Raw genomic sequence first — 52547 nt, 5'->3', positions numbered from 1 at the left:
GCCCCCGGAGCGGGCAGCTACGAAGCACGGCGCCTGTAGCAGGGGCTCCGACCGCGACGGCCCCGGTGCGATCCGTGGATATCGCCCTCAGAGCGGGCTGCTACAAAGCACGGCACCTGTAGCAGCGGTCTCCGACCGCGACGGCCTGGTGCGATCCGTGGATATCGCCCTCGGAGCGGGCAGCTACGAAGCACGGCGCCTGTAGCAGCGGTCTCCGACCGCGACGGGCCCGGTACGGTCCGTGGATATCGCCCTCGGAGGGGGCAGCTACGAAGCACGGCGCCTGTAGCAGCGGGCTCCGACCGCGACGGCCCCGGTGCGATCCGTGGATATCGCCCTCGGAGCGGGCAGCTACGAAGCACGGCGCCTGTAGCAGCGGGCTTGGCATGCCCTTTGGGTACCGACCGCGACGGCCTGGTGCGGTCCGTGGATATCGCCCTCGGAGCGGGCTGCTTGTATCTACGAAACACTCCCCCGGCGACCACCTGAGTACCCGGCTTATAATGAACCGCTGATAAGCCCCCAGGCGATCGACCACATCAGCAGGCAGACCAGTCCGTCCAGGATTCGCCAGGCGATCGGCCGTCTGAACAGCGGCGCCAGCCAGCGGGCGGCCAGGCTCAGCGAATAGAACCACAGCAGCGAGGCACTGATGGCACCGGCGATGAACCAGAGTCGCGGACCATCGGCGTATTGGCTGCTGATACTGCCGAGCAGTACCACGGTATCCAGATAGACGTGCGGGTTCAGCAGACTGACCGCAAGGGTGGTCAGCAGTGCGGCACGCAGGCTGCCGGCGTGCTTGTCGGAGGCTTCCAGCCGGTTGCTGCGCAGCGCCGAACGCAACGCCATCGCACCGTAGACCAGCAGAAAGCCGGCGCCGCCCCAGCGCGCCACGGCCAGCAGGCTGTCGGACTGCTGGATCAGGCTGCCCAGCCCCAGCGCGCCGAGCAGGATCAGCATCACATCGATCAGGCCGCACAGGGTGGCGATCAACCAGTGATACTGGCGTTTCAGCCCCTGGCTGAGCACGAAGGCGTTCTGTGCGCCGATCGCCATGATCAGGCTGCCGCCGGCCGCCAGCCCTTTACCCCAAATAAGCCATTCCAACCACATCAGTCTGTTCCCCATATTGCACTGGCGACATGATGAGGGAACGGATAAAGTTAATAAAACTAATAATATTTTGTGGCCATAAGAGAGATTAATAAGTGCTCGATTATCGACAGTTGCAGGCACTGGCGGCGGTGATTGAGGAGCAGAGCTTCGATCGTGCAGCCCAGAAACTGCATATTACCCAGTCGGCGGTTTCCCAGCGGTTGAAGCAGCTGGAAGACAAGTTGGGTCAGGCGCTGGTGGTGCGGGGCACGCCGATCCAGGCGACCGCCGCCGGTCAGCAGGTGCTGAAACATTTCCACCAGGTCAGCCTGCTGCAGGGCGACCTGTTGCAATCATTGTCGGTCGATCAGGGCGAGGCGTTCACCCGATTGGCGATCGGCCTGAATGCCGACAGCCTGGTGACCTGGTTTTTCGATGCGATGGAGCCGTTATTGCAACAACGGAAGCTGCTGCTGGACCTTAAGGTGGATGATCAGGACCAGACCCACCACCTGCTGCGCACCGGCCAGGTGATCGGCTGTATCACTTCCAGCCCTGAGCCGATGCAGGGCTGCAGCTGTATTCCGCTGGGGGTAATGCCGTACCGGTGTCTGGCCAGCCCGGCTTATGCCGCGCGCTACTTCCCGGACGGTGCTTGCGCCGACGGATTCCGCCAGGCACCGTTGGCCGAGTTCAGCAACAAAGATGAACTGCAAAACCGATATCTGGAACGGTTCTTCGGCTTGGGTGCCGGCGAGTACCACTGCCACCGGATTCCGGCGACCGATTCCTATTTCGACCTGATCTTGCGCGGTCATGCCTGCGGCATGGTGCCGGACCAGCAGAGCCGGCGGCAGATCGCCGACGGCACGGCGGTTGATATCGCGCCGGGCCGCTACCTGGCGGTGCCGCTGTATTGGCATGTCTGGAACCTGAAGACCGAGTTGGCGCGAACCCTGACCGATACCCTGACAGTGGCCGCCGGCCGCTACCTAGAACCCTTTGAGGACCATCCCGAGCTGACCCATCCGGGGTGAGCGGGCTGTTCAGGAGGGCGTGCGAACCCGGTGCTGTTTCAGCTCGGCTCGATACCGAATCGCTCCTTCCAGTCGCCGGGATGTACCGCGTAGAAGATCAGCGCCTGATCGCCCTGGTATTGCAGTTCGGTGCCGTCCGGCAGCCAGAGCACGTCGCCGGGCCTGCCCTCCAGTACGCCGTCCGGGGTCTGCACCCGGAAGGTGCCTTCGATCACCACTACCACCTCGTCGTAGAGCAGGGTCCAGTCGATCCGGCAGCCGTCGAAGCGGGCAAAGCCGGCCGCCATGCTGTCGCTGGTATCGGGGCCGATGGCGCGGGCCACGGCGGCGCTGCCAGGCGGACCGCCCCGGTGTTGGAATTGGAGGTCGCCGTGTTTGATCACGTGGGCTTTGGACATGGTTTTTTTATTCCTTATAGCGGTATGCATTGGTGGGGATTGGATTCGACAGTAAAGGGGGGGGGGGGCTTCTGGCCTGCCCCTGACGGCTGGCCCCCCCTGTTAACTCAAAACTGTTCACTCGCTACTGTTAATCAAAAAAGACCTGCATGGGCAGGCCTTGAACACCGTATAGAGCGCGTTCGACAGGGATCAGACTTCGCTACGGCTGACCCACTCCGCGTATTTCAGCCGGGCGCGCACGCCGACGCCGAGGAACGGCTGCGGCGGCAGCCGGGCCGGCATGCCGGAAACCTCCTGCATGAAGCGTTGCAGTTGGGAGTCGCCGCCGGAGGCCATTTCGGCCAGCAGTTTGCCGGAGATGGTGCCGCGCGCGGCGCCGACGCCGTTATGGCAGCAGGAGGCGAACAGGCCGTCCTCAAGCTCGCCGAAGAATGAGGTGTAGTTGCGCGACAGCGCGCAGACGCCACCCCAGGTGTAGTCGAACGGCAGGTCCTTGAGCATCGGATAGCGGGCAATCAGTGCCTGGCGGTGCATCGCCTGGATCTGCTGGCGCTGCTGTGCGGTGCTGCCGTAGCGGGGCACGAAGCGGTACTGGTTACGCACGATCAGTCGGCGGTCCTGGGTCATCCGCAGTGTGGTGCCGGCATGATCGGCCGGTGTCAGGCCCCAGTCGTCGCCGCCGCCGTAGGCCGCGAACTCGGCCGCGCTCAGCGGTCGGGTCATGCTGGCGAAGGTCATGATCGGCAGCATCCGCGATTTCAGGTAGCCCAGTTGCTCGGTGAAGATATTGGTGCCCAGGATGACCTTGGCGGCCTGGATCTCTCCGTGGCGGGTACTGGCGATCCAGCGCCCGTTGCGCCGTTCCAGCTTCAGCACCGGTGTTTCTTCGTAGCAGGTCACATTGGCCGGCATATGGGCCAGCATGCCGCGCATCAGCGCCGCCGGCTGCATCAGGGTGCAGCCCGGCGTGAACAGCGCCTGCTGGTAGTAGCCGGTGCCGACTCTGGGCCGTAGCGCCTGGCGATCGAGCATCTCGAAAGGTTCGTCCAGCTCCTTCAGCAGCGACTGGAAATGTTCGAGGAATTTCACGCCGCGCTCGCTGACGGCGCCCTGCAATTTGCCGGCATGGGACCACTGGCAGTCGATACCGTGCTGCTGGACCCGCTCCTCCAGATACTGGATGGCGGCGCGGTTGAGGGTGATGAATTTCTTCTTGCGTTCGATATCCGGCCCCTCCAGATCCCCCTTGTGCGGCAGGTCGATGACGAAGCCGGAGTTGCGGCCGGAGGTGCCGTGGCCGATCCGCTGGGCGTCGATCAGCGTCACCTTCTGGTGCGGGTTCAGTTCCGCCAGCCGGCGGGTGGCGGCGGTGCCGACGAAGCCGCCGCCGATCACCAGCCAGTCGCTCTGTTGCGTGCCTTCCAGTGTCAAAGACGCTGGTTGCGGGGGCAGGGTTTCATACCAGCCGCAGCTTTGATCGTCGGCCGGCAGTTTCAGGTTGTTCATTGGGCTACCCGGAATATTCGTTGTTGATATTGTTGTACGAACGCAATACGGCTGGATCAGCCGGGTCAATGTTGGGTTATCTAGGGCGCCGTTACCCGTGTGGAGCGCGGCGCCCCGCGGCTCAAGCCACCGAGCGGGTTTCGCCCTGGGCCACCGCGTCGGTCCACTGCTGGCGCTCGGCGGTCAGCTCGCCGGCCAGGGCGTAGCCGTGGATCCGCTGCTGGTCGTCGACGAACAGGCCGCGCATGCCGTTGGCGGTTGCCTCGACCTGCCACTGGCCGGGCTGGTCCGGTGCCGGCGGCAGCAGTACCAATGGCAGCGCCGGGGTTTTTACCACCACCGGCATCAGCGGGTACTGCGCCATGGTCGGTCGGCCGAGCAGGCAGTCCGCCAGCGCCGGCACGCCGACGTTGATCGGTGCCAGGTAGGGCAGCAGTTGGCCGTTGATCTCGGCGCAGTCGCCCAGCGCGTGGATATCGGCCACGCTGGTGCGCAGGCCGCCGTTGACCAGGATGCCGCGGTTGCACTCGATGCCGGCCGCCTTGGCCAGCTCCAGCCGCGGCGCCAGGCCGACCGCCGATACCACCAGCTCGGTTTGCAGCTGGCTGCCGTCGGCCAGGGTCAGCCGGTAGCCGTCGCTGTTCTTGTCGACCGACTGCACGGTAGTGTTCAGGTGCCACTGGACGCCCAGTCCGGCCAGCTCGGTTTGCAACGCTTCACCGATCGCCTGCGGCAGCAACCGGTCCATCGGCCAGCCGGTTAGGCCGACCACCGACACCTGCACGCCGTACGCGGCCAGGTCGTTGGCGAATTCGCAGCCGATCAGGCCGTTGCCGATGATGGTGACATGCCGGCTCTGCCCCAGCCGCTGGCGGAACAGGCGGTAATCCTGCAGGTCGTTGACGCTCAGCACCTCGTCGGCGCCGTTACCGGCCAGCGGCAGGCGGATCGGCGCTGCGCCCTGGGCCAGTACCAGCTTGCTGTATGGTTGCGGGCCGAGATCGGTCTGCAGCAGATGGTTGTCGGAATCGATGCTCAATACCCGGCAGCGGGCGTGGATGCGGATATCCAGCCGCTGTTCGATCTCCAGCACCGTTTCGCTGACCAGTTGGTCGGCTGCCTTGTCGCGTGCCAGCGCATTGGACAATCCCGGCTTGGAGTAGTTGGCGCCGTCATCGGCGGTGAACAGCAGGATCTCACGCTCGCTGTTACGCTGGCGCAGTGCCTCGGCCAGCTTGTAGCCGGCGTAACCGCTGCCGATGATCACGATCGGGGCTTCCCTGTCCGGCAGCGCCTGCGCCACTGCGTCGGCTACCACATTTGCGCTGATTTCGATCATCTCGAAATCGCCCTTGCCGACGCCGCAATCCGGGCACAGCCAGTCGTCCGGGACATCCTCCCAGCGGGTGCCCGGCGCGATGCCGTCGGCCGGCCAGCCCTTGGCCTCGTCGTAGATCAAGCCACAGATTACACAGAGCCATTTTTTCATCTGACACCTCCGGTCGCGCCTCGGCCGGGCGGCGGGGCCACCCGGCGGCTGTTTGGTTGCTTATTGTTGTGTTAATCGGATTGGCTGACGCGGATCGCCACGTTCTTGGTGTTGACGTAGCTGTACAGCGCTTCCTGGCCCTTCTCGCGGCCGAAGCCGGACAGCTTGAGACCGCCGAACGGGGTTTCGATACCGCCGGCATACCATTCGTTGACAAACACCTGGCCCGCCTTGAGGGCCTTGCTGGCGCGCATCGCGCGGCTCAAGTCCCGGGTGAACACGCCGGCCACCAGGCCGAAGTCGGTGCCGTTGGCCAGTTCCCAGGCCTGCTGCTCATCGTCGAACGGGGTGATCGCGATCACCGGGCCAAACACCTCGTCGGTGAACAGGCTCATCTCCGGGGTCACATCGGCAAACACCGTGGCTTCCACGAAATAGCCCTTACGGTCCGCCGGTGCCTTACCGCCGGTCACCAGCCGCGCCCCCTGGGCGACCGCCTGGTCGCAGATGCGCAGTACCTGCTGCTGCTGTTGCGCCGACACCAGCGGGGTCAGTTCGGCGTTGTCGAGGCCGGCGCCGATCCGCAGGCCCTGCGCCAATTCGGCAACCCGTTCGACCACCTGGTCATAGATGTCGCGGTGCACCAGCAGCCGGGACATTGCCGAGCAGACCTGGCCGGCGTTGAAGAAGATCCCCCAGCGCACGCTGTCCAACAGCTGTTCCATATCGGTATCCGGGAACACCACTGCGGCGGACTTGCCGCCCAGCTCCATCACGCTCGGTACCGCGTTTTCCGCGGCGGCGCGCAGGATCGACTGGCCGGTGGGCACCGAGCCGGTAAATACGATCTGGTTGATATCAGGGTGGGATACCAGCGCCGCGCCGATCTTCCGGCCCGGGCCACTCAGCATGCTCAGCGCGCCTTGCGGCAGGCCGGCGCGCTGGCAGGCGGTGGCCAGCCAGGTCATTGCCAGCGGGGTGATCTCCGGGGATTTCACCACCACCGCGTTGCCGGCGGCCAGCGCCGGTGCCAGCGAGCGGGCGCAGATATCGACCGGAAAGTTCCAGGGCACGATCTGGGCGGAGATACCGACCGGCTCGTAATAGGTAAAGTCGACATAATCGGCGCCCAACGGGATCGACCTGCCCTCAATCTTGTCCGCCATGCCGGCGTAGTACTCGAAGTAGCGGGCGGCGATCATGAACTCTTCGCGTGCGTCGGCCAGCGTCTTGCCGTTTTCCCGGGCCAGCAGCGGCGCGCCCTGGTCGGCGATCTTGCGGATCTCGTCGGCGATACGGTGCATCAGCTGGGCACGCTGGGCCGGCCGACAGTCGGTCAGTACGCCGGAATCGACACAGGCCCGGGCGACCTCGACCGCAAGGTTCACGTCATCGACATCGGCACAGGCGATGGTGGCGAAGGACTCACCGGTGGCCGGATCGAAGACTTCGGTGGCTCTGTCGGCATCGACCCATTGGCCGCCGATGAAGTTGAGCCAGTGGTTGGTTGGGTTGGTCATGGCTATCTACGCTTGTTGTTAGAGTTGTCGAGCGGGGCGACGAATCGCCCCGACGTAAGGCTGCGCGGCGGGGGCGCTCAGCCGGCCGCCTGGGCGTATTTATCGGCCACCCAGCGGTGGAAATGGTGGGTCGGGCCGTCCAGTACCGGCGAGAATACGCCTCCCTGGAACGCCGGCGACTTGCGGCCGTTCTGCATCCCCTCGACGGCGAACACATCCTCGCCGAACACCACTTTCCAGCTTTCCAGTACCGCGCTGCGGCAGGCGGCGTATTTGTCGCCGGAGGCCTCCGGGCCGACATAGAACAGCTCCAGTTTTTCCAACGTGCGATTGTTGGCCTGCGGCTGCAGGATGATCGCGAACACATGGTCGGCCTGGACACCCAGCAGCACGTTGGGGTACAGCGAGACATACTCCGCCTGACGGATCTTGTCCTGCGGCCAGTCCTCGAACTGCGGCAGGCTGGTGCCGGCCACGTCGGACAGGTTGTAGGTGTAGCTGCCCTGGCCGGACATGTTTTCGTTGACGATCAGGTTGTAGTGCTGATCGAGCGGCGAATAGGTGTTCAGGCTCGGGTGGACCCAGGGCAGGTGGTAGGCTTCGCAGTAGTTCTCCACCGCCAGTTTCCAGTTGGCGTTGACGGTCAGCTCCATGTTGCTGCCGGTCGGCGCCACCTGCACTTTTTCGAAGCCGCCTTTGCCGGTGAACTCCTCCCAGCGCTGTACCAGCGGTGCGATGAACTGGTCGAACGGTTCGGCATCGCCGGACAGATTGATGAAAACGATTCCCATCCAGGTGGCGCTGCGGATCTCCTTCAGGCCGTGCTTCTCGCAGACGAAGCCTTCGGCGCTGTGCTTGCCGACGCCGCCGATATGCGGAGTGCCTTTCAGGTTGCCGTTCAGGTCGTAGGTCCAGGAGTGGTAGGGGCAGCGCACCATGCCTTCCACTTCGGTCTCTTCGCGCAGCAGGATCATGCCGCGATGGCTGCAAATGTTGTGGAATACCTTAAGCTCGCCATCGCGGTTGCGCATGATCGCCAGCGGCAGGCCCATGAACTCGACCGGCTTGGCGAAGCCGTTTTTCGGCAGTTCGCTGGCGAACGCCAGCCCGGCCCAACTCTTGCCCAGCACCTGGTCGCGTTCATATTCGAAGAATGAGGGATCGTCATAGACTGCGTTTGGCATACCATTGGCGTCGGCGATCGGCTGACGCACGGCATCCAGGGTTGCCAGCGGAATGCGATGGTTTGCTGTTGTTGTTGTCATCGGAAACTCTCCACCTGAAGCGCCGCCCCGGTGGGCGGTTTAATTAATTGGTTTTTGTTGGTTGATTGGCATCGGTCAATGAATTTTCCGGTGCAATTGATCCGAAGCGCTTGAGGCGGATGTTACTGAGGAAAAAAACCGCCCAACAAACGATTTTTGGGCTGGAATGTTATGAGAAAAACTCATCGTATTCGTTGAGCGGATTATTTCCGGCGGGGATTGTTCTGGTTGCGACATCTGTTATCCATCTGCGACTTTTTTGCTTGAGGCTCCCTGATAAACCCCATTAAAACTCTGTGTTTATCTGATTGGCCCTGCACAGAGAACGTGTTTCCGAGCTATCGGTTACGAGGGCGTGTAGGCCGCTCTAGATGCAGTGACGGCAGTGGGCGAGGCAACGGGAGCGGTATGCTCGCTTGCCGCCTCAGTTCCGGAGCTATCAGGCATACATTCCAAAAACTCATGCAATGAATGCCGAAAAGTCGTTTGATGCAGATCAATGTTTTTAACACTATCCGTGGCCTCGGCGGTGGCGCTGTGGTTGCCCCTCGCTGGATCGAATGCCTGCCACCGGCTGCACGGCTTAACTGCGCAGCCGGCCGGTTGGGAATTAATAAGTGACAAAAGTCTGTCTAATAATAACAACGGAGACTTGAGCGATGCGTACTGACAGCGGTCTGTTTCGTGGAGTCGACTTCGCGGTAACCTTACCCTCCAAAATCCTGGTGATTGGTTTCGTTATTTTCTGCGGTGTCATGGCCAAGGAAGCTGGCGTTTTTTTTCAGGATGTTTCCGACACCATTCTTAATAACTTCAAATGGTTTTATCTGACCCTGGTAACCGGGGTGCTGGCGCTGCTGATCTACCTGATGTGCAGTCGCTATGGCCATATCCGGCTCGGCCGTGATGACGAGCAACCGGAGTTCAGCTACCGCGGCTGGCTGGCGATGCTGTTCAGCGGCGGTATGGGGATCGGCCTGATTTTCTGGTCGGTGGCGGAACCGATGTGGCACTACGCCGGCAATCCCTTTGCCGATACGGGGCTCAGCGACGAGGCGGCGACCACCGCGATGCGACTGACCTTCTTCCACTGGGGGCTGCACCCCTGGGCGATCTTCGTCATCGTGGCGCTGGTGATGGCCTACTTCGCCTACCGCAAGGGCCTGCCGCTGACCATGCGTTCGGTGCTCTACCCGCTGATCGGCGACCGTATCCACGGGCCGATCGGCCACACCGTCGATATCCTGACCGTGGCAATCACCGCCTTCGGTGTCTCCCAGTCGCTCGGGCTCGGGGTGATTCAGATGAACACCGGCCTGAACACCGTGTTCGGACTGGAGATCAGCCTGGCCAATCAGCTGGCGATGATTGCGATCATCAGTTTCCTGGCGGTACTGTCGGTGATTTCCGGGGTTGGTCGCGGCATCCGAATCCTGTCCGAGTGGAACATGCTGCTGTCCGTGGTGCTGGTGGTGGTGGTGCTGATGATCGGGCCCACCCGTTATATCCTGAACACCTTCCTGGAAAGCACCGGCGATTACCTGGGCAATATCGTGGCGCTGAGTACCTGGAGCGATACCCAGCACAACAGCGGCTGGCAGAACTGGTGGACCGCGTTCTACTGGCCCTGGTGGATGACCTGGTCGCCGTTCGTCGGCATGTTCATCGCCCGGATCTCGCGTGGCCGGACCATCCGTGAGCTGGTCGCCGGCGCCCTGATCGTGCCGACCCTGGTGACCTTCATCTGGATGTCGGTGTTCGGCGGCTCGGCACTGAAGGTCGAACAGCAGGACCGGAGCGTCCACCAGGCCCAGGTTGAAGCGGGCACGCTGGTAGGGGAGGCCGCCGAGTTCAAAGGTGGCGATATCTTGCTGGCGACCAAGGCGGAGACGACGTCGGCGGTGTTCACCCTGTTCGAGAAGCTGGATTCGGGCATGCTGGGCCAGGTGCTGATGATTCTGGTGACGCTGCTCCTGGCGACCTACTTCATCACCTCGTCGGATTCGGGCACCCTGGTTCTCAGTACGCTGAACTCGCGCGGCAGCGAGGAGCCACCGATGATGCTGCGTATCCTCTGGGGGACCATGCAGGCACTGATCGCCGGCGGTCTGCTGTATGCCGGTGGTTTGAAAACAGTACAGACCGCAGCCATTGTAGCCGGCCTGCCGATCGCCGTGTTCACCCTGTTGATGTCGATCGGGCTGATGAAGGCGTTGCGCACTGAGGCGATTCCCCATCCCGCCGATCTGGTCCGGGCTCAGCGGCCGGTGGCGCAATCCTCTTGAGTGCGCGTTGAGTTTGTAGTGTCGCTATTGCAATACCGGGATTAGACGACAATCATTGCCGATAATAGCCCGCTGAGCTTTCAGCGGGCTTTTACTTTAAAACGATGCGTTGAGGGTGAGGCGATGCGTATCAAGCCGTTACCACCATTGAACAGCCTGGTGGCCTTCGAAGCCGCCGCCCGTCACCTGAGCTTCACCCGCGCGGCGGATGAACTGAGCGTCACCCAGGGGGCGATCAGCCGCCAGGTGCGCCATCTGGAGGATTACCTGGGGCGGGCGCTGTTCATCCGCGACAAGCGGGTGTTGCATCTGTCAGAGACCGGTGCCGACTATTACGACAGCGTGCAACAGGCGCTACTGCTGCTGGCCGGCGCCACCGGCGATATCCTGCAGTGGCAGGGCGACAAGCAGGTCACCGTGGTCACCACCAACGCCATGGCCTCGTTCTGGCTGCTGCCGCGATTCAGCGAGTTTCAGGAGCAGTACCCGGAGGTCGACGTGCGTATTCTGGCGGTGGACAACCTGCGTGACGTCCGGCAGAACGAGTTCGATATCGCACTGTTCTACTGCCGAACGCCGCCGCAGGACCTGCTGGTGACACCGCTGTTCAGCGAAACCATATTCCCGGTTTGCAGTCCCGCCTACCTGGATAAACATCCGGAACTGCGGGACCCGCAAAAACTGGCGAGCGGCACCCTGTTGGCGCTCGATGTGAAGGAGGAGTGGGTCAACTGGTCGGACTGGTTTGAGCAGTGCGGCCTGCCGCAGCCGGCCGAGCCGGCCCGGCGACTGAAGATCAACAACTATCCGCTGGTGATCCAGTCGGCGTTGAACGGTCAGGGGCTGGCCCTGGCCTGGGCCAACCTGGTGGACGATTATCTGGCCAGCGGGCTGCTGGTGACCCCGGTGGACACCACTTTGGCGACCACCTCGCAATTCTACATGCTGGAGCCGTCCGTCCCCCAGTCGCGGCCGAAACCCGGCGTGGTATGCTTTCGCCAGTGGCTGCTGTCGCGTATTGCCGCCGAAGCGGATGGGGCATTGGACCCGGCCGTTGAGGAATAAACGGTTCTTCGTGACTTGGCGGGAAAGCTTCGAAGTAGTGGATTACAGGGTATTCCCCGGCCGGGTGATAGCAAGTGAGAGGCTCCCCCCGCGGCGATCCCCTCGTTCCTGTCGTTCGTATCAAGCATTTCGGTTAGATGAGTAGCTTGCCGCTTGAAGCTTGCCGCTTGAAGCGCTTCTTATCAGTCCCTCGCCCGCAACCAGCGGTCGATCGCCGGCGCCACCTGGTGTTGCGATTTGCCGCTGACGAACACCCCGATATGGCCGGAGTCGATCGCCAGCGCCTGGTAGTCGCTGCTGGCGATGCAGTCCTGTAGCGGAATCGAGGCGGAGGGCGGCACCAGGTGGTCGAAGGTGCCGTAGATGTTCAGCACCGGGTGGTCGATTCGCTGCAGGTCGACCGGCTGGTCGCCGATCATGGCATTGCCGCTGATCAGCCGGTTCTCCCGGAAGAACTGCTGCACGAACTCGCGGAACGCCTCGCCGGCCTGGTCCGGGCTGTCGTAGATCCACTGCTCCATGCGCAGGAATGACAATGCGCTGTCGCGGTCGGCCAACTGGTTGGGCATCAGCAGGTTCTTCTGCACGCCGAGCCGCATCGGTAGCAGCGCGTTGTAACTGTCGTTGAGGAACTCGCCGGGGATATTGCCGTAGGTGTCTACCGCCAGGTCGATATCGACATACTGCGACAGCTTGGCCAGCAGGTTGTCGTCGGTGTGGAAGTCGACCGGCGTTACCATGGTGATCAGGTTGTTGATCTTTTTCGGCTGCAGGGCGGTATAGCACAGCCCCAGGGTACCGCCCTGGCAGATGCCCAGTAGGTTGACCTGCTCGCAGCCGGCGTGGCTGCGCACCTGGTCGACGCAGCTGTCCAGGTAATCGTTGACGTAGTCGTCCAGATCCAGATAACGGTCGGCGGCATCCGGATAGCCCCAATCGATCAGGTAGACCTCGTGGCCGGCTTCGACCAGCCGGCGCAGCAGCGAGCGCTGCGGTTCCAGGTCCACCATGTAGATCCGGTTGACCAGCGCGTAGCAGATCAGCAGCGGCGTTGCGGTCTTGTTATCGGATTGGGCCGGGCAGTGGTAGAGGCGCAGCTTGTCCTGCCGGTAGATCTCGGTTTTCGGTGTCTGCCAGGTATCCACCTGGTCGATCTCCAGTAGGGTGCGGCAGCTCTGTACCAGTTTGGTATTGAAGGTCAGCAGCTCGGCGTTCAGGGTGGTCGGGTCCAGCTTCAATCCCTTCATCATTATTCCTTATCGCCACTGTGCCGCAGTTGCGTCAGCTCTTCACGCAGAGCCTTGACTTCGTCACGCAGGGTATCGATCAGCGGTTGCCAGGGATTCGCTTGCTGGCGGGCCAGTTGCTGGCGCAGTTCGGTCAGCTCGCGCGCCTGGCGGCGTACCTGTTTGCGCAGCTGATGTTGTTGGTGGGCCAAGCTGTCGATACTCTGCCGGCTGACCATCCCGGCGCTTTCCAGGTGACGGTCGCGCACCTGATGGGCGTGTTGACGCAGTTTCATCAGGGCGTTGCTGATCCGGCCATGGGCGCGCTGGTAGTCGTCGCTGAAGGCGGTGTCCGAATAGGCCGATTCGTAACAGGCGACCCAGAGTTCATGCAGTTCGTTCAGGCTGTCGATCGGCGGTTCGCAGTCCGCCAACCCCTCCAGCAACCGCTGGCAGGCGGTCTGGCCGATCTGGTCGTAGTGCTGGATATAGTCGCGCAAGGCCTGCTGGTACTCGCTCAGCAGTCGGCTGGTTTCACGCAGGTCTTGCTGCAGTTGGTGATTGGCGCCGACCGCGGGGCTATCCAGCAAGCTGTTAAGACCGTGGATGAAGGGATTGTCCAGCAACAGGTCGTCGCGGAAGCTGTGGCTCTTGAACAGCGCACCGAACTGTTCCGGCAGCTGCCATCGCTTAGTCAGCAGTTCGGCGCTCTGCTGCTGCATATACTGGCTGAAGGCGGCAACGGTCTCCTTGATGGCGGGGGTGTCGCCTCGCTGCAACTGACGCAGCAACTGCTCGCCAAAGCGGGTGAACTGGTTGGCCTGGGCGCTGAGCAGTGACAGCAGCTGATTGAGATTGCCGGGCAGGGCGTCGCCGAAGGCGCGCTGGTAACGGCTGACAAACGCCGCCCAGTCCTCCGGTCGTTGTACCGAGGTGTTGGACTGCAACGCCTGCCAGAATGCTTTCTGGGCCTCCAGCCAGCGTTCCATCTGCTCATTCAGGTTGTCTGCCAACGGGCCGCCTCCTTCGCGTATCCGCTCCTTGTTGCTTGCGCCCAGTTTACCTGTACTGCCGGTCAATTGGCACTGCTGCCAGCCGCCGTCAGCAGCTCGACCAGCCGGTTGGCGGCGTTGGACAAGGTCCGGTTGCGGTGGTGGATGTAGCCCAGCTGGCGATAGACCGGCTCGGCGTTGACCTCCAGTACCTGCAGGTCGTCGCCGAGCATGGTCTCCGGCAGCAGGCTCCAGCCCAGCCCGATGCTGACCATCATGCGGATGGTATCGAGATAATTTGTCGACATTGCGACAGAGAGCGACAGGCCCCGTTTTTGGAACAGCTGGCCGACCAGTTCGCGGGTGAAGGTCTGCTCGCCGGGCAGGATGGCGGTGTAATCGGTCAGCTCATCCAGTTCCAACCGGCCGCGATTGGCCAGCGGGTGATCGGGGGAGGCGACATAGCAGAGCCGGTCCTGCCAGACCGCCCGGCTGAGGATATTGCGGTCCGGGTGCGGCGCCAGGGTGATCAGCGCCAGCTCCAATTCGCCGCGCAACACCCCCTCGTAGGCGATCTCCGATTCGTCGAAGCGCAGGTCCAACTGCACCGACGGGTAGTCGAGGCTGAAGCGGCGCAGGATCGGTGGCAGCCGGTGCAGGCTGATATGGTGGCTGGCGGCCAGCGACAGGGTGCCGCTGACGGTACCGGACAGGTTGCCCAGCGTGCGGCGGGCGTCGTCAAGTTCCAGTAGGATCTTGCGGGCGCGCGGCAGCAGCGCCTGGCCGGCCTCGGTCAACGAGATGGTGCGGCCGATCCGGTCGAACAGCCGGTTGCCGAGCTGCTCCTCCAGCTGGGCGACCCGCTTGCTGATCGCCGACTGGGTCAGGAACAGCTTGTCGGCGGCAGCGGAGAACGAGCCCTGTTCGGCGACGGTAACGAAGGCATGCAGGGTGTGGGTGTCCATGGCGGACTCCTCTTTTGGTATTCCTATTCGGAATCTAATCTATAAAAAATATGAATTTGTGTTAAGTGTGCACCTGCAATAGGATGAACCCACAATAAAGACAAGGCTGTTTGTAATGCTTGATTCAGTGTCGCGCCGAGCAGCGTGGCACCCCAACCGATGGAGATCGTTTCAATGGCTGGCAAGACCCTCTATGACAAGTTGTTCGACGCCCATCTGGTGCGTATGAACGAAGACGGCAGTGCGTTGCTCTATATCGACCGTCAGGTTCTGCACGAGGTGACCTCGCCCCAGGCATTTGAAGGGTTGCGCTTGGCGGGCCGTCAGCCCTGGCGCATTGATGCCAACATCGCGACCCCGGACCACAACGTACCGACCACCGAGCGTTCCGGTGGTGTCGACGAGATCAAGGACCCGGTGTCCAAGATCCAGGTGAAAACGCTGGATTCAAACTGCGATGATTTCGGCATTCTCGAGTTCAAGATGAATGACCACCGTCAGGGTATCGTGCACGTCATGGCGCCGGAGCAGGGCGCGATCTTGCCGGGCGTAACCGCCGTCTGCGGTGACTCCCACACCGCCACGCTGGGCGCACTGGGCGCACTGGCGCACGGCATCGGCACCTCCGAGGTGGAACATGTGCTGGCCACCCAGTGCCTGATCACCAAGAAGATGAAGAACATGCTGGTACGCGTGGACGGTCAGCTGGGTGCCGGTGTCACGCCGAAGGATGTGATCCTGCACGTGATCGGCGTGATCGGCACCGCGGGTGGTACCGGCTACGCGATCGAGTTCGGTGGTGAGGTGTTCCGTAACATGTCCATGGAAGGTCGTATGACCGTCTGCAACATGGCGATCGAAGCCGGCGCCCGTGTCGGCCTGGTGGCGGTCGACCAGACCACCATCGATTACGTCAACGGCCGCCCGTTTGCGCCGAAGGGGGCGCAGTGGGATGCGGCGGTCGCAGCCTGGCAGGATCTGGTCTCCGATGACGATGCCGAGTTCGACAGCGTGATCGAGATCCGGGCCGAGGAGATCGAGCCGCAGGTAACCTGGGGGACCTCGCCGGAGATGGTGGTCGGCGTCAGCGAAACCGTGCCGAATCCGGCCAATGAAGATGATCAGGTGAAGGTGGACGGCATCAATCGTGCGCTGAAATACATGGGCCTGCAGGCCGACCAGAAGATCACCGATATCAAGCTGGATCGGGTGTTCATCGGCTCCTGCACTAACTCCCGTATCGAGGACCTGCGCGAAGCGGCCGCAGTGGTGAAGGGCAAGAAGGTGGCCGACAATATCATCCAGGCGTTGGTGGTGCCGGGGTCTGGTCTGGTCAAGGCGCAGGCCGAGCAGGAGGGGCTCGACAAGATCTTTGTCGAAGCGGGCCTCGAGTGGCGCGAGCCGGGTTGCTCCATGTGCCTGGCGATGAACCCGGATAAGCTGGGCCCGGGCGAGCACTGCGCTTCCACCTCCAACCGTAACTTCGAGGGCCGTCAGGGCTTCGGCGGCCGGACCCACCTGGTCAGCCCGGCGATGGCGGCGGCGGCAGCGATTGCCGGCCACTTCGTCGATGTGCGCGAGTTCGTCAAACACTAAGGTCGGGAGGAGAGCGACAATGAAAAAATTCAATCAGCACACCGGGATCGCCGCTCCGCTGGACCGCGCCAACGTCGATACCGATATGATCATTCCGAAGCAGTTCCTGAAATCGATCAAACGGTCCGGCTTCGGCAAGAACCTGTTCGACGAACTGCGCTACCTGGATGAAGGTCAGCCGGACCAGGATTGCAGCGGCCGCCCGCTGAATCCGGATTTCGTGCTGAACCAGCCGCGCTACCAGGGCACCAGCGTGCTGTTGGCGCGCGAGAACTTCGGCTGCGGTTCCAGCCGCGAGCACGCGCCCTGGGCACTGGATGATTTCGGTATCCGCAGCGTGATTGCGCCGAGCTTTGCCGAGATTTTCTACAACAACTGCTTCAAGAACGGCCTGCTGCCGATCGTGCTGGACGAAGCGCAGGTTGATCAGTTGTTCGAGGAAGTGGCCGCCAGCGAAGGCTATCAGCTGACCATCGATCTGGAGCGCCAGCTGGTGGTAACGCCGACCGATACCGAAATGGCTTTTGATATCGACGGTTTTCGTAAGCATTGTCTGCTGAACGGACTGGACGATATCGGTCTGACCCTGCAGCATGCTGACGATATCAAAGCCTACGAACAGCGCCGTCGGGCCGAAGCGCCCTGGCTGTTCGATGCGATCCACGAATAATAAGCTGTAAGCTACAAAGCCGGATAATAGGCTGACATAAAAAAGCGGGCTGACATAAAACAGCCGGCAAGAGTGAGTTGAATAGATAACGAATAAAAAAGCGCACCGCCGTGGGCGGTGACGCTTTGCATCAGGCCGGAACAGCGCGGGAAGCGCACCGGCCGGGGAACAGATTCAGAGGAATAGAGTCATGACGAAGAAGGTTCTGCTGTTGCCGGGTGACGGCATCGGTCCGGAGATCGCCGCCGAGGCGCGCAAGGTTCTCAATGTGGTCAACGATCAGTTTGGTCTGGGGCTGGAACTGGATGAAGCGCTGGTCGGCGGTGCGGCAATCGATGCCGCCGGTAAAGCGCTGCCGGAGGACACCTGGGCCAAGTGCCAGGCGGCCGATGCGATCCTGCTGGGCGCGGTGGGCGGCCCGAAATGGGACAACCTGCCGCCGGCGGAACGGCCGGAGAAGGGCGGTCTGCTGAAGATCCGTTCCGGACTGGACCTGTTCGGCAATCTGCGTCCGGCGATCCTGAGCCCGCAGCTGGCCGATGCATCCTCGCTGAAGCCGGAAGTGGTGTCCGGTCTGGATATCCTGATCGTGCGCGAGCTGACCGGCGGTATCTACTTCGGTGAGCCGCGCGGCATTCGCACCAAGGAAAACGGTGTACGCGAAGGCTACAACACCTACGTCTACGACGAAGAGGAGATCCGCCGCATCGGTCGGGTCGCCTTCGAAGCGGCGATGAAGCGCGGCAAGCGTCTGTGCTCGGTCGATAAGGCCAACGTGCTGGAAGTGACCATGCTGTGGCGCGAGGTGATGGAAGATCTGGCCAAGGAGTACCCGGAAGTGGAGCTGTCGCACATGTACGTCGACAACGCCGCGATGCAGCTGGTGCGGGCGCCGAAGCAGTTCGACGTGATGGTGACCGGCAATATGTTCGGTGACATCCTGTCCGACGCCGCGGCGATGCTGACCGGTTCTATCGGCATGCTGCCGTCCGCGTCGCTGGATGTAAATGGCAAGGGCATGTACGAGCCCTGCCACGGTTCGGCGCCGGATATTGCCGGCCAGGGCATCGCCAACCCGCTGGCGATGATCGTGTCCGCAGCGATGATGTTGCGCCACTCGCTGGGTATGGAAGAGGCCGCCGTGAAGATCGAGCAGGCGGTCGATGCGGTACTGGATCAGGGGCTGCGTACCGCGGATATCTGGTCCGAAGGCACCCGCAAGGTCAGCACCGCCGAGATGGGCGATGCGGTGGTGGCTGCGTTGCAGGTCTGAGCGGCCTCGCATAAAGGCGAATTGCAACCCGCCTGAATAGATTGCAGAATGGTTAAAGGTCGGGCTCTTCGGATCCCGACCGTTTTTTATATTTTTAGTTGGATATTTTTTGGGGATACCAATGAAGCGTGTAGGTTTCGTAGGCTGGCGCGGAATGGTGGGTTCCGTGTTGATGCAACGCATGAAGGACGAGGGCGATTTCGATCATATCGAAGAGCCGGTGTTCTTCACCACATCCCAGGTAGGTCAGGCAGGTCCGGAGATCGGGAAAACCATTCCGACGCTGAAGGACGCTCACTCCATTGATGAGCTGAAACAGATGGACGCCATTATCTCCTGCCAGGGTGGGGACTACACCAAAGCAGTCTACCCCAAACTGCGTGAAGCCGGCTGGAACGGCTACTGGATCGACGCCGCCTCTTCGCTGCGGATGGATGACGAAGCGATCATCATCCTTGATCCGGTCAACATGAACGTGATCAAGGATGGCCTGAGCAGCGGCGTCAAGACCTTCGTCGGCGGCAACTGCACCGTCTCGCTGATGCTGATGGGTCTCGGTGGCCTGTTCCAGCAGGACCTGGTCGAGTGGATGACCTCGATGACCTATCAGGCGGCGTCCGGTGGCGGTGCCCGTCATATGCGTGAGCTGATCAGCCAGATGGGCATCATCGAAGATTCCGTGGCCGACAAGCTGGACGCCTCTTCGGCGATCCTGGAAGTGGACCGTATCGTGGCGGAGACCATTCGCAGCGACAAGATGCCGGTCGACAACTTCGGCGTGCCGCTGGCCGGCTCGCTGATCCCGTGGATCGACACCCGGTTGGATAACGGCCAGAGCCGTGAAGAGTGGAAGGCGTACGCCGAGACCAACAAGATTCTCGGTCGTTCCGGCAACCCGATCCCGATCGACGGCACCTGTGTGCGGATCGGCGCGATGCGCTGCCACAGCCAGGCATTCACCATCAAGCTGAAGCGTGATCTGCCGATGGACGAGATCGAAGCGATGATCGCCGAGGCCAACGACTGGGTGAAGGTGATCCCGAACGAGCGCGACATCACCGCCCAGGAGCTGACGCCGGCCAAGGTGACCGGCACCCTGTCGGTACCGGTGGGTCGTCTGCGCAAGATGAACCTGGGCAACGAGTTCCTGAACGCGTTCAGCGTCGGAGACCAGTTGCTGTGGGGCGCGGCCGAGCCGCTGCGCCGCATGCTGCGGATCCTGATGGACGACTAAAGCGTCCAGCTGGTAACGCACGATCAAATCAGCCCGCCTTGTGCGGGCTGATCTTTTATACGGCGATACTGGGAGCCTGTCGGGCTTGGCCGCTATCCGCTATTCCGCACGACTGCATGGATGCAGGAGTTAGGGCGAAGCAGGAAGCCAGAGCCGGTTAGGTCAGTGCCAAGTCCGACAGGCTCCTAGCGTTTCCTGAGCAATCCGGCGACGTACAGCAGCAACACTGCGCCGACGGTGGCGGTGATGATCGAACCGATCAGGCCGGTGGCATACAGCCCTATCAGCCGGAACACGAAGCCGCCGATCACTGCGCCAACGATACCTACCGCAATGTTGCCCAGCAGGCCGAAGCCGCTGCCCTTGACCAGCTTACCGGCCAACCAGCCTGCCAGTGCCCCGATGACCAGGAAGAGGAGCAGGCTGCCGATATCCATAAGGTTTCTCCAGTCGTTAGATGGCTTGTCATTTCAAGGCGCATCGCCAGATGGCGATGCGCCTTTTGTTGCTAGTCCCTAAAGCCGCACTATCGAGCGCCCCGGCGGAAACGTGTTTGTCTGTCGGGGTGGTCTTCCTGTCATGTCGTTCAGACCGGTTCGCTACGCAGCCCCTGGTATATGCAGTAGCACATGGCCACGGTGACGATGGCAAACGGGAAGCCGGTGGCGATGGCCAGCGCCTGCAGTGATCCCAATCCGCCGCCGAGCAGCAGGGCGATGGCGACCAAACCCTCGAAACTGCACCAGAACACCCGCTGCGGCATAGGGGCGTCAATCTTGCCGCCGGCGCAGATGGTATCGACCACCAGTGATCCGGAATCCGACGAGGTCACGAAGAACACCAGTACCAGCACGATGCCGAGCAATGAGGTCAGGGTCGATAGCGGTAGCAACTCCAGCATGGCGAACAACGACAGTTCCGGGGTCCAGTTGGCGATCGTCTGCTGGACCCCGGTATAGCCGTCGTTAACCAGCTGGGCGATCGCGGTACCGCCGAACACCGCCATCCACATCACGCAGGCCAGCGTAGGTGCCAGCAGTACGCAGATGATAAATTCGCGCACGGAGCGCCCCAGCGATACACGGGCGATGAACATGCCGACGAACGGCGACCACGCGATCCACCAGGCCCAGTAGAAGGTCGTCCAGCCATGGAAGTAACCGGTGTCCTCGCGGCCTATCCAGTTGGAAAGTGCCGGCAGATTGATGATGTAGGCGGCAGTGCCCCCGAACAGCGTTGAGAAGATGTCGGATGTGGCGCCGAAGATCAGTACGAACAGGAACAGCAGCAACGCCATCCCCATGTTCACTTCGGACAGCAGCTTGACGCCACCATCCAGCCCGCGAACCACCGAGATGAGCGCCAGGCCCGTCACGCAAATGATGATGATCACCTGCAATTCGATAGTGGCTTCGATGCCGAATACATGGTTCAGGCCTGCCGCCGCTTGTGAGGAGCCGTAACCGAGCGAGGTCGCCAGGCCGGCCAGGGTGGCCAGCGCAGCCAGCGAGTCGATAAGATGCCCCGGCCAGCCCCAGACGCGGTCGCCGAGAATCGGATAAAAAGCCGAACGGATGCTCAGTGGCAAACCCTTGTTGTAGGAGAAAAGCGCCAGCGCCAGCGCCACCACGCTGTAGACCGCCCAGGGGTGCAGCCCCCAGTGGAAGATGGTGCCGGCCATTCCCAGGCGGACGGCCGCTTCGGCAGTCGCTGCATCCGCCAGATTGCCGTCACTGTCCAGTACGCCGGGCGCGCCCAGCGGTGGGGTCAAGGTGTGATTCAGCGGTTCCAGTACGCCGTAGAATACCAGGCCGATACCCATGCCGGCGGCAAACAGCATCGAGAACCAGGCCGGATAGGAATACTCCGGCATGGCGCTCTTGCCGCCGATCTTGACTTTGCCCAGCGGGGAGAAAATCAAGAACAGACAGAACAGTACGAAGATGTTCATGCTGATGGCGAACACCCAGTCGAACTGGGTGGTCAGCCAGGGGCGCAGGGCGCCGAAGGCATCGGCCGCCGTCTCGTCGAAGATCAGGCAGAACAGCACCAGAATGATGACGGAGAGTGCTGAAATCGGGAAAACGGGGTTGTGAATATCGACTTCCAGGGAGCCGATGCTGGCCTGGATGTTATCTTGGCCGATGTCGTAATCGGTATCTATTTCACCAGACGGCGCTGTCGGGCGTTGAGATTCAGTGGGCATTGTCAGTAATTCCCCCTGCGTTTAGTTAATTGCCAATAGCGAAAGCTGGTTAAGCGCCATCGCCTTGCTTATCTGACGATGAATACCGACAACTTCGAGTGCGATGCGATATGGCCGCCGTGAGAGCCGAAGATATGGTCGGCGAAACCGGGCAGATGTGAGGCCATGATCACCAGATCCGCGCCTATGGTTTGTTCCGCATGTTCCAGTGCGAGGTCGAGGTCGGCGGTCGGGTCGTGAGAGGTCAGCGGGTGAGCCTGTGTATCTATACCGTAGGCGGCTCCCTGATCGGCAGCGAACTGCTGGAGTTTCTCGGTAAACTCGGCCGGGTTGTGGGCCACTTCGCTGGGCAGGGCGCTGGTCACGCCAACGTAATGGACCTTGGCCCCGTAGTGCCGGGCCAGGTCCGCGGCAACCTTCAAGGCCTTGCCGATGTGGTCAATATGGGCCAACTCAACCGGGACCATGATGTCTGAATACATTGATAAGTTTCCCTTTTGGCCGGTGCTGTATTGCCGCCGCGAATGTGGCATTGCGAGCCCTAAACACCGTTATGAATTCATATGGGTTAATAATTGTTCACTATAGTTGAGCGCTATTCAGCGGGCTAATGGCGGGGCGTTCAGAGTCGGTGTGGGTAAGGGGGTGGCCGGTTCCTGGTCGGCAAAGATGATTCCCCTGGTCTGAGAGAGCCCTTTGAAGTGAAATAGCACCAGCGTACCAGTGCCGAGTTAACCAAATCGGGGAATCGGCCCGGCCGATACGGGATTGAAGCATGAGGCCGCGCAGGATCAGGTGTACAATGTGGTTTTATATCTCACCAGCCCGACTCGTTCGGGCTGGTTTGCGTTTGGCACGGCCCGTTTGCATGAAATCGTCAGCTGATCGGGAAGGTGGCGGCCGGGTAGTAAGAGGAATCGAAGATGGATAGAAAATTCAATGTCGCGGTGGTCGGGGCCACCGGTCTGGTCGGTGAAGCGATGCTGGAGTTGTTGCAGCAGCGCGAATTCCCGATCGAAAACCTGTACCCGCTGGCCGGTGAGAATTCGGCCGGTAAGACGATCTTCTTCAAGGAAAAATCGCACAAGGTTGGTCTGCTCAGCGAATTCGACTTCAGCCAGGTGGATATTGCGCTGTTCTCGGCCGGTGGCGAGGTGTCGGCGGCGTATGCGCCGATCGCCGCCGATGCCGGCGCGGTGGTGATCGACAACACCTCCTGTTTCCGCAACGACCCGGACGTGCCGCTGGTGGTGCCGGAGGTGAACCCGGAGGCGATCGCCGAGTACAGCATCCGCAATATCATCGCCAATCCGAACTGCTCGACCATCCAGATGCTGGTGGCACTGGCGCCGATCCATCGCCAGGTGGGCATCCGTCGGATCAACGTGGCCACCTACCAGGCGGTATCCGGTTCCGGCCGGGCGGCAGTGGAGGAGCTGGCGGCCCAGACGGCGGCGTTGCTGAATGCCCGCGAGCCGCAGACCAATGTCTATGCCAAGCAGATCGCCTTTAACGTGCTGCCCCATATCGACGAGTTCCAGGATAACGGCTACACCCGCGAAGAGATGAAGATGGTCTGGGAGACCCGCAAGATCTTGGCCGACGACCAGATCCAGGTCAATCCGACCTGCGTGCGGGTTCCGGTATTCTTCGGTCATAGCGAAGCGGTACACATCGAAACCCACAGCCCGATCAGTGCCTGGGAGGTGCGGGAATTGATGGCGGCGGCGCCCGGTGTGGAGCTGCTCGATGAGCAGACCGCTGGTGGCTATCCGACCCCGGTGACAGAGGCCGCCGGCAAGGATGCGGTCTATGTCAGCCGGATCCGCGAAGACCTCGATGGCGAAAATGGTATAGATTTGTGGGTAGTGGCCGATAATGTACGCAAAGGCGCTGCGCTGAACAGTGTACAGATCGCAGAATTACTGGTGCAGCAATACCTATAAATTGAGAATATAACGGTGCGGCAGGGGCTTTATAGCCCCGCCTTGACCCTGTTATTGTTTATAAATAATACTTCTTGCAGAAGTCTGACACGCAACCCTCTGATTTTTTATGAAAAATTGGCGGGTCCGATTTAGGAAGCCGGTAATGCTGCGCAAACTTGCCATCAGCCTCGCGGTTGCAGGAGTTCTCAGTGCCGCCGAAGCCCATGCACTGGGCTTGGGTGATATCACCATCAAGTCGGCCTTGAATGAGCCGCTGGACGCCGAAATTAGACTGGTCCAGACCAAAGGGCTTAGTCCGTTACAGATCCAGCCACGGATGGCCGATGTCGATGAATTCGCCCTGGCTGGGATCAGCAAGTCCCGTTTCCTGTCAGACGTGAAATTCTCCGTCGATCTGACGCCGAATGGCGAAGGCACTATCCGGATGCACTCGTCGGTGCCGGTGAAGGAGCCCTTTCTAAACTTCCTGGTTGAGATCAATTGGCCGAATGGCCGTCTGGTGCGGGAGTACACCGTGCTGCTGGATCCGCCGGTGTTTGATCCGACCCCGGCGCGCCAGGCGGCACAGCCGGTGCTGCCGGCTGTCAGCAGCCAGGCGGCTGCGTTGCCCAGCCTGCGGCGCCCGGCTGCCAGCGCACCGGCCGATAACATCCGTACCCGGATGAAGCCCGCCAGTCAGATCTATGTCGATGTAAAAGACACCCTCTGGGCGTTGGCGTTGAAGCATCGCCCGAGTAAAGATATTACGCCGCAGCAGATGATGGTGGCGTTGCAGAAGAAGAATCCTGATGCTTTTCATCGCAATAACGTCAATCTGCTGAAAGCGGGCGTAGTGCTGGATCTGCCGAGTGAAGAGCAGATTCGCGCCCTGACGCCGCAGCAAGCGGTAGCCGAAGTTGCCCGTCAGACCGAAGCCTGGAAGCAGAGGCGTGGCAAGAGTTCGAAGCCAGCGAAAGCACCGGTAGATGTCTCCCGCAAAGATACCGGCGCTGATGGCCTGCCCGGCGGGCAGGCTGAACAGGCTCAGTTGAAGATAGTTTCGCCGGCCAATCCTGCGGCTGATCGGAAGGCTGACGGCAAGGTATCGGACCAGGGAAGTGATGATCAGCTGAAAGCGCTGACCGATCGCAACCAGGAGTTGGAACAGCAGCTTTCTGCCGCGCTGGAAGACGTTGACCGTATTGAGCGCGACAACTCCGAGATGAATGAGCGGCTTGATGCCGTGCAGCAGCAGCTGGATACATTGCAGCGACTGCTGGAGTTGAAGGATCAACAGGTTGCTCAGTTGCAGGCGGAATTGGCGGCGGCCAAGGCGCAGATTCCGCCGGATCCGGTACCGGCTGCCGAGTCGCCGAGCCTGGTCGACAAGCTGCTCTCCACACCGCTTTACTGGGGTAGTGCCCTGGGCGGCTTGCTGGTAATGCTCGGTGGTGGGCTGTTTGCGCTGCTCAGACGTGGCCGCAAAGAGGGCGGTGGCGAGCAGCCGGAGCAGGGTAAGCCTCTGGTGCAGGTGCCGGAAGAGCTCAATGCCGATGCGGATAAGCCGGAAGAAACAGAAAGCGATGAATCCTCTGCAGTTGAAGGGGAAGGCCCGGCTGACGAAATCAGCGATGAGCAGCTGGAGGCGATGGAAGACCTGGATGATCTGTCCGATCTGGATCTCGATCTGGATATGGATCTCGAGCTGGATCCGATGGACGACGAGTTGATGGACGACGTCGATGCATCCGAAGAGACTCAGGCAGAAGCGGAGCAGCCGGCCGAAGATAATCTGGAAGACATGGAGTTTGATCTGGGCATCGAGGATGACCTGGATGAACTGCAGCCTGAGCCATCGACCTCTCAATCATCCGCTGAAGCGCCGGCTGATGAGGGGCTGGATTCAATTCTGGCCGAAGAGGGGGCCGTGGCAGATGAGCTCGACAGCCTGCTGGGCGAGGTGAAGGCGGATAAGAGCGAAGCTGCACAGGAGGTCGACGATGATCTGGACACCTCTCTGGATGAGTTGCTGGCAGCGGATGCGGCGGACGATGCAGTAGAGGCTGCGCAAGCTTTTGATGGGACAGCAGCAGACGAGACTGGTCTGGAGATCGATATCGCCGATGATGACCAGGATGACGAAGATGATCTGCTGGATGGCCTGGACCTCGACGAGTTACTAGCCGAAAACGGCCTCGATGCAGTCGAGCCGGCCGATGAGGTCGAGGACGCCGCCGAAGTAGATGCCGGGTCGACTCTGGAACTGGCGGAAGCGGATTCGCTGTTTGACGAGATCCTGCAGCAGAACTCCGATGAGGAACTGGCTGCTGAAACGGCTGAGCAGGCGGCAAGCCCGTTCAAGCTGGAACTGGACGGTGATACCGATGATGCCGACAGTCCGGTGAGCGATGATGAACTGGACGCGTTGCTAGATATGGCTGAGCAGTCGTCCGATGCCGAGCAGTCGTCGCGGGCCGAGCAATCGGATGACGGGCAGCCGGAAGAGCTGGCAGGCGACGAGCTGGACGCACTGTTCCAATCGGCCCAGGCGTCCAGTTCTAATAGTGCGGCCGAAGAGAGCGGAGTGGCTAATGAGGCTGATCTGGCTGGAGACGAGCTGGACGCACTGTTCGCATCGGCCCAGGCGTCCAGCTCCAATAGTGCGGTCGAAGAGGCCGGGGCGGGTGATGAGGCTGATCTGGCTGGAGACGAGCTGGACGCACTGTTCGCATCGGCCCAGGCGTCCAGCTCCAATAGTGCGGCCGAAGAGACCGGGGCGGGGAATGAGGCTGATCTGGCAGGCGACGAGCTGGACGCGCTGTTCGACTCGGCAAAGGGGGCTGATGCCGGGGGCGCCTCAGATGAGGTGCAGGATGATGTAGACGCGAGCCTGGCGGATGACGAGCTGGATGCGCTGTTTGATTCGGCTTTGAAGCCTGATGCAGCAACAGGGTCTGAATCGACCGAGATCGTTGAGGAGCTGTCCGGCGATGATCTGGAGGCGCTCTTCGATGAGGTTGCCGGGCCGGTGACGGAAGAGGCGGCTGCTGAGGAATCGGACGGTCTTAACCTGCATCCGGACCTGGCTGAACTGCTGGCCGAACAGCCGGAGCCGGCGGCTTCAGCCGATGAAGGCGAGGCGCTTGACTCGGTTGATTTCGAGCTGCCGCTGGAAGAAGTTCAGCAAGCAGCGGCCGTCGAGGCCGAAGTGCCGGAGTCTGGTTTGGATGAGGTGGAGTTCAGCGGCGGATTGGACGATATGCTGGCCGAGCTCGATCAGGCCGACGACGATGAGCCGAAGGAGGCAACGGCCGCGGACCTGGCCGAGGTGGAACTTAAGGAGGAGGAGCTTGGTGGTGGTCTCGATGACATGCTGGCCGATCTGGGGCAGCAGGTTGCCAGCAAAGGCGGCGACGACCTGGCTAGCCTGGAGCGTAGTCAGAAAGCCGTCGATGTCGAGGCGGAGTTGACTGCCAGTATCGCCCATGACCTGGAAGCGGAGCTGGATGACGAACTGGATGCGCTGCTCAATGGTACCGATCGGGAGATCGCGCTGGACGAGAGCGACGCACTGGAGGATCTACCCGGTATGGAGGATGACCTGAACCTGCTGGCGGGGGCAGATGAGGTCGAGACCAAGCTGGATCTGGCCAAGGCTTACATCGAAATGGGTGATCAGGACGGAGCCCGTGATATCCTTAACGAGGTGAAAGCGGAAGGGTCCGATACCCAGCAGAAGGAAGCCGACAAGCTGCTGGCTGGTATGGCCACCGCCTGAGGCGGTGGTCGACGGCCGGTCGGCATCGGGATTAAAGGTAGTATTTGAAGTAAATGGCAGTACAACAGGATTCCAACCAGGGGGCGATTTCGATCGCCCCCTATCGTTATGCGCTCTGTGTGGAGTACGCCGGCGCCAGCTACAACGGCTGGCAGACCCAGAAAACGGGCGACGTGCGCTGCATCCAGACCGAGGTCGAGCGGGCCCTGGCCCGAATCGCCAATCATCCGGTGGCAGTGGTTTGTGCCGGTCGGACCGATACCGGCGTTAACGGTACCTATCAAGTCATCCATTTCGATTGCCAGTTTGAACGGCCGGAGCGGGCCCTGGTGCTGGGCACCAACACCCATCTGCCGGACGATATCGCGATCAAATGGGCGGTGCGGGTGCCGAACGACTTTCATGCCCGCTTCTCGGCGCTGGAGCGTCGTTACCGCTACGTAATTTGCAGTGCGCCGGTCAAGCCGGCAGTGCTGGCGCGCGGTGTGACCTGGACCCACAAAAAGCTCAATGTCGAATGGATGCACCAGGCGGGGCAGCAGCTGGTCGGCGAGCATGACTTCTCCTCATACCGGGCGGTGGCCTGCCAGGCCAAGAGCCCGGTGCGCGACGTTCGAGAGCTGTCCGTCTACCGCAGCGGCCAGCTGATCGTGATCGACGTGCGGGCTAATGCTTTCCTGCACCATATGATCCGCAATATCGCCGGGGTGCTGATGAAGATCGGTGCCGGCGAGGCGCCGATCGACTGGTCGAAGGAGGTGCTGGAGGCGCGTGACCGCCGTGACGGTGGAGTCACCGCGCCGCCCTGGGGGCTGTATTTCGTCGATGTTCGCTACCCGGACCAGTACGCACTGCCGAAATCGGAGCTCGGGCCCTATTTCCTGACCGGACTGGACTGACTTTACCCGCTGGCATCTGTTACTATCTCTGCTTTTCAGGGCCTATTTTCAGTGACTCGAACGCGCGTAAAAATCTGTGGCATTACCCGGCTGGACGATGCCCAGGCCGCGATTGCGGCCGGGGCGGATGCGCTGGGCTTCGTGTTCTATAAACCGAGCCCGCGCTATATCGCACCGGACGCGGCGGCACAGATCATCGAGCGGTTGCCGCCTTTTGTCACCACCGTCGGCCTGTTCGTCAACGAGACGGCGGAGCAGGTGGCGCGCACGCTGCAGTTGACCGGGCTGGATCTGCTGCAGTTTCACGGCGACGAGTCCGAAGCCTTCTGCGCTGGCTTCGAGCGCCCCTATTTCAAGGCCCTGCGTATGAAACCCGAACTGGATGTCCTGGCGCTCTGTCAGCAGTACGACAGCGCCCGGGCGATCCTGTTGGACGCCTACCGGCCGGGTGTGCCGGGCGGTACCGGTGAGGCGTTCGATTGGGCCCGGATCCCGGCTGAGATGCCGAAATCCCTGATCCTGGCCGGTGGTTTGACACCGGACAACGTGCGTACCGCAATCGAGCAGGTACGGCCCTATGCCGTCGATGTCAGCGGCGGGGTCGAAGCTGCGAAAGGTATTAAAGACCAACAAAAAATCGAAGTATTTATGCAAGAGGTGGCCCGTGCCAACCAATATTGATCTCGCCAAACTGAAACAGCTGCCCGACGCGCGCGGGCATTTCGGCCCCTACGGTGGGCGTTTTGTCTCTGAGACCCTGATCGCTGCACTGCAGGATCTGGAACGTACTTATGAGAAGCTCTGGCGAGACCCGGCATTCCAGGCTGAATTCGACCGTGACCTGGCGCACTATGTCGGCCGTCCCTCACCGCTGTACTTCGCCGAGCACCTGACCCGCCACGTCGGCGGCGCCCAGATCTACCTGAAACGGGAAGACCTGAACCACACCGGTGCTCACAAGGTGAATAACACCATCGGCCAGGCACTGCTGGCCAAGTACACCGGTAAGCCGCGGGTGATCGCCGAAACCGGCGCGGGGCAGCACGGTGTGGCATCGGCCACGGTGGCGGCCCGACTGGGGCTGGAGTGCCAGGTTTACATGGGAGCCGAGGATGTCGAACGCCAGAAGCTGAACGTCTACCGGATGAAGCTGCTGGGCGCCGAGGTGATCTCGGTCGAGTCCGGTACCCGCACGCTGAAGGACGCGATGAACGAGGCGATGCGCGACTGGGTGACCAACGTCGACAACACCTTCTACATCATCGGTACCGCTGCCGGCCCGCACCCCTATCCGAAACTGGTGCGTGATTTCCAGGCGGTGATCGGCCGCGAAGCCCGTCAGCAGTGTCTGGAGCAGGCTGGCCGTCTGCCGGATGCACTGGTCGCCTGTGTCGGCGGTGGTTCCAACGCCATCGGCCTGTTCCATCCGTTCATCGAGGATGAAGCGGTTCGCATGGTCGGCGTCGAAGCCGGCGGTCACGGTATCGAGACCGGCGAACATGCCGCGCCGCTCAGTGCCGGCCGGCCGGGTGTGCTGCACGGCAACCGTACCTATCTGATGGAGGACGATGCCGGCCAGATTCTGGGCACCCATTCGGTCTCCGCCGGGCTGGATTATCCGGGCGTCGGTCCGGAGCACGCATGGTTGAAAGATTGTGGCCGCGCCGAATACGTGGCGGCAACCGATGACGAGGCGATGGATGCCTTCCGCCTGCTGACCCGTATCGAAGGGATCATGCCGGCGCTGGAGTCCAGCCATGCGGTGGCCCATGCGATGAAGATGGCGAAAGAGATGGACCCGGATCAGATCATCGTGGTGAACCTGTCCGGCCGTGGCGATAAAGATATTCATACCGTCGCCCAGATCGACGGCATCGAAGTGTGACACAGGGGAAGGATCATGAGTCGAATCGATAGTTGTTTTGATCGTCTGGAGCAGCAGGGCCGCAAGGCGCTGATCCCCTATGTCACCGCCGGAGATCCGAATCCGGAGGTGACCGTGCCGCTGATGCACGCGCTGGTCGAGGCCGGTGCCGACATTCTCGAGTTGGGGGTGCCGTTTTCCGACCCGATGGCCGATGGACCTGTGATCCAGCTGGCCTGCGAGCGGGCGTTGAAGCACCACACCCGGCTGTTGGATGTGCTGGCGATGGTGAAAACCTTCCGTGAACAGGATGGCGAAACCCCGGTGGTGCTGATGGGTTACCTGAACCCGATCGAGGTGCTGGGTTACGAGCGTTTCGTCGAACTGGCCGCCGATGCCGGTGTCGATGGTGTGCTGACCGTCGATCTGCCGCCGGAAGAATCCGAAGAGTTCGTCCAGCTGTTGAAAGCGCGCGCTATGGACGCCATCTACCTGCTGGCGCCGACCACCGAAGAGAGCCGTATCGCCCAGGTCTGCCAGAGCGGCAGCGGTTACGTCTACTACGTATCGGTGAAAGGGGTGACCGGTTCTGCGGCGCTGGATGTGGCCGAGGTGGAGCGTAAGGTGCGGCAGATCCGTCAGCACACCGATGTGCGCATCGGCGTCGGCTTCGGTATCCGCGATGCGGCGTCGGCCAAGGCGATCGCCTCGGTATCCGACGGCGCCATCGTCGGTAGTGTGCTGGTGAATAAAATTGCAGAGCTGGCCGACAGCCCGGCGGAGATCCCCGCCGCTGTCGCCGCGATCGTTAAAGAGATGCGCCAGGCGATGGATGCCTAATCGGCACCTTTGTCTGGTTAAATGGAACAGGTTGAGAGATCTATGAGTAACTGGCTGGAAAAAATTGTTCCTTCCTTGGGGCGTTCCGAGAAGAAGCGCTCCAATATTCCGGAGGGCCTGTGGAAGAAGTGCCCGAAGTGTGAAGCTGTACTCTATCGTCCGGAACTGGAAAAGAGCCAGCACGTCTGCCCGAAATGCGACCACCATATGCGCTTGACCGCCCGTCGTCGTCTGGAGTTTTTCCTGGACGCCGACGGTCGTAGCGAGCTGGCGACCGATGTGGAGCCGGTGGACCGCCTGAAGTTCAAGGACTCCAAGAAGTACAAGGACCGTCTGGCGGCAGCGCAGAAGGCGACCGGCGAGAAGGACGCGCTGATCGCGATGCGCGGTAGTGTCAACGGCGTGCCGGTGGTGGCGGTGGCGTTCGATTTCCAGTTCATGGGCGGTTCCATGGGGGCGGTGGTTGGTGAGCGCTTCGTGCGTGCCGCCAACCTGAGCCTGGAAGAGAATATCCCGCTGATCTGCTTCTCCGCCTCCGGCGGTGCGCGGATGCAGGAGGCGCTGTTCTCGCTGATGCAGATGGCCAAGACCAGTGCGGTACTGGAAAAACTGAAGCAGGCCGGCGTGCCCTACATCTCGGTGCTGACCGATCCGGTGTACGGCGGTGTATCCGCCAGTCTGGCGATGCTGGGTGACCTGAACGTGGCTGAGCCGAAAGCGCTGATCGGCTTCGCCGGTCCGCGAGTAATCGAACAGACCGTGCGCGAGAAGCTGCCGGAAGGCTTCCAGCGCAGTGAGTTCCTGCTGGAGCACGGCCAGGTGGATATGATCATCCATCGTGGTGAGATGCGTGACCGCCTCAGCAGTATCCTGCGCAAGCTGACCCGCCAGCCTGCCGCCTGATCCATCCCGCGGCACCCGCCGGCCCGGCGGGTGCTGCCTCTTCTCGGAAAGAGATCCCTATGGAGCAATCCCGCGCTCAATTCACGTTGTCCCAGTGGTTGAACTGGGTGGAACAGATGCACCCCAGCGAAATCGATCTGGGGCTGGATCGCATCCGTCAGGTCTACCAGCGGCTGGCGGTTGATTTTGGCTCGACACAGCTGGTCACTGTCGCCGGCACCAACGGCAAGGGTTCGACCATCAGCTACCTGTCCGAGATCTTGCAGGCCGCGGGTTACCGTACCGGCTGCTATACCTCGCCACACTTCCTGCGCTACAACGAGCGGGTCCGGATCGGTCGGGAAGAGGCGACCGACGAGCAGCTTTGTGAAGCCTTCCGGGCGATCGATGCGGTGCGCGAAGATGTGTCGCTGACCTATTTCGAGTGGGGCACCCTGGTGGCGCTCTGGCTGTTGGCCCGGGCGGAGCTGGACGTGGCGCTGCTGGAGGTCGGCCTGGGCGGTCGGCTGGACGCGATCAATATCGTCGATCCGCATATTGCCGTGGTGACCTCTATCGGCCTGGATCATGTCGACTGGCTGGGTGACGATATCGAAGGGATCGCCGCGGAGAAGGCCGGTATCTTCCGAACCGGCCGTCCGGCGGTCTGTGGCGCCGACCCGGCACCGGCGGCGATCGCTGCCACCGCCGAACGGCTCGGCGCCCGGTTGTACCAGAAGGGCGCGCAGTTCAGTGTCCAGTCGGCCGATGATGGCTGGCAATGGCAGGGGCTGAACCCGGCGGGCGAAACCGTTGTCTACCGCCAATTGCCCTATCCGCAGCTGCCGTTCCAGAATGCCGCTACCGCACTGCAGGTGTTGTCTTTGCTGCCGCTGGCGGTCGATGAGGCGGCGATCCATCAAGGGTTGCGGTCGGCCTCGATGACCGGCCGGATGCAGCAGGTGGCGCTGCCGGAAGGTCGCTGTATTCTCGACGTGGCGCACAACCCCCAGGCGGCTGAGCTGCTGGCGGAAAGGCTCGCCGACCACGCAGGCCGGGTGCGGATCGTATTGGGTATGCTGGGCGACAAGGATGCCGCATCGGTCATGCAGGCATTGCAGCCGCTGGCGGCGGGTTGGTACCTGGCGACACTGGAAGGCGCACGTGGTTGCCGGGCTGAGCGGCTGGCCGAACAGCTGGCTGGTCCGGCGGGCTGTTTTGACGGGGTGCTTGAGGCATTGTCCGCGGCGCGGGCTGAACTGCAGCCCGATGAGTGCTTGCTTGTTGCCGGCTCCTTTTATACGGTGTCGGCTGCACTGGATGCGTTGAAGATGGAAAAGTGAGATGTCTGAAAGCTTGAAGCTGCGCCTGGTCGGTCTGGCCGCGATCATCCTGTCGGCCGGGATTCTGTTTCCGCTGTTCTTTGACGGCGCCGGCTACCGCGAGCGACATCTCAGCAACGATATTCCGCCGGAGCCGGAAGCGCCGGTGGTGATCAGTGTCACCCCGGTCAAGCAGGCGCTGCCGGATACCAGTGAACTGGCGGAACCGGCCCCGGCCGCCGAGCGGCCGGCCAAGTCGGCGGCGCTTCAGGCCAAGATTGATAAGTCGGATGCCAAGCTGGCGATCGAGCCGGATACCCCGACCCTGGATCAGGAGGGCGTGCCGGTTGCCTGGACCCTGCAGCTGGCCAGTTTCAAGGATGAAACCAATGCCCGTGGGCTGCGTAAGCAGCTGATCAATGCCGGGCATAAGGTATACACCCGTAAACAGGCCGGGTTGGTCAAGGTTTATGTAGGGCCGGACCTTCAGCGTTCAAATCTTGAGCGGTTGAAGCTGGAGCTGAAAGAAAAGATGGCCCTGGATGGCATAATCGTACGTTTTACCACTCAGTGACGATTGGGTTGCTGTCGGGGCTCTGTTAGAATGCGCGCACATTATCACTGCTGGCATCAGATATGAACTGGGCTGACTGGATCATTCTCGGCATCATCGCTATTTCAAGCTTGTTCAGCCTCAAGAGAGGCTTCATGCGCGAAGCGCTCTCTCTGGTGACCTGGGTTGCGGCATTTGTCGTGGCCCGTCTGTTTTCCGATGCGCTGGCCACGTTGCTGGCGCCCTATATCCAAACCCCGTCGCTTCAGCTACTGGCGGCCTTTGCTATTCTGTTCATAGCAACCCTGCTGGTCGGCGCGGTGATCAATAACCTGGTTGGCATGCTGGTGGACGCAACCGGCCTCAGTGGTACCGACCGGATGTTGGGGGTGGGCTTTGGTATTGCGCGCGGTGGCTTGCTGGTTATCGCGCTTATAGCCCTGGTGGGTATGACTCCGGCAACGGAGGACCCCTGGTGGCAGGAATCTCAATTAATTCCCCATTTCAAAACGATGGAAGCATGGAGCCGGAACGTTGCGTCGGATATGGCGCAGGTGATCTGGAATGCCGGTCGTTGACGGATGGGTGGCAAGATTTAGACGAGACTGTTCCCTTCGAGGTGAGAGCGAATGTGCGGCATTGTGGGCATCGTTGCCAAATCCCATGTAAACCAGACGATCTTTGACGCCCTGACGGTGCTACAGCACCGCGGTCAGGATGCAGCCGGGATGGTGACCTGTGAAGGTAACCGTTTCTACATGCGCAAGGACAACGGACTGGTGAACGAGGTCTTCCGGACCCGTCATATGAAGCGCCTGATGGGCAACGCCGGTATCGGCCACGTCCGCTACCCGACCGCCGGCAGCTCCAGCGCCGCTGAAGCGCAGCCATTCTACGTCAACTCGCCGTACGGCATCGCGTTGGCCCATAACGGCAACCTGACCAATGCCGATGAGCTGATCGACCAGGTGTTCCGTGACGACCTGCGTCACGTCAACACCACGTCCGATTCCGAAGTGCTGCTGAACGTGTTCGCGCACGAGCTGCAGGCTCAGGGCAAACTGGTACCGACCGCCGACGATATCTTCAAGGCGATCGCGCGGGTTCATGAGCGGGTGACCGGCGGCTACGCAGTGGTTGCGGTGATCACCGGTTACGGCATCGTGGCGTTCCGCGATCCCAACGGTATCCGCCCGCTGGTGTACGGCAAGCGTGAGACCAAGCAGGGCGATGAATACATGGTCGCTTCCGAGAGCGTCGCGCTGGATACCTCCGGTTACACCCGTATCCGCGACCTGGCGCCGGGCGAGGCGATCTTTATCGACATGGACGGTCGGGTATCGACCCGCCAGTGCGCCAACAATCCGCGCCTGACGCCGTGCCTGTTCGAGTACGTCTACCTGGCGCGGCCGGATTCCATCATCGACGACGTCAACGTGTACAAATCGCGTATGCGTCAGGGGGTCAGCCTGGCCGAGAAGGTCAAGCGGGAACGGCCGGATCACGATATCGACGTGATCATCCCGATTCCGGACACCAGCCGTACCGCTGCATTGGAGATGGCCAATCACCTGGGTGTGATGTTCCGTGAAGGCTTTATCAAGAACCGCTATATCGGCCGTACCTTCATCATGCCGGGCCAGACCGAGCGCAAGAAGTCGGTGCGCCGCAAGCTGAACCCGATCGAACTGGAGTTCAAGGACAAGGTGGTGATGCTGGTGGACGACTCCATCGTGCGTGGCACCACCTCCCAGCAGATCGTGCAGATGGCGCGCGAGATGGGTGCCAAGAAGGTCTATTTCGCCTCTGCCGCGCCGGCGGTACGCTACCCGAACGTCTACGGTATCGACATGCCGGCGGCCGACGAGCTGATCGCCCATGGCCGGACCGATGACGAAGTGGGTCAGGAGATCGGTTGCGACTGGATGCTTTATCAGGATCTGGATGATCTGAAGGAGAGCGTCCGCAGTGGCAACAGCGAGATCGAGGATTTCGATACCTGTGTGTTTGACGGCAAGTACGTTACCGGCGACGTGGACGAAGCCTACCTGGCGCGTCTGGAAGCCAAGCGTAACGATGCCGCCAAGAACAAGAAGGTAGTCGAGACCAACAGCAACGAGTCCGCCTGCCTGCAGAACAAAATTGACTAAGGAGTCCCGACGGATGGCCCGACCGGGTTTTGAACGCGAACAGCGTATCCAGTTCGAGCTGGAAGATTGCAGCTTCGAGACGCTGGCGCTGCGTGCCGGTCAGCACCGCAGCGACGAAGGTGAGCATAGCGATCCGATCTATCCCACCTCCAGCTACGTTTTCTCCAGTGCCCGCGAGGCGGCGGCACGGTTCGGCGGTGAAGAGGAGGGCAATATCTACTCCCGCTTCACCAACCCGACCGTACGGGCTTTCGAGCAGCGTATCGCCGCCTTGGAAGGCGGCGAACGGGCCGTGGCGACGTCGTCCGGCATGGCGGCGATCCTCAGTGTCGGCTTGTCGCTGCTGAAGTGCGGCGATCACGTGGTCTGCTCGCGTAGCGTGTTCGGCTCCACCGTGGCACTGTTCCAGAAGTACCTGAGCCGGGCCGGTATCGAAACCACTTTCGTTGATCCGACCGATCTGGCTGCTTGGCGTGCTGCACTGCGTGACAACACCCGGCTGCTGTTCCTGGAAACACCGTCCAACCCGCTGTCGGAACTGACCGATGTGCGCGCGGTGGCCGATATCGCCCATCAGCATGGCGCTTTGCTGGCAGTGGACAACTGCTTCTGCACCCCGGTACTGCAGCAGCCGCTGAGCCAGGGCGCCGATCTGGTAGTCCATTCGGCGACCAAGTACCTGGATGGTCAGGGACGCTGCATCGGCGGCGCGGTGGTCGGTCGCAAGGCGGAGATGGAGGAGATCTTCGGTTTTATCCGTACCGGCGGCGCCTGCCTGAGCCCGTTCAATGCCTGGGTGTTCCTGAAAGGGCTGGAGACGCTGCCGATTCGCATGCGTGCCCACTGCGAGAATGCACAGACGATGGCCGAATGGCTGCAGCAGCAACCGGGGATCGAACGGGTACACTATGCCGGCTTGGCAAGCCATCCGCAGCACCAGCTGGCCAAGCGTCAGCAGAGCGGTTTCGGAGGCGTGCTGTCGTTCGAGGTCAGCGGCGGCCAGGAGGCGGCCTGGCGGTTTATCGATGCCACCGAGATGGTGTCGATCACCGGTAACCTGGGCGATGTCAAAACCACCATTACCCACCCGTACACCACTACCCACGGTCGCATGACCGAAGAGGACAAGGCGGTGGCCGGGATCAAGCAAAACCTGATCCGGTTGTCGGTGGGACTGGAATCGCTGGATGACCTGAAGACGGATATGCAGCGGGGTTTGGCGGCACTCTGATTGTCGGTAAAAAAGCGCCGTCAAAACGGTCCCGGCAGACGCCCTCTTCGGAGGGCGTTTTTGCTTCTTAATACGAGTCGCGGCCCGGTATTCGACGCAACATCGGTGCTCACTGCTAATGAAATTGATGCTGGCGTTAAAAGAGATCAATCGGCGGTGAACACCGCTTCGGTGATATGGCGGGCGCCGTCGGAGCGCAATTCACTACGTTTAAGCAGGAAGCGGTCGACGGTAAAGCTGAACTGCTGATCGTAGAAGCGGTGCTCCAGCATCTCCAGCAGGCCGGCGTCGAGGCCGTGGCGGCTGCGGCAGAGGGTCAGGTGGGGAACGAAGCTGCGTCTTTCCATCTTGAAGCCCGCTGCCTGCAGCCGGTCGCTGACCCGCTTCTGCAGCAGCATCAGCTCGGGGCAGGTCTCGACCCCCAACCAGATCACCCCGGAGCGGAACCAGCCGATCCCCTTGCTGCTGAGGGTAAAGCGCTGCAGTGGCACTTCGGTCAGTGCCTCAATAACCTCGACCAGCCGGTTGTCTGGCTGTTCGCCGAGAAAAGCCAGCGTAAAATGTTGCTGATCCGGCGGATTCCAGCGGATCTTGCGTCCGGCGGGCAGCAGCGCTGCGATCTGTTCGGTGACCGCACCCGGTGGATCGACGCAGACAAATAGACGCATAACGACTCCCATCAGGAGAGAACAACCCTTGAAGATAATTCTGGCACCGATGGAAGGTGTGGTCGATCCGCCGATGCGCGAACTGCTCAGCGGGCTGGGCGGTATCGATCTCTGCGTGACCGAGTTCGTGCGGGTCAGCGACCGGGTATTGCCGGCCAAGGTGTTTCACCGGCTGTCGCCGGAGCTGGCCAACGGCGGGCGCACCCGCCATGGCACCCCGGTACTGCTGCAACTGCTTGGCAGTGACCCGCAGGTAATGGCCGGTAATGCCCGCAAGGCCGCCAAACTGGGCGCACCGGGTATCGACCTGAATTTTGGCTGCCCGGCCAAGACCGTCAACAAGAACCGCGGCGGTGCGGTGCTGCTGCAGCAGCCGGACGAGGTTTATCGAATCGTCGAGGCGGTGCGTGCGGCGGTGCCGGCAGAGGTGCCGGTCACGGCCAAGATGCGACTGGGGTACGCTGACAAATCGCTGGCGCTGGACAACGCCCGGGCGATCGAAGCCGGCGGTGCCGATGGCCTGGCAGTCCATGCCCGCACCAAGGTGGAGGGTTACCGCCCGCCGGCGCATTGGGAATGGATCGCCCGGATTCGCAACGAGGTGTCGCTACCGGTCACCGCCAATGGTGAAGTCTGGAACTATGATGACTATCTGCGTTGCCGAGAGGTTAGCGGTTGTCAGGATGTGATGATCGGGCGTGGCCTGATCGCCCGGCCGGACCTGGCCCTGCAGATCAAACGCGAGCAACAGGGTGAGGCTTCACCGCCGCTGAGTTGGCGGCAGATCTGCCAGCTGCTGCTGGACTACCTGGCGCTGGTGGAAGTGTCCGCGCCGGGCTACGTGCATGGCCGCATCAAGCAGTGGCTGCACATGATGAAGCGCAGCTATCCGCAGGTGGAAACACTGTTCCTGACCCTGAAAACGCTGAAGGAGCCGCAGGCGGTGCGCAATGCGCTGCAGCAGGCGATCGGCTGAAGCTATTCTTATAGCCGGGCAGGCGACAATGCCTGCCCGGTGTGTTTGATTCTCTTTCCTAAATGCACTGTCAATCAGTCCTCTCTCTTTTCGGCTAAGGTTCCGTTGTAGCTCTTTGCGAGCACCTACCAGATAACAACTCCCCAGGGTGGTATTCCGTACGGTTCCTGTGGTCGTTGAAAAGGAGGTTGTCATGTCGATATCAGAGCGAATCGAAGTGTGCCAGAGCGATATCACCCGTTTGCAGGTGGATGCAGTCGTTAACGCTGCCAACAGGAGCCTGTTGGGTGGCGGCGGTGTCGATGGTGCGATTCACCGGGCCGCCGGCCCGGAACTGTTGGCAGAGTGCCGCACCTTGAACGGCTGCGACACCGGCGAGGCCAAGCTGACCCGCGGCTATAAGCTGCCGGCGCGCTGGGTAATCCATACCGTCGGACCGGTCTGGCATGGCGGTGGCCACCGTGAAGCGGAGCAGTTGGCCAGCTGCTACCGCAACAGCCTGGCGCTGGCGGCCGGGCAGGGCGCGACCAGCATCGCCTTTCCGGCGATTAGTTGTGGCGTTTATGGCTATCCAGCCGAGAAGGCGGTCGAGCTTGCGGTGCAAACAGTGGCGGAGGCTCTGGCTCAATACCCGGTGATCGAGCGGGTGCTGTTCTGCTGCTTTGATGATGCGATGGCCGCACGTTACCGGCGGGCCTGCGCATCGCTGCCTGAGGCGTGACGGTTATTACCGTATAATCCGGCAACAGCGGGCGGATAGCGGCTGCTCAGGGACACAGCCAGTGCTGCATCTGTGGAAACGCCGCTAGGCCGAGTGCCTTGGCCTGGTGCGGCTCGGCGCTCATTCTCCGCCATTGCAGGATCGGGACACCCAGATAGTGGCCCTGGCTGAAGTTGTCGATGAGGCTGGCGGATGCGCCCTTATAGCCGTTGGCGTGAAATACCACCTCGGGTGGTAGCTGCAGGTGACTCAGCGCGGCCCAGGACCAGGCGATCGCCGCCATCTCCTCGGCCGGCTGCTGGCCGACATAGGCGCCGGTCCCGTCACGGCGGTCCGTGGGAATCACCGCCAGGTGGCCGGCCTCGTGCAACAGGTCGCCCGGATGCGCGAGCTGGTCGCAGTCGACCAGCAGCTTCCCTTTGTGAATCAGGATTCCGGGCAGGAAACAGTCCTGCTCGATGCGGTGAAACTCTACCTGCAGGCCGATCTGGCGTATAAAGCTGACCAGCCGGTCGATCAATAGTTGTCGGTCCATGTGCAATGCATCCTTGCTTTCCAGTGGAAGCAGTGTAGCCAGCATCGCGCGGTTATCGCAATTGCATGCGCAGAACGGGTAAAAAATAGGTAAAAAATTGCCGACCCGCTGGACGGGTCGGCAATTTTCGTCATTTGGGCGGGTTGGTTGAGCCGGGCTTACTCGATGTCGATGGTACGTGGCTTCATCGCTTCCGGGATCTCCTGCAGCAGGTCGACGTGCAGCAGGCCGTTCTCCATCTTGGCGCGGACCACGCGGACATGATCGGCCAGCTGGAAGCGGCGTTCGAAGTTGCGCGCGGCGATCCCTTGATACAGGTAGTGACGTTCCGCCTGTTCCGCTTTCTTGCGACCGGTGATGGTCAGGTTGCCCTGGTCGCTCTGGATCGACAGCTCGTCCTGTTCGAATCCGGCCACCGCCATGGTGATGCGATACTGATGCTCACCTAAAAGTTCGATGTTGTAGGGCGGATAGCTGGGTTGGCTCTGCTCGCCACGGTTCATCTTATCGAGGGTGGCGGCCAGGCGGTCGAAGCCGATAGCGGAGCGGTAGAGTTGGGACAGGTCTAATTCGCGCATCTTCATATCCTTTCGTTAAGCAATATGTCGTTTGATCGGTTCATCAAAGTGATCGAACCGCTGAACACAGCCGAACTCCGTCGAGCTTCGTGCCGTTACCTGATAGATAGGTCCGGTTCGCTGGAATTCAAGGCGAAAGGCGAAAATCGTTGCTCGGCTGGGCACCCGAGGCGGTGGAATGGCTTAGAGTTGAAGATGCGACGGTCGCCTTCGAAGCGTTGAGTGGCGGGCACTGGGCCTGATTCTGTCGACTGCAGCGGCGATCGTTCCGGAGGGGTTATGAAGTGTTCGCAAGTCGATCTCCGCTATCGGCTGGGTGTCGGATTGATTCTTGCCATCCTGCTCTTGACGTTGTTACGGCAGGCTTTGGTTGCCGAACCGCGCATCGAGGTTTCTCTGGCCAGCCTGGTGGTGGTGTTTGTCGGCATCCTTCTCTGCCGGCTGACGGCCGGGCAGCAAGGCCCCGGTGCCGATTGAGAGCGGGGCCTCATTGGCGAGGGACTGCACCGCAGGAATAGTCGTCGATCAGTTGCCTCACTCTTCGTAGCGCCACGTCAAGGGTGTCGAGGTCCACCGAGCCCAGCGCCAGCCGGATCGCGTGGGGGACATGATGGGTCGTTGCAAAGGGTTCTGCGGTGGAAACCGAGATATTTTCACGCATGAGTGTCGTCGCGACCTGGTCCGCACGCACCTCATCAGGCAGCGGAAGCCATACGAAGTAGGATACCGGGTGGCTGATATAGTCCAGCCCGTCGAGAATCTCTCTGGCCAGCGCTTGCCTGGCCATGGCATCGGCACGTTTCTCGGCCTCCAGGCGGGCGACGGTGCCATCTTCGAGCCAGCGGCAGGCCAGCGCCGTGATTAAGCCGGGGGTGTTCCAGGTTGTCGCCCGGATGGCGCGCTCAAGCCTGGGGACCCACTGCGCGGGTGAGGCGATAAAACCGACCCGCAGCCCGGTGGCGATACTCTTGGAAAACCCGGACACATACAGGGTTCGCTCCGGTGCGAGCGTCGCCAGCGGTGCGGGCGGGTTTTCGGCATGGAAGGCATAGGCGGCATCCTCGATGATCAACAGCTCATGCTGACGGGCGATCGACACCAGTCGTTGCCGTTGCTCCATATCCAGCACCCAGCCCAGCGGGTTGTGCAGTGTCGGCATGGCGTAAAGGGCCCGCACACGCCGGCTGCGGCACAGCTGCTCCAGAGCCGCCAGGTCCGGCCCCCGGTTTGACGCGGGGATGGCGGCCAGTTCCAGCCGCTGCACTTCGGCAACAGCCTTGAAGCCCGGGTAGATCAGCGCATCCGTTGCGACCAGGTCACCGGGGTTCAGCAGCGCCATCACCGTTGTTGCCAAGCCATGCTGGGCGCCGCTCAGGATCAATACCTGAGCGCCATCGACGCTCAGCCCCCGGCTTTCGAGGTGGCGCGCGACTAGAGCCCGTTCATGCTTACGCCCGGCATGGGGTTGGTAGTGCAGCAGGGCTTCCAGATCGCCGGAGGAGGCAAGCTGGCGCAGGGCGCTTCGCAGCAGCTCGGCCTGGCCCGGCAGCGACGGCGAGTTGAAGTTCAGATCGACCATCCCCTCGGTTGCCGAAGGCTGATCGATACCGTGGCCGGGCGGCAGGGTGGTTTCCCGAACAAAGGTTCCCCGGCCGGTTTCGCCGCTGACCAACCCCATGCTTTCCAGCTCGGTATAGACTCTTGTCGCTGTCACCAGGGCAATGCCCTGTTCGGCGGCAAGCTGGCGGTGGGTGGGCAAGCGAGTGCCCGGTGGCAGCTTGCCAGCCCGGATGTCGGCGGCAAACGTATCGACCAGGCGTTTGTAGCGGGCGCGGGCCATCTGTGAATGTATCCATTACAATAATTTTATTGTAATGATTCTGGGGGATAGACTGCTTCCTTGCAACTTCAACAGAACAAGGAATCAGTGCCATGCATATCTCCATTCTGACCTTCGACGGCTTCAACGAGCTGGATTCGCTGATCGCCCTGGGCATTCTCAACCGGGTGAAGCAACCGGACTGGCAGGTCACCATCGCCAGCCCCATTGCGCGCATCCAATCGATGAACGCTGTGCTGCTGGAGCGCCAGGTATCACTTCAGGAGGCATCGCTCGCCGACGCGGTGATCGTTGGCAGCGGTATGAAAACGCGCGAGGTGGTCGCTGACGACTCGATCATGGCGCAACTGCAGCTTGATCCGTCCCGCCAGCTGATTGGCGCACAATGCTCCGGCGCACTGGTGCTGGCCAAGCTAGGGCTGCTCGACGGTCTGCCGGCCTGTACCGACCTGACAACGAAACCCTGGGTTCAGCAGGCCGGCGTCGAGGTGCTGGATCAGCCGTTCTATGCCAGCGGCAATATCGCCACTGCCGGCGGCTGCCTCGCCTCTCAATACCTGGCGGTTTGGCTGATTGCCCGGCTGGCAGGGGTGGAAGCTGCACAAAGCGCGATCCATTACGTCGCACCGGTGGGCGAGAAGGATGAGTACGTGGCACGGGCCATGCGTCATATCGGACCATTTCTGCCGTGATAGGGCCGCGTTGATTAACCGTTCTGTCGGCTCAGCCCAACAAGCCCAGGCTAAGCACCGGCAGGTAGGTGATCAGCAACACCGCGATCAGCAGCACCACGAAGAAAGGCCAGGTGGCGCGATAAAGAGTGGTGATCGGCTGGTTGAAGCGGGCGCTGGCGATAAACAGGTTCATCCCCACCGGCGGCGTGAAGTAGCCCAGTTGCATATTGGCCAGGAAGATGATGCCGAGGTGGATAGGGTCGACGCCGTAGGCCAAAGCAACCGGCAGCAGCAGCGGCACCATGATCACGATAGCCGAGAAGATATCCAGAAAGGCGCCCAGCAACAGTAGCAGTAGATTCAGCAGCAGCAGGAACTGAAACCTGCTGTCGACATGGTCGCGGATCAGTTCGAACAGCCGGGTCGGTACTTCGGCGTCGACCAGCAGGCCGCTGAGTGCCAGTGCCAGCGCGAGGATCAGGATGATCTCGCCGACCAGGATGCTGCTCTTAATCAATACCGCCGGTATCTGCCGTAGCGGCAACTCACGGTAAACCAGCAGTTCGACGATCAGCACATAGAGCGCGGTCACCGCCGCGGCTTCGGAGATGCTGATCAGTCCGCTGTACACGCCGCCCAGCAATAGAAACGGCAGCGGCAGCTCGCCGCGTGCTTCCCAGAGAGCGTCCCGCAGCCTCGCCAGCGAAAAGGGTTTGATCGCCTGCGGGTGTTGCCGGCTTTTCCAGAGGCTCCACAGGCTCAACAGCAGCACCATCAGCAGGGCCGGCAACAGCCCGGCAAGGAACAGGTCGGTAAGATTCAGCTGTATCGGCAGGTTCAACTGTTGCACCACAACCCCGTACAGGATCAGCGGCATGGATGGAACCAGCAACAGGCCCAGGCTGCCGGAGGCGGTAACCAGTCCCAGGCTGAATTTCTGGCTATATCCGCTCTGCTGCAGGGCGGGGTAGAGCAGCGCGCCGAGCGCCACGATGGTTACGCCGGAGGCGCCGGTCAGTGCGGTGAACAGCGCACAGCTGATGAATGCGACGATCGGCAGGCTGGCCGGCAACCAACCCAGTAACGCCTCATTCAGCCGCAGCATCCGCTGCGAGGCGCCGGTGGCCGCCAGCAGGTAGCCGGCGAAGCTGAATAACGGCAGCGCCAGCAGGATCGGGGTTTCGGTAATCCGGTAGATCTCCACCGCCACCACCGACAGGTGGATCTCCTGGCGGTAGAAGCCGTATAGCGCGGCGGCGGCAATAACGATGAAAATCGGCGTTCGCATCAACGCCAGCATCAGGATGCCGCTCCAGAACGCCGCGTTCACGGCTGGGGCCCGCCGGTTTGTGCCAGGTGGTCCAGCTTTTGGCTACCGTACAGGCTCTGCCGCAGGAAACGCCAGGCCATCACCGCAAAAGCCAGCGGCATGATGCTCTGACATAACCAGACCGGCACCCGGGCGAATGCGATCAGCCCGTCCTGGTACTCCATCAGCACCAGCTGCAGGCTGTACCAGCTCAGCAGCACGCAGATGCCGGCAGCGAAGGCATGGATCACCCGCTCGGCAGCCAGGCACCAGGCCAGCGGCAGTTGCCGGCTCAGCAGGTCGATGGCGATATGCGACTGTTGCCGGGTTGCCGCCATAGCGCCGAGCAGGGCGAGCCAGAGCACCGTGACGCGCAGCAAAGGGTGATCGGCCACTCGAGCAGGTTGCGCAGCAATATCTGGCCGTTGGCGGCCAGAATCACAGTCAGCAACAGGCCGGCCAGCAGGGCGTTCTCCAGCCAGACGGCGCCGCGTTGCAGGTTAGTCCACACGGTCGGAACCCTGCGCCTTGCCGCCGTTGCGGAAGTTATCGAGGTGTTTCGCCAGCTGCCGGTAGAGATCGCGCGACAGCTCACCGCTCTGCAACAGTTGGGTGATCGCTCGGTGGGCGCGCCGGCGCCATTCGACTATCTCTGCCCGCGAGGGCTGGCTCAGCTTGATGCCTTGTGCTTGCAGGGCCCTGAAGGCGCCGATGTTATCCTTGCGGTTCTGGCGATCGATATCGTGGAAAACCCGCTCCATGACTTGACGTACCTGCTGCTGATCCCGGTCGCTGAGCCTGGCAAACGCTTTTTTGTCGATTGCCAGCACCGCGTAGAAGTAGCTTAGCGGCAGGTTGGTGATATGGCTGACCTGGGTATGCCATTGCAGTGCGATCGCGGCGATCGGTGAGGTGGTGATCGTATCGATCAGGCCGGTCTGCAGGCCGGGTAGCACATCGGCAATGCTCAATGGAATGGGGTTCAGCTCGAAGGCATCGGCGGTGTTTTGCGAGCTGATCTCGGTGGCAGGCATCCAGACCTTCTTATCCTTCAGTTGAGTCACGCCGGTCACCGCGCTGTCGCTCATCAGGTAGGCCAGGCCGCCCTCGGCCAGGCCGAAGGTGACAAAGCCGCCTTGTTCCAGCTGCTGGGCGATGAGCGGATCCATCCGCGCACGCACAAAATCTACTTCGTCGTAGTCGTGAAACAGCAGCGGCAGGTTGTACAGTTGGCTGTCGCCGGCATAGCTGGCCAGGCTGCCGCCGGTTAGCGCGCCGCCCTGTAGCTGGCCCAGCCGGATCTTCCGCAACACCGTCGCGTCGCTCCCCATGACGCCGCCCGGATAAAATTTAAACTGAACCCGCCCCTCTGTCTGCTCGGCTACCTCCCGGGCCCCCTGGCGCATCTTCTGCATCCAGCTGGAGCCGTCCGGCGATACGGTGGCAATCTTGAACACGGTGGCGCCGACCGGAGCAGATACCAGCAGCAGGGCCGTTATCAGAATCGAGAGCAGCCTGGTCATATGCTTGGGCCCTCCTGTTGCACTGAACGCCGACGAAAAACGACGATCGGTGCTATGCGCTAAAAATATTCGTCCGATTCGGCCAGCAGTGCCTTGGCCTGCTGCTGGGCGAGGATATTCATCAAGGTAAAGCCTTCGCTGGTCGGATCGCTTTGCAGTACCTCGGTCAGCAGCCGGTCGTGCAGTGTCCGGTTGAACACCAGCCGGGCGTAGCCCTTGGCGAACATCACCTTGGCCATCAGGTTGTGTCCGCCGGATAACCGGATGGCCCGCTCAAAGTGAAACCGGCTGATCTCCGGATTGCCACCCAACGCCTGGGGGCGTAGCGCATTAAGGGCCCCCAGATAGAGATGGGCTCCACCTTGGCGATGGCGCTCATTCAACTCCAGCACCCGTTTCAGCGAGACCTCCACTTGCGGCAGCTGTGCCATCGCCTGCCAGTCTGAACGGCGTGCCTGTATCCAGCCGGCCCAGCTCACCGCCAGGGTATAGAGACTCGCCACGCTGTCCGGTCGCAGTCCATCCAGTCGACGCTGGTATTCCTGAAAACGGATCTGACGGGCCTGGCACAGGCTGGCCTCGCGCAGACAGAGTGCCCGCTCGGCGTAACGCATAGCGGTGTCGGTCAGCCGCTGGCGGCGCAGGGGGGAGGTGATGAAGACATTGGCGTAAGCGCTGTAGATATTGGCGCCGGCCCGCAACAGCGCCTCGTTTTGCGGTTCGCCATGGATCAGGCCGTCAATCATGATCAGGTAGGCGGGGGCGCCGGCCCGCACGGTTTCCGGGTCGTTGTTATCCTCGATTGCCGCCGCAAGGTTCTCCGCCAGCCGGCTTGTCTGGCGTGAAACCATGGAGGAACAACCCGCAACAAGAATGCCTACCAAAAGCAGCAGGGCGAGGTGGCGCATAGGTCAGGTGCCTGTCTCTCGGGGCGCCGGCATCAGCCGACAGTTCAGCTTCGGTTAAGAGTTCAGACAGGCGAGCCGGAGTGAAGTTTCTGCGTTGACCGTTGGGGCGCCGGTGGCAAAGATCGGCAGCGGGTCTGAAATGTCTTTGGGGGCCCTCGGTTCTAGTCTTTTTGTGCGATGCGGTGGCTGATAGCCACCGCTAGACTCTGCTGTATTTCGAGTGAATACACCAAAACGCCGTAAGTGGCTCGATTGTTTAGGCTGTCCACATATGACTAGGTGGTGATGGGAGATCGCCGAAGACGGTCATTTTAAGCGTCCTGTCCTATGTGGGCTGTCCTCTTATGTTAATTAATCGGCGGTTTCGGTCATTGTTGGCAAAGCCAGTGAAAGCCAAACTAAGAACACTAACTGAGCTGGCTAGATTGCTTTATACCCGACTGCTGCAAAGCGGTAGACGCAGGCAAAGCAGCGGGCAGACAACATAAAAAGAATACCCGGGGCCGGCACCGGCTGCCGCCCGACCAGAGAGGAGAGATCCGATGCAGAAACGTGAAGTGGTAGTCGTCAGTGGTGTACGTACAGCGATTGGCGGTTACGGCGGCAGCCTGAAAGGATATGCGCCGGGCGCGCTGGCCGGCATGCTGGTGGCCGAGGCGGTGAAACGTGCCGGCGTGACGCCGGAAAGCGTCGGTCACAGCGTTTTCGGCAACGTGATCCACACCGAGCCAGCCGACATGTACCTGGGCCGGGTCGCTGCCATTAATGGCGGTTTGCCGCAGGAAACCCCGGCGTTGACCGTCAACCGGCTGTGCGGCTCCGGTCTGCAGGCGCTGGTGAGCGCCGCCCAGCAGATCGAGCTGGGTATCTGCGATACCGTGGTGGCCGGTGGTGCCGAGTCGATGAGCCGCTCGCCTTACTGGCTGCCGACCGCCCGTTTCGGTCAGCGGATGGGCGACGGTGCGATGGTCGATCCGATGGTCGGCGCGCTGCACTGCCCGTTCAACCATATCCATATGGGGGTGACCGCCGAGAATGTCGCCGAAAAATATGGCATCAGCCGCGAACAGCAGGATGCGCTGGCCACCGAGAGCCACAACCGCGCGCAGCGGGCGATCGAACAGGGCCATTTCAAGGAACAGATCCTGCCAGTGGAGTTGAAAAGCCGTAAGGGCGTCACCCTGTTCGATACCGACGAGCATGTCCGCTTCGACTGCACGCCGGAGGATATGGCCAAGCTGAAGCCGGTGTTTAAGAAAGATGGCACCGTCACCGCCGGCAACGCCTCCGGGCTGAATGACGCCGCGGCGGCCCTGCTGATGATGGACCGCGAGAAGGCCGAGGCGGAAGGTCGCCCGGTGCTGGCCCGGCTGGTCGATTACTCGGTGGTGGGGGTTGATCCGAAATACATGGGGATCGGCCCGGTGCCGGCGATCCGCCAGATTCTCGAGCGCAACGGCCTGGGCGTCAACGATATCGACGTCTACGAGGTCAACGAAGCTTTCGCCGCCCAGGCACTGGCGGTGGCGCAGCAGCTGGAGTTGCCGCAGGCGCGGCTGAACCCGAACGGCAGCGGTATCTCGCTGGGCCACCCGATCGGTGCCACCGGCGCGGTCGTCACCGTCAAGGCGCTGCACGAACTGAACCGCGTCAATGGCCGCTATGCGATGGTCAGCCTCTGTATCGGTGGCGGCCAGGGGATTGCGGCGCTGTTCGAGCGCGCCTAAGCCTCGCTAATCGATGGGGCAGGGGTGAGCCGTTTCACCGCCTGTCCCGCTGCCAATTTTTCGTTTGATTTGCTTGCACTCTGGTAGGACCCGCGGGTCCATTCGGGCCAGGGTGGGCCCCCTTTTACCTTTTTTATGGATTTCGCTGCCATTGAGTTGCCGATAAAGGCGAATCGGACCTGTTTCGAGGAAGTAACGATGTACGCCGGACAGACTATCCGCCTGAACGCCCTGGATGAGGGGCTGGTTGAACTGGTGCTGGATAACCAGGACCAGTCGGTCAATACGCTGAACGACCAGACGCTGGCCGAACTGGCCGAAGCGGTCGAACTGCTGCAGAACCAGGATCAGCTGCGCGGCCTGTTGATCAGCAGTGCCAAGCCGGCCTTCGTGGTCGGCGCCGATATCACCGAGTTTCAGCGCAACTTCTCGCTCAGCGATAGCGAACTGAAGGCCTGGGTGATGCGCACTCACCAGCTGTTCTGTGCCCTGGAGGAGCTGCCCTGTCCGACGGTTGCGGCGATCAACGGCATGGCGCTTGGCGGCGGCTTCGAGCTGGCATTGGCGGCCGATTTCCGGCTGGCGGCGACCGACAGCAAGGTGGGCCTGCCGGAGGTCAACCTGGGGATCTGTCCGGGCTGGGGCGGCACCGTGCGGCTGAGCCGGTTGATCGGCGCCGAGGCGGCGCTGGAGTGGATGCTTTCCGGCAAGCCGCAGAAAGCGCTGAAAGCACAGCAACTGGGTGCCGTCGACCGGGTCGTCGGCAGCGCCGAGCTGCGTAGCGAGGCGTTGCAGTTGCTGCAGGACGCGGTTAGCGGCGAGGCCAGCTACACCGACAACGGTGCCCGTAAGCAGCAGCCGTTGGCGGACAGCTTCAGCGCCCGCAATGAGCGTACTGAACTGCTCAACCGGTTGAGTACCAAGCTGGACCCGAACTACCCGGCTGCGGGCGCCATCCTGGAGCTGGTGATGTCCCATGCCACGTTGCCGTTCCAGCAGGCGCTGGAGCTGGAAGCCGATTGCATCGTCACGCTGGCCAAGAGCGCTGTCGCCGCCAGCCTGATCGGCCTGTTCATGAACGACCAGCTGCTGAAGAAGACTTCCAAGCGCTGGAGCCAGCAGGCGGCGCCGGTGAAGCAGGCGGCGGTGCTGGGCGCCGGCATCATGGGCGGCGGCGTGGCCTTCCAGTCGGCTTCCACCGGCACGCCGATCCTGATGAAGGATATTCGCGACGAAGCGCTGGCGCTGGGCGGTAAAACCGCTGCCAAGCTGCTCGACCGGCAGATAGAAAAAGGCCGTTTGAGCGAGCAGGGCAAGGCTCAGGTGATGGATGCGATCAAGCCGACGCTGGATTACAGCGGTTTTGGCGAGGTCGATCTGGTGGTCGAAGCGGTAGTTGAGAACGAAGCGATTAAGGCCTCGGTATTGGCCGAAGTGGAGCGCGAACTGTCGGCCGACGCGGTACTGGCGTCCAACACCTCCACTATCTCCATTGATAGCCTGGCCGAGAGCGTGCAACGCCCGGAACAGTTCTGCGGCATGCACTTCTTCAACCCGGTTCACCTGATGCCGTTGGTGGAGGTGATCCGCGGTAGACAGTCCAGTGATGCCACCATTGCCAGGACCGTTGCCTATGCCAGCGCCATGGGCAAGATGCCGATCGTGGTCAACGACTGTCCGGGCTTCCTGGTCAACCGGATCCTGTTCCCGTACTTCAACGGCTTCAACCGGTTGCTAATGGATGGCGTGGATTTCCAGCGCATCGACCGGGTGATGGAGCAGTTCGGCTGGCCGATGGGGCCAGCCTACCTGGCCGACGTGATCGGGCTGGACACCATGGTGCACGCCGACAATGTGATGCAGGTCGGTTTCCCGCAGCGGATGGGTCATGACGCTGAACCCATCATCGAAGCGCTGCTGGCCAACGAACGGTTGGGCCAGAAGAACGGCCGAGGCTTCTACGACTACGGCGTCGATGACCATGGCCGCCGCTTCAAGGAGCCGTCCGGCCAGGTGCGTGAACTGATCGCCGAACGCGCTGGCGAGGTGGTCGAGCTGACCGATCAGCAGATCATTGACCGGATGATGATCCCGATGTGCCTGGAGGCGGTGCGTTGCCTGGAAGACGGCATCGTCGAAACCGCAGCCGAGGTGGATATGGGGTTGATCCTGGGGCTTGGTTTCCCGCGCTTCCGTGGCGGCGCGCTGCGCTATATCGACACCCTGGGGCTGGATGAATTCGCCGCCCGGGTAGAGGCCAATGCCGCACAGGGCGAACTGTACCGACTGACCGAAGGCTTCAAGGTCCGCCAGGCGGAACAACGTCCCTTTTACGGCTGATCACGGCAAATGAACTGAATAACGAAAAAGACAACGGTTGAGGCCGGCGCGCCAGCAGGGCGCCGCCGGTAAACAGAATAACGAGAGCCTGCGATAGCAGGGCCGGAGGAACCAATCCCATGAGCGACTATATCCATCCGTACCGCGATGCCGAGTTTGTCATCAACGAACTGGTCGAGTTCGACCAACTGTGTAGTGATGCCGGCCTCGACGAGGTCAACGCCGAACTGGCCTCGGTGATCCTCACCGAAGCGGGCAAGCTGGGCAGCGAGGTGCTGGCGCCACTGAACGTGGTGGGCGACACCCAGGGCGCCAAGCTGGGCGAGCAGGGCGTCGAGCAGACGCCGGGCTTTGCCGAGGCCTATGCACAGTACATGGAGAACGGCTGGGCGTCGCTCACTTGCGCGGAAGAGTTTGGCGGCCAGAACCTGCCCAACCTGCTGGGTACTGCGGTCAACGAGATCTGGCAGTCGTCCAACCTGGCCTTCGCCCTCTGCCCGCTGTTGGGCCAGGGCGCGATCGAGGCGATCGCTCATCACGGTTCCGACGAATTGAAACAGACATGGCTGCCGAACATGATCAGCGGCACCTGGACCGGCACCATGAACCTGACCGAGCCGGATGCCGGTTCCGACCTGGCGGCGGTGAAAACCCGGGCGGTGCCGAACGGCGATCACTATCTGATCACCGGCCAGAAGATCTTCATCACCTGGGGTGACCACCAGATGACCGACAACATCGTCCACCTGGTGCTGGCCCGCCTGCCGGACGCGCCGGCCGGGGTCAAGGGGATCTCGCTGTTCGTGGTGCCGAAGTTCCTGCTGGATGACAACGGCAATCCGGCGGTGCGTAACGACGCTCACTGCGTGTCGTTGGAGCACAAATTGGGTATCCACGGCAGCCCGACCTGCGTGATGAGCTTCGGCGACAACGAAGGCGCGGTCGGTTACCTGGTCGGCGAACCCCATAAAGGGTTGGCCTACATGTTCACGATGATGAACCACGCCCGCCAGGGGGTTGGTCTGCAGGGCTTGGCGATCGCCGAGCGCTCCTATCAGCAGGCGGTGGCATACGCCAAGGAGCGTATCCAGGGCACCAATCGGGACGGCAGCCGCTTCGCGATCATCAAGTATCCGGACGTTCGCCGCATGCTGATGCAGATGAAGGCCTCGATCGAAGCGATGCGCGGCCTGGCCTACGTGGCGGCGGCGGAGATCGATCGCAGTCATTACGCTCAGGATGCGGCCAGTGCCGCCAAACATCAGGGGCGGGTCGAGCTGCTGACACCGATCGTCAAGGGCTGGCTGACCGAACTGGCGCAGGAGGTGACCTACCTGGGCACCCAGGTGCACGGCGGCATGGGCTTCATTGAGGAGACCGGCTCGGCCCAGCACTACCGCGACGCCCGTATCCTGACCATCTATGAAGGTACCACCGGCATCCAGGCGCTCGACCTGGTGGGCCGTAAGACCT

General features: G+C 61.7%; 46 protein-coding genes and 1 pseudogene (1 of these 47 only partly in view). 26 read left to right on the top strand and 21 right to left on the bottom strand.

Annotated elements, in window-relative coordinates; translation table 11 throughout:
- Positions 1 to 498: 498 nt before the first annotated feature.
- Entirely contained in the window at positions 499 to 1116 is a 618-nt protein-coding gene (locus K6T12_RS01000) for a LysE/ArgO family amino acid transporter (RefSeq protein ID WP_222218544.1), read from the bottom strand.
- Between the two features lie 95 nt (positions 1117 to 1211).
- Here K6T12_RS01000 and K6T12_RS00995 point away from each other — a divergent pair, with 95 nt between their 5' ends.
- Positions 1212 to 2135 (top strand): LysR family transcriptional regulator ArgP, encoded by a 924-nt coding sequence (locus K6T12_RS00995; protein ID WP_222218542.1) that lies wholly within the window; start codon positions 1212 to 1214, stop codon positions 2133 to 2135.
- A 38-nt stretch (positions 2136 to 2173) separates the two neighbouring features.
- Here the strand turns inward: K6T12_RS00995 and K6T12_RS00990 are convergent, their stop codons facing one another.
- The 6 genes and pseudogenes from K6T12_RS00990 to K6T12_RS00970 form a co-directional block, all read right to left on the bottom strand.
- Positions 2174 to 2533 carry an ethanolamine utilization protein EutQ gene (locus tag K6T12_RS00990; RefSeq protein ID WP_222218540.1) on the bottom strand — a complete coding sequence of 120 codons (360 nt, stop codon included), beginning with the start codon at positions 2531 to 2533 and terminating at the stop codon, positions 2174 to 2176.
- Between the two features lie 192 nt (positions 2534 to 2725).
- Positions 2726 to 4042: an NAD(P)/FAD-dependent oxidoreductase gene (locus tag K6T12_RS00985; RefSeq protein ID WP_255611452.1), complete on the bottom strand. Its 1317-nt coding sequence runs from the start codon at positions 4040 to 4042 to the stop codon at positions 2726 to 2728.
- Positions 4043 to 4163: 121 nt separating this feature from the next.
- Positions 4164 to 5381, bottom strand: a complete 1218-nt coding sequence (locus K6T12_RS00980; RefSeq protein ID WP_255611461.1) for an FAD-dependent oxidoreductase — start codon at positions 5379 to 5381, stop codon at positions 4164 to 4166.
- Positions 5370 to 5531: pseudogene (locus tag K6T12_RS21440) on the bottom strand (rubredoxin); the annotation flags it as partial. The pseudogene K6T12_RS21440 and the gene K6T12_RS00980, both read right to left, overlap by 12 nt.
- 71 nt (positions 5532 to 5602) lie before the next feature.
- Complete coding sequence (locus K6T12_RS00975; RefSeq protein ID WP_222218536.1) at positions 5603 to 7051, bottom strand: aldehyde dehydrogenase family protein; 1449 nt, start codon at positions 7049 to 7051, stop codon at positions 5603 to 5605.
- Between the two features lie 77 nt (positions 7052 to 7128).
- Complete coding sequence (locus tag K6T12_RS00970) at positions 7129 to 8316, bottom strand: aromatic ring-hydroxylating oxygenase subunit alpha (RefSeq protein ID WP_222218534.1); 1188 nt, start codon at positions 8314 to 8316, stop codon at positions 7129 to 7131.
- A 659-nt stretch (positions 8317 to 8975) separates the two neighbouring features.
- Between K6T12_RS00970 and K6T12_RS00965 the strand changes: the two genes are divergently transcribed.
- Both K6T12_RS00965 and gcvA read left to right on the top strand, forming a co-directional pair.
- The gene (locus tag K6T12_RS00965; RefSeq protein WP_222218532.1) at positions 8976 to 10601 is read left to right on the top strand and encodes a BCCT family transporter; all 1626 of its coding nucleotides are present in this window, start codon (positions 8976 to 8978) and stop codon (positions 10599 to 10601) included.
- A gap of 123 nt (positions 10602 to 10724) precedes the next feature.
- Complete coding sequence (gene gcvA / locus K6T12_RS00960; protein WP_222218530.1) at positions 10725 to 11666, top strand: transcriptional regulator GcvA; 942 nt, start codon at positions 10725 to 10727, stop codon at positions 11664 to 11666.
- A 182-nt stretch (positions 11667 to 11848) separates the two neighbouring features.
- On the opposite strand, the gene phaC is transcribed toward gcvA, so the two are convergent.
- The 3 genes from phaC to K6T12_RS00945 all read right to left on the bottom strand — a co-directional run bounded on the left by phaC (position 11849) and on the right by K6T12_RS00945 (position 14849).
- The gene (gene phaC / locus K6T12_RS00955) at positions 11849 to 12913 is read right to left on the bottom strand and encodes a class III poly(R)-hydroxyalkanoic acid synthase subunit PhaC (RefSeq protein ID WP_222218528.1); all 1065 of its coding nucleotides are present in this window, start codon (positions 12911 to 12913) and stop codon (positions 11849 to 11851) included.
- Positions 12914 to 12915: 2 nt separating this feature from the next.
- Entirely contained in the window at positions 12916 to 13905 is a 990-nt protein-coding gene (locus tag K6T12_RS00950; RefSeq protein ID WP_222218526.1) for a poly(R)-hydroxyalkanoic acid synthase subunit PhaE, read from the bottom strand.
- Positions 13906 to 13967: 62 nt separating this feature from the next.
- Positions 13968 to 14849, bottom strand: a complete 882-nt coding sequence (locus tag K6T12_RS00945) for a LysR family transcriptional regulator (protein WP_222218525.1) — start codon at positions 14847 to 14849, stop codon at positions 13968 to 13970.
- Positions 14850 to 15023: 174 nt separating this feature from the next.
- On the opposite strand from K6T12_RS00945, the gene leuC reads away from it, so the two are divergent.
- The 4 genes from leuC to asd all read left to right on the top strand — a co-directional run bounded on the left by leuC (position 15024) and on the right by asd (position 19622).
- Entirely contained in the window at positions 15024 to 16445 is a 1422-nt protein-coding gene (leuC, locus tag K6T12_RS00940) for a 3-isopropylmalate dehydratase large subunit (protein ID WP_222218515.1), read from the top strand.
- Positions 16446 to 16464: 19 nt separating this feature from the next.
- Entirely contained in the window at positions 16465 to 17115 is a 651-nt protein-coding gene (gene leuD / locus K6T12_RS00935; RefSeq protein ID WP_222218513.1) for a 3-isopropylmalate dehydratase small subunit, read from the top strand.
- 190 nt (positions 17116 to 17305) lie between these two features.
- Positions 17306 to 18388, top strand: a complete 1083-nt coding sequence (gene leuB, locus K6T12_RS00930) for a 3-isopropylmalate dehydrogenase (RefSeq protein WP_222218511.1) — start codon at positions 17306 to 17308, stop codon at positions 18386 to 18388.
- Between the two features lie 121 nt (positions 18389 to 18509).
- A complete protein-coding gene (gene asd, locus K6T12_RS00925; protein ID WP_222218509.1) occupies positions 18510 to 19622 on the top strand; it encodes an aspartate-semialdehyde dehydrogenase in 1113 nt (370 codons plus the stop codon).
- Positions 19623 to 19807: 185 nt separating this feature from the next.
- On the opposite strand, the gene K6T12_RS00920 is transcribed toward asd, so the two are convergent.
- From K6T12_RS00920 to K6T12_RS00910, 3 genes are all read right to left on the bottom strand, one after another.
- The gene (locus K6T12_RS00920) at positions 19808 to 20059 is read right to left on the bottom strand and encodes a GlsB/YeaQ/YmgE family stress response membrane protein (RefSeq protein ID WP_222218507.1); all 252 of its coding nucleotides are present in this window, start codon (positions 20057 to 20059) and stop codon (positions 19808 to 19810) included.
- Positions 20060 to 20208: 149 nt separating this feature from the next.
- Positions 20209 to 21828, bottom strand: a complete 1620-nt coding sequence (locus tag K6T12_RS00915; RefSeq protein WP_222218505.1) for a BCCT family transporter — start codon at positions 21826 to 21828, stop codon at positions 20209 to 20211.
- A 68-nt stretch (positions 21829 to 21896) separates the two neighbouring features.
- Entirely contained in the window at positions 21897 to 22310 is a 414-nt protein-coding gene (locus K6T12_RS00910; protein WP_222218504.1) for a universal stress protein, read from the bottom strand.
- Between the two features lie 441 nt (positions 22311 to 22751).
- On the opposite strand from K6T12_RS00910, the gene K6T12_RS00905 reads away from it, so the two are divergent.
- The 12 genes from K6T12_RS00905 to K6T12_RS00850 all read left to right on the top strand — a co-directional run bounded on the left by K6T12_RS00905 (position 22752) and on the right by K6T12_RS00850 (position 37275).
- Positions 22752 to 23774 carry an aspartate-semialdehyde dehydrogenase gene (locus K6T12_RS00905; protein ID WP_222218501.1) on the top strand — a complete coding sequence of 341 codons (1023 nt, stop codon included), beginning with the start codon at positions 22752 to 22754 and terminating at the stop codon, positions 23772 to 23774.
- A gap of 145 nt (positions 23775 to 23919) precedes the next feature.
- Positions 23920 to 27534, top strand: a complete 3615-nt coding sequence (locus tag K6T12_RS00900) for a FimV/HubP family polar landmark protein (protein WP_222218500.1) — start codon at positions 23920 to 23922, stop codon at positions 27532 to 27534.
- Between the two features lie 53 nt (positions 27535 to 27587).
- On the top strand, positions 27588 to 28433 hold the full coding sequence (gene truA / locus K6T12_RS00895; protein ID WP_222218498.1) for a tRNA pseudouridine(38-40) synthase TruA: 846 nt from the start codon (positions 27588 to 27590) through the stop codon (positions 28431 to 28433).
- A 51-nt stretch (positions 28434 to 28484) separates the two neighbouring features.
- Positions 28485 to 29114, top strand: coding sequence for a phosphoribosylanthranilate isomerase (locus K6T12_RS00890; RefSeq protein ID WP_222218496.1), 630 nt, complete (start codon positions 28485 to 28487; stop codon positions 29112 to 29114).
- Complete coding sequence (gene trpB, locus K6T12_RS00885) at positions 29098 to 30318, top strand: tryptophan synthase subunit beta (protein ID WP_315853545.1); 1221 nt, start codon at positions 29098 to 29100, stop codon at positions 30316 to 30318. Before K6T12_RS00890 ends, trpB begins: the two co-directional genes overlap by 17 nt.
- Before the next feature lie 15 nt (positions 30319 to 30333).
- Positions 30334 to 31137 (top strand): tryptophan synthase subunit alpha, encoded by an 804-nt coding sequence (trpA, locus tag K6T12_RS00880; RefSeq protein WP_222218494.1) that lies wholly within the window; start codon positions 30334 to 30336, stop codon positions 31135 to 31137.
- 42 nt (positions 31138 to 31179) lie between these two features.
- The gene (gene accD / locus K6T12_RS00875; RefSeq protein ID WP_222218492.1) at positions 31180 to 32040 is read left to right on the top strand and encodes an acetyl-CoA carboxylase, carboxyltransferase subunit beta; all 861 of its coding nucleotides are present in this window, start codon (positions 31180 to 31182) and stop codon (positions 32038 to 32040) included.
- A gap of 59 nt (positions 32041 to 32099) precedes the next feature.
- Positions 32100 to 33362 (top strand): bifunctional tetrahydrofolate synthase/dihydrofolate synthase, encoded by a 1263-nt coding sequence (gene folC / locus K6T12_RS00870; protein ID WP_222218491.1) that lies wholly within the window; start codon positions 32100 to 32102, stop codon positions 33360 to 33362.
- A 1-nt stretch (position 33363) separates the two neighbouring features.
- Positions 33364 to 33915 carry an SPOR domain-containing protein gene (locus K6T12_RS00865; RefSeq protein WP_222218489.1) on the top strand — a complete coding sequence of 184 codons (552 nt, stop codon included), beginning with the start codon at positions 33364 to 33366 and terminating at the stop codon, positions 33913 to 33915.
- A gap of 62 nt (positions 33916 to 33977) precedes the next feature.
- Positions 33978 to 34472: a CvpA family protein gene (locus K6T12_RS00860; RefSeq protein ID WP_222218487.1), complete on the top strand. Its 495-nt coding sequence runs from the start codon at positions 33978 to 33980 to the stop codon at positions 34470 to 34472.
- A 51-nt stretch (positions 34473 to 34523) separates the two neighbouring features.
- Entirely contained in the window at positions 34524 to 36044 is a 1521-nt protein-coding gene (gene purF / locus K6T12_RS00855; RefSeq protein ID WP_222218485.1) for an amidophosphoribosyltransferase, read from the top strand.
- 13 nt (positions 36045 to 36057) lie between these two features.
- Positions 36058 to 37275 (top strand): O-succinylhomoserine sulfhydrylase, encoded by a 1218-nt coding sequence (locus K6T12_RS00850; protein ID WP_222218484.1) that lies wholly within the window; start codon positions 36058 to 36060, stop codon positions 37273 to 37275.
- Between the two features lie 146 nt (positions 37276 to 37421).
- Here K6T12_RS00850 and thpR read toward each other — a convergent pair whose 3' ends face one another.
- On the bottom strand, positions 37422 to 37943 hold the full coding sequence (thpR, locus tag K6T12_RS00845; RefSeq protein WP_222218482.1) for an RNA 2',3'-cyclic phosphodiesterase: 522 nt from the start codon (positions 37941 to 37943) through the stop codon (positions 37422 to 37424).
- 28 nt (positions 37944 to 37971) lie between these two features.
- Here thpR and K6T12_RS00840 point away from each other — a divergent pair, with 28 nt between their 5' ends.
- Positions 37972 to 38919, top strand: a complete 948-nt coding sequence (locus K6T12_RS00840) for a tRNA dihydrouridine synthase (RefSeq protein ID WP_255611450.1) — start codon at positions 37972 to 37974, stop codon at positions 38917 to 38919.
- Between the two features lie 193 nt (positions 38920 to 39112).
- Positions 39113 to 39640 carry an O-acetyl-ADP-ribose deacetylase gene (locus K6T12_RS00835; RefSeq protein WP_222218480.1) on the top strand — a complete coding sequence of 176 codons (528 nt, stop codon included), beginning with the start codon at positions 39113 to 39115 and terminating at the stop codon, positions 39638 to 39640.
- 46 nt (positions 39641 to 39686) lie between these two features.
- Here K6T12_RS00835 and K6T12_RS00830 read toward each other — a convergent pair whose 3' ends face one another.
- Together K6T12_RS00830 and K6T12_RS00825 are read right to left on the bottom strand one after the other, a co-directional pair.
- Complete coding sequence (locus tag K6T12_RS00830) at positions 39687 to 40175, bottom strand: hypothetical protein (RefSeq protein WP_222218478.1); 489 nt, start codon at positions 40173 to 40175, stop codon at positions 39687 to 39689.
- A gap of 158 nt (positions 40176 to 40333) precedes the next feature.
- Positions 40334 to 40753, bottom strand: a complete 420-nt coding sequence (locus K6T12_RS00825; RefSeq protein ID WP_222218476.1) for an Hsp20 family protein — start codon at positions 40751 to 40753, stop codon at positions 40334 to 40336.
- Positions 40754 to 41032: 279 nt separating this feature from the next.
- Between K6T12_RS00825 and K6T12_RS00820 the strand changes: the two genes are divergently transcribed.
- Positions 41033 to 41230, top strand: coding sequence for a hypothetical protein (locus K6T12_RS00820; protein ID WP_222218474.1), 198 nt, complete (start codon positions 41033 to 41035; stop codon positions 41228 to 41230).
- Between the two features lie 10 nt (positions 41231 to 41240).
- On the opposite strand, the gene K6T12_RS00815 is transcribed toward K6T12_RS00820, so the two are convergent.
- The gene (locus tag K6T12_RS00815; protein ID WP_222218472.1) at positions 41241 to 42593 is read right to left on the bottom strand and encodes an aminotransferase-like domain-containing protein; all 1353 of its coding nucleotides are present in this window, start codon (positions 42591 to 42593) and stop codon (positions 41241 to 41243) included.
- Between the two features lie 92 nt (positions 42594 to 42685).
- Here K6T12_RS00815 and K6T12_RS00810 point away from each other — a divergent pair, with 92 nt between their 5' ends.
- On the top strand, positions 42686 to 43285 hold the full coding sequence (locus tag K6T12_RS00810; protein WP_222218470.1) for a DJ-1/PfpI family protein: 600 nt from the start codon (positions 42686 to 42688) through the stop codon (positions 43283 to 43285).
- Between the two features lie 31 nt (positions 43286 to 43316).
- Here the strand turns inward: K6T12_RS00810 and K6T12_RS00805 are convergent, their stop codons facing one another.
- The 4 genes from K6T12_RS00805 to K6T12_RS00790 all read right to left on the bottom strand — a co-directional run bounded on the left by K6T12_RS00805 (position 43317) and on the right by K6T12_RS00790 (position 46950).
- Positions 43317 to 44597, bottom strand: coding sequence for a TRAP transporter large permease (locus K6T12_RS00805; protein ID WP_315853544.1), 1281 nt, complete (start codon positions 44595 to 44597; stop codon positions 43317 to 43319).
- On the bottom strand, positions 44594 to 44971 hold the full coding sequence (locus K6T12_RS00800) for a TRAP transporter small permease (RefSeq protein WP_222218468.1): 378 nt from the start codon (positions 44969 to 44971) through the stop codon (positions 44594 to 44596). Before K6T12_RS00800 ends, K6T12_RS00805 begins: the two co-directional genes overlap by 4 nt.
- A 105-nt stretch (positions 44972 to 45076) precedes the next feature.
- Complete coding sequence (locus K6T12_RS00795; RefSeq protein WP_222218466.1) at positions 45077 to 46099, bottom strand: TRAP transporter substrate-binding protein; 1023 nt, start codon at positions 46097 to 46099, stop codon at positions 45077 to 45079.
- A gap of 59 nt (positions 46100 to 46158) precedes the next feature.
- Complete coding sequence (locus tag K6T12_RS00790; protein ID WP_222218465.1) at positions 46159 to 46950, bottom strand: TRAP transporter TatT component family protein; 792 nt, start codon at positions 46948 to 46950, stop codon at positions 46159 to 46161.
- A gap of 599 nt (positions 46951 to 47549) precedes the next feature.
- Here K6T12_RS00790 and bktB point away from each other — a divergent pair.
- The 3 genes from bktB to K6T12_RS00775 form a co-directional block, all read left to right on the top strand.
- Complete coding sequence (gene bktB / locus K6T12_RS00785) at positions 47550 to 48734, top strand: beta-ketothiolase BktB (RefSeq protein ID WP_222218463.1); 1185 nt, start codon at positions 47550 to 47552, stop codon at positions 48732 to 48734.
- A 198-nt stretch (positions 48735 to 48932) separates the two neighbouring features.
- Positions 48933 to 51074, top strand: a complete 2142-nt coding sequence (gene fadB / locus K6T12_RS00780; RefSeq protein ID WP_222218461.1) for a fatty acid oxidation complex subunit alpha FadB — start codon at positions 48933 to 48935, stop codon at positions 51072 to 51074.
- 119 nt (positions 51075 to 51193) lie between these two features.
- A protein-coding gene (locus tag K6T12_RS00775; protein WP_222218459.1) for an acyl-CoA dehydrogenase C-terminal domain-containing protein crosses the window boundary here: on the top strand, positions 51194 to 52547 show its 5' portion. Its footprint extends 425 nt past the window's final position; the window shows 1354 of its 1779 coding nt (coding positions 1-1354); the start codon lies at positions 51194 to 51196; its stop codon lies off the right edge, out of view.

The sequence above is a fragment of the Marinobacterium arenosum genome (assembly GCF_019795155.1).
In the GTDB taxonomy this organism is placed as follows: Bacteria; Pseudomonadota; Gammaproteobacteria; order Pseudomonadales; family Balneatricaceae; genus Marinobacterium_C; species Marinobacterium_C arenosum.
The sequence above is the reverse complement of the archived record's forward strand: the minus strand, read 5'-3'. Positions and strand labels throughout refer to the sequence as shown.

Excerpts from the sequence above, each read along its gene's own strand:
- K6T12_RS01000 (WP_222218544.1), bottom strand. The coding sequence starts at position 1,116 with ATGTGGTTGGAATGGCTTATTTGGGGTAAAGGGCTGGCGGCCGGCGGC.
- K6T12_RS00990 (WP_222218540.1), bottom strand. The coding sequence starts at position 2,533 with ATGTCCAAAGCCCACGTGATCAAACACGGCGACCTCCAATTCCAACAC.
- K6T12_RS00985 (WP_255611452.1), bottom strand. The coding sequence starts at position 4,042 with ATGAACAACCTGAAACTGCCGGCCGACGATCAAAGCTGCGGCTGGTAT.
- K6T12_RS00980 (WP_255611461.1), bottom strand. The coding sequence starts at position 5,381 with ATGATCGAAATCAGCGCAAATGTGGTAGCCGACGCAGTGGCGCAGGCG.
- K6T12_RS00975 (WP_222218536.1), bottom strand. The coding sequence starts at position 7,051 with ATGACCAACCCAACCAACCACTGGCTCAACTTCATCGGCGGCCAATGG.
- K6T12_RS00970 (WP_222218534.1), bottom strand. The coding sequence starts at position 8,316 with ATGACAACAACAACAGCAAACCATCGCATTCCGCTGGCAACCCTGGAT.
- K6T12_RS00965 (WP_222218532.1), top strand. The coding sequence starts at position 8,976 with ATGCGTACTGACAGCGGTCTGTTTCGTGGAGTCGACTTCGCGGTAACC.
- gcvA (WP_222218530.1), top strand. The coding sequence starts at position 10,725 with ATGCGTATCAAGCCGTTACCACCATTGAACAGCCTGGTGGCCTTCGAA.
- phaC (WP_222218528.1), bottom strand. The coding sequence starts at position 12,913 with ATGAAGGGATTGAAGCTGGACCCGACCACCCTGAACGCCGAGCTGCTG.
- K6T12_RS00945 (WP_222218525.1), bottom strand. The coding sequence starts at position 14,849 with ATGGACACCCACACCCTGCATGCCTTCGTTACCGTCGCCGAACAGGGC.
- leuC (WP_222218515.1), top strand. The coding sequence starts at position 15,024 with ATGGCTGGCAAGACCCTCTATGACAAGTTGTTCGACGCCCATCTGGTG.
- leuD (WP_222218513.1), top strand. The coding sequence starts at position 16,465 with ATGAAAAAATTCAATCAGCACACCGGGATCGCCGCTCCGCTGGACCGC.
- leuB (WP_222218511.1), top strand. The coding sequence starts at position 17,306 with ATGACGAAGAAGGTTCTGCTGTTGCCGGGTGACGGCATCGGTCCGGAG.
- asd (WP_222218509.1), top strand. The coding sequence starts at position 18,510 with ATGAAGCGTGTAGGTTTCGTAGGCTGGCGCGGAATGGTGGGTTCCGTG.
- K6T12_RS00920 (WP_222218507.1), bottom strand. The coding sequence starts at position 20,059 with ATGGATATCGGCAGCCTGCTCCTCTTCCTGGTCATCGGGGCACTGGCA.
- K6T12_RS00915 (WP_222218505.1), bottom strand. The coding sequence starts at position 21,828 with ATGCCCACTGAATCTCAACGCCCGACAGCGCCGTCTGGTGAAATAGAT.
- K6T12_RS00910 (WP_222218504.1), bottom strand. The coding sequence starts at position 22,310 with ATGTATTCAGACATCATGGTCCCGGTTGAGTTGGCCCATATTGACCAC.
- K6T12_RS00905 (WP_222218501.1), top strand. The coding sequence starts at position 22,752 with ATGGATAGAAAATTCAATGTCGCGGTGGTCGGGGCCACCGGTCTGGTC.
- K6T12_RS00900 (WP_222218500.1), top strand. The coding sequence starts at position 23,920 with ATGCTGCGCAAACTTGCCATCAGCCTCGCGGTTGCAGGAGTTCTCAGT.
- truA (WP_222218498.1), top strand. The coding sequence starts at position 27,588 with ATGGCAGTACAACAGGATTCCAACCAGGGGGCGATTTCGATCGCCCCC.
- trpA (WP_222218494.1), top strand. The coding sequence starts at position 30,334 with ATGAGTCGAATCGATAGTTGTTTTGATCGTCTGGAGCAGCAGGGCCGC.
- accD (WP_222218492.1), top strand. The coding sequence starts at position 31,180 with ATGAGTAACTGGCTGGAAAAAATTGTTCCTTCCTTGGGGCGTTCCGAG.
- folC (WP_222218491.1), top strand. The coding sequence starts at position 32,100 with ATGGAGCAATCCCGCGCTCAATTCACGTTGTCCCAGTGGTTGAACTGG.
- K6T12_RS00865 (WP_222218489.1), top strand. The coding sequence starts at position 33,364 with ATGTCTGAAAGCTTGAAGCTGCGCCTGGTCGGTCTGGCCGCGATCATC.
- K6T12_RS00860 (WP_222218487.1), top strand. The coding sequence starts at position 33,978 with ATGAACTGGGCTGACTGGATCATTCTCGGCATCATCGCTATTTCAAGC.
- purF (WP_222218485.1), top strand. The coding sequence starts at position 34,524 with ATGTGCGGCATTGTGGGCATCGTTGCCAAATCCCATGTAAACCAGACG.
- K6T12_RS00850 (WP_222218484.1), top strand. The coding sequence starts at position 36,058 with ATGGCCCGACCGGGTTTTGAACGCGAACAGCGTATCCAGTTCGAGCTG.
- thpR (WP_222218482.1), bottom strand. The coding sequence starts at position 37,943 with ATGCGTCTATTTGTCTGCGTCGATCCACCGGGTGCGGTCACCGAACAG.
- K6T12_RS00835 (WP_222218480.1), top strand. The coding sequence starts at position 39,113 with ATGTCGATATCAGAGCGAATCGAAGTGTGCCAGAGCGATATCACCCGT.
- K6T12_RS00830 (WP_222218478.1), bottom strand. The coding sequence starts at position 40,175 with ATGGACCGACAACTATTGATCGACCGGCTGGTCAGCTTTATACGCCAG.
- K6T12_RS00825 (WP_222218476.1), bottom strand. The coding sequence starts at position 40,753 with ATGCGCGAATTAGACCTGTCCCAACTCTACCGCTCCGCTATCGGCTTC.
- K6T12_RS00820 (WP_222218474.1), top strand. The coding sequence starts at position 41,033 with ATGAAGTGTTCGCAAGTCGATCTCCGCTATCGGCTGGGTGTCGGATTG.
- K6T12_RS00815 (WP_222218472.1), bottom strand. The coding sequence starts at position 42,593 with ATGGCCCGCGCCCGCTACAAACGCCTGGTCGATACGTTTGCCGCCGAC.
- K6T12_RS00810 (WP_222218470.1), top strand. The coding sequence starts at position 42,686 with ATGCATATCTCCATTCTGACCTTCGACGGCTTCAACGAGCTGGATTCG.
- K6T12_RS00795 (WP_222218466.1), bottom strand. The coding sequence starts at position 46,099 with ATGACCAGGCTGCTCTCGATTCTGATAACGGCCCTGCTGCTGGTATCT.
- K6T12_RS00790 (WP_222218465.1), bottom strand. The coding sequence starts at position 46,950 with ATGGTTTCACGCCAGACAAGCCGGCTGGCGGAGAACCTTGCGGCGGCA.
- bktB (WP_222218463.1), top strand. The coding sequence starts at position 47,550 with ATGCAGAAACGTGAAGTGGTAGTCGTCAGTGGTGTACGTACAGCGATT.
- fadB (WP_222218461.1), top strand. The coding sequence starts at position 48,933 with ATGTACGCCGGACAGACTATCCGCCTGAACGCCCTGGATGAGGGGCTG.